This is a genomic window from Planifilum fulgidum, from assembly GCF_900113175.1.
Lineage (GTDB): Bacteria > Bacillota > Bacilli > Thermoactinomycetales > DSM-44946 > Planifilum > Planifilum fulgidum.
On sequence record NZ_FOOK01000024.1, the window covers coordinates 1 to 50,810 of the forward strand.

Below are 50,810 nucleotides of genomic sequence, written 5' to 3' on the forward strand. Positions count from 1 at the left end.
TTTCCTCAATGAGGCGTCTTTCCGAACGAATTCCGTACAAATAACCGATCAAAAGCATTTTGAACAGCATGACCGGATCGATGCAAGGACGCCCATTATCTTGACAATACAAGGGGCGGCATTTTTCCGCGATAAACGAAAAGTCGATGGTTTCATTGATTTTTCTAAGCAAGTGATCTTGGGGAACAAGGTCTTCTATGTTGACTGTTTCGGGTTGAAATTCCCTGGATGGGTTCGTCCTGAACATATAAAAACCTTCCTTCGGAATTGTTTTATTCCGAATTCAACAAAAAAGGCTGTTGACCCTTCTTTGTCAACAGCCTCAGTGAACCCGAAGGGTTCACTCGGTAAATGCCTTCGATTTTTCAAACTCCTGCACGAATCGAACCTTGATGGCCGGGAGATTTCCGGACAATCATCCGGGAGGCATCGGCCCTCAACGCGCCCGATGATTCCCATCTTCCCGGTCCCGCTCCTCGAGAAAGGAAACCACCGTGCGGAAAAACCGGTCGTAGTCCGGGTTCCACACATCGTGCCCCGCCTTCGGCAGGACGGCGATTTCCACCCGGGACAGCCTTTCCCGAAAAAGCGCCGCATCCGCCTCCTTCAGCAGCGATCCCTCGCCTCCGCCGCGGAGGACGAGCACCGGACAGGAGATATCCCGCAACCGGTCCCAGAGAAGCACCTCCCTCGATTCCCGCTGTATGGCCCTTACCACCCGTTCCGGGACATTTTGGTAAGAGGAGAGGACCCGTTCCACCCAGGTTTCGGAAAGGGCCGGGTATCGCGCGGGATAATCGATCAGGATCAAACCGGCCACCCGGCGGGGATGGCGGGCCGCCAGCTCGATGGCCCGGGGGACTCCCATCGAGTAGGCCATCAGGCAGAATCGCCCCTTCAGTGCCTTCTCCATCACCGCTTCGGCGTCTTTCACCTGATCCTCCAGGGAATACCCCGTCTCCGGCGCGTCGCTTTTGCCCGTCCCCCGCCAGGAGACGGCCAGGGTGCGGCGGGGAGCCAGCTTTTCCATTTCGGACCGAAAGTTCTCGGCGCTCCCCAGCGCACCGGGAATGTACATCAGGGGAATCCGATCGGCTGCTTCCCTCTCCCCGCCCTCCAGGTAATGGATGCGGACACCCTCCCTCACGGCCCATTCATCCCGAATCAATCGGCTGCACTCCTTTCCGCCCCATTGCCGCCAGCTTCAGACATCAACCCGGCCAGGACCGAAACCCGAAGGATGATACCCAAGAGCTTCCCGGATCCGTTCACCACGGCGATGGGAAAGCGGGACTCGGCGGCCTTGGGGATCAGCTCCTGAATGGTCTCTTCGGGGTCGGCGGTATGGTAATCCTTCCGGAGGATCTCCGAAAGATTCTTGTTCTCTTTCCTGGCCTGGATCGCGTCATCGATCGTGACGATCCCTTGCAGCTTCCGGTCACCGTCCACGACAAACACGCTGGAGATGCCGTTGGATTCCATCTCCCTGACCGCCACCCGGATCCCGTCCTTCATGGAAACCGTCGCGGCGGTCCGGACCATCACGTGTTTGGCCTGGACCACCCTGGACCGGTCGATATCCTTGACAAATTCCTCGATGTAATCGTTCGCCGGCTGGTTCAGGATCTCCTCCGGCGTCCCGATCTGAATCATCTCGCCATCCTTCATCACCGCCACCCGGTCACCCAGTTTGAAGGCTTCGTTCACATCGTGGGTGATAAAGACGATCGTCTTCTTCAACTTGGACTGGATCTCCAGAAGCTCCAACTGCATTTCCCGGCGGATCAAGGGATCCAGGGCGCTGAAGGGTTCATCCATCAGCAGAATGTCCGGATCAGTGGCCAAGGCCCGGGCCAACCCGACCCGCTGCTGCATCCCGCCGCTCAGTTCCCCGGGCATTTTGTCCTCCCAGCCCTCCAGGCCGACGACGCCCAGCACCTCCCGGGCCTTTCGCCTGCGCTCCTCCTTGGGAACTCCCTTCACTTCCAGGCCGTATTCCACATTGCCCAGGACGGTGCGGTGGGTAAAAATGCCGAAGTGTTGAAACACCATGGCCATTTTGTTTTGGCGGAATTCCCGAAGCTGCTTCTTTCCGTATTCCACGATGTTTTCCCCGTCGACGGTGATCCGTCCCCGCGTCGGCCGGTTGAGCAGGTTGAGGCAGCGGATCAGGGTGGATTTTCCGCTGCCCGACAACCCCATGATCACAAAGATTTCTCCCCGCTTCACTTCGAAGGAAACGTCGCGCACGCCGACGGTATGGCCCGTCTTCTTCAAAATCTCGTCCTTCGACGCCCCCTCCTCGAGTAGTTTCAGCACGGATTCCGGGCGGGGGCCGAATACCTTGGTCACGTTTTCCACGATGATCTCAGACATGGCCCTGCTCCTTTTTGAAGTTGTAGCGATTGGCAATGCCTTGGGTGATTCGGTCGATGATAATCGCCAAAATCACGATGGACAGCCCGGCCTCAAACCCGCGGTCGATATCCACCCGGTTGATGGAGATCAGCACTTCCATTCCGAGCCCCTTGGCCCCGACCAGGGAAGCGATCACCACCATCGCCAGCGCCATCATGGTGGTTTGGTTGATTCCCGCCATGATGGTGGGAAGGGCTTGCGGAAGCTGAACCTTTCTCAGCATCTGCCAGCGGGATGAGCCGAAGGAAAGGGCCGCCTCGATCATCTCCCGGGGCACTTCGCGGAGGGCGAGATTGGTCAGGCGGATCACCGGGGGAAGGGCGTAAATGACGGTGGCGAACAGCGCCGAAACCTTTCCCAGCCCGAAAAACATGATGGCCGGGATGAGGTAGACAAAACTGGGCATCGTCTGCATGGCATCCAGGATGGGGCGCATCACCGCCTCCGTCAACCGGCTGTATGCCGTCAGAATGCCCACCGGGATTCCGATCAGGAGAGAAATGGCCACGGAGGTCAGCACGATGGACAAGGTCAGGATCATCATGTCCCAATAACCGAAAGACCCCACCAGGAACAGCAGAAAGCCGAATACAATGCCGGCGGGCAGATGGAGCAGCCGCCATCCCAGCAAAATGACGACCAGAATCACCGCCCACCAGGGAAGCCATCCCATGAAAAGTTCCACATTGTACAGGAAGGTCAGGGTGACCGTTTTGACCGCATCGAAAAATCCCGTCAAATGGGTGGTCAAAAAACGGATCAAGCCTTCCACATATCCGCCGACGTCGATACGAAATTGATCAGGAAATTGACTCATCGCAAATGTGCTTCCCGCGAAGCCTGCACGTCACCTCTTTTCTTTGATGAGAAGTTTTGGACTGACGACAAGCGATACGAAAAGGGCGGGACAGCGATTTTCCTGATGGGCCGTTGCGCGGAAAATCGCCGCCCTACCGTCCGGCGATTGAGGGAAATGCCGCCTTCCCCGTCGAAAGAAGACACGTCCGTTCCGGCCCCGCTCGAAAACTATTTCAGCGACTCTTTCACTTTGGCCGCCACATCATCGGGAACCCACCGGGTCCAAACCTCTTCGTGCTCCTTGAGAAACCACCGGGCGGCCTCATCGCTGTCCGCGTCGTTGTCCCGCATGTAGGCCAGGGCTTCATTGGTCAATTCCGCGCTGGTCCGGTATTTCCCGAGAAATTCCACCACTTCGGGAGACCGCTCCCGCAGGCTTTTGTGGATGGCGATTTCCACCGGTTGGGTGGGAAACGCCGTCCCGTATCCGTCCTCCCAGGCTTTCTCGTCGTAGGCGGGTTCCTCCAACAGGGTCATGTCGTATTTCCCCATGACCCAGGTGGGCTCCCAATAGTAGCCCACCCAGGGCTCTCCCTTTTCATAGGCGTCGGTCAGCGAGCTGGTAAGAGCCGCATCGGAACCGGGCCGGAAATAGCTGAAGTGCTTGTCCAGACCGTAGGTCTTCACCTTTTGTTCCAAAATTCCGTCAACTGCCCAGCCGGTGGGAGATCCGATAATCCGCGATTTGCCGAGGTTTTCCGGATCCTTGAAGAGATCCTTGTAACGAATCAGATCCTGGACCGTTTTCAGGTCCGGAGCCATCGGTTTGATGCCCCGCTTCTTGTCCCCCTTGATCATGTAGGTCGGCACGTAAAATCCCTGCCGGTTATCGTCAAAGTTGGTGGACACCCGTTCCACATTTCCGCTTTTCAAAATCTTTTCCCACTGTTCCTTCACATTGCCCGTCCAGATCTCCATGTACACGTCGATATCCCCCTGCTCCAAACCCGTCAGGGTGTTGGGGGTGGAGCCGGGTATCACGTCGGTCTTGAACCCGTACCCGTTCTCAATGATCGCCTGTGCCACGCTGTTGTGAAAACGCAGGCTGTCCCAACCGGCATCCGCAAAGATGATGGGATCATCCTGCCCCTGCTCCAATTCCGGCGGCGTGGCACATGCCATCATCGAAACGATAAGTATTGCCGAAAGGATTCCGAAAATCCATTTCGGCAACTTTTTGTAAAAATTCACATTAACAACCTCCTGTTCTCGAATATTATAACATAATAAAAAAATTTGATCGAAACGAGGGGGCGGCAGGATTCCGCCGAGGATGTGAAATAGACGGTGAATGTCACGGACCAGTGCAGAAGATGCCGAATTCCCCCGGATATGGGCGGATCTGTGGATGAAATAAAGCGGCAAACGGCAGGAGCTGGGCCGCGTTTTGTCACGCCAAAAAAAAACGGCTCCGGCGGTACGGGTGACTTATGCCGATATTTGGAATGCGCCGCCGGAATGCAAAAAGGTTTAAAGCGTTTCAACCTGCTCTCCATGAAACGGCCGGGGGGCGGCGCTTTGTAAGACAGTCCGGCGGAGAGGGACCGCCCCGGCGCTGCAAAGACGCAAGGCGAAATGGCTCAAAGCACTCTGCGATGAGAATACCTACCGGCTCCGCTGAACTCGAAATTCCGGCCATGGTGTACCTGCGCGGCCGCCCTCCGGCATGGAGGAGAGGTGCAGCTTCGGGTACACTTTCACCTCTTGCAGGGTGACCAGCACGCTTTCAGCGCACACGAAAACACCCCGCGTTCTTCCGGTACCACTCCCGGAAGTAATCGGGGGGTGCTTCTCGCCGGCATCTGGGATTCAAGATGTTTTTCCCGGTGTTTGCGGCGTCCCCGCGCCGGATACCGACCGGCACGTACTGCAGGGGCAGACCCGTCGCACTTGGATCGGCTGCGGCCGCGCGAATTCCGAGGGAAGCGTTCCTTGCATCGACAGCAACGTTTCAAGGTATTCTCTCCAAGAAAAAAAGGCGCCGTTGCGCCGTTACATTTGGATTCTTTGTAAGAGATCTTGAAAGTCTTCATCGTCGATGGGGACTCCGGGGCCGTATTTGAATCCATAGCATGGCACATCCCCTTCCCACCGCTCGATGTCGAACAACTCTTGGATGACCGCTTTCACACACAAGGGGATGCGAGCATCTTCCTCCCCTTCAAACTCGTAATAGAGATAATAAATGAACTTCTCTCCGGTGCGAATTGCATCCAGGTACTCCTTCACCTTTTGGACCGCCTCTTGGGGTTCCCCGCTCAAAGCGCCGTTGTCGCAGGTGATGGTGACGGGAACATCCCCCATCTTGCCGTAGCCGGTGAACCGCCCCTTTTTGAACATCGCCTCTCACCTTACTTCAACGCCCTCAGAGAAGGTAGAATCCGTCATAATACTTTTCTAGCTCTTCGTCAGTCATCTGCTCCAGTTTTTTTCGGATGTTTTCATCTAACCCCGCGGGATAGGCGTAAGTGGGATAGCTTCCTTCCCACCTTTCCACATCGATCGCTGTGTCAATGGCATATTTGTACGTGAACGGGTGCTCGGCGGTATGTTTCCACATCCTAAATTTGGCGAACCGCATGGGAGTTTCCCAGGTCCGGACTTCATCGATGAATTTCATGATCTCGTCCACGACTTCCTTGGAATCACAGATCAGTTTCCCGTTGTCATAGATCACCTTGACGGGCTTGCCGTTCTTCTTGCCGTAGGCAACAAATCGGGGCATGGCGACTCCCCTCCAAGACAAGAAAAGACGCTTGGGCGTCAAAAGAAGAACTTTACGTTTTTATCTTTTTTTGATGCTTCTATCAGATGTTCAATTTCGGGGGGCAGGAAATCGGGAATATCGCCTTCTTCGTCGATCACTTCATCCAGCAATTCCGTCATGGCGTACCATGCCCCGCGCGGAGTATCAATGTCTTCGTGTCCACAACTAAAAGGTCCGCGTTGGATGACGTATTCTTTGTTTCGGACTTCCTTGATGACCTCATGGACCTCTTTTTCGACCCATTTGTTATCACTGGTGATCTTCCCGTTGTCGTAGGTGATGCGGACGATCTCGTACCCTTGACCATCCTCGTTTTCAAGTTTCCCGATGATTGTGAATTTCATATCCACACCCCGAGGTTTTGATATATGTTAATTTTATCATCCATACTGATCAACATCCATGGTTTCCGGCGAGGGGACCAAGTATGAATACATGGATTTTATCATCCAAGTGATCATACTTTTAAAGGATCTCGTCTCCATTTTCCCGCGGCATGTACCAGCGAGGGAATCGGTCTAATTTCCACTCCTCGAAGAAGCTTCCTTACTGGTGTTCGGTCCAAGCCGCCTTTTATAACACTATCAGCAAAGTCCATTTCCTGGCTCCCGCAAATGCCGCAGTTAAACCCGGCGCGACAGATACAAACCGGCAAGCGAATTCATGCACGCCGCGAAGTTTGGGACTTACTCGCTGTACCCCTTCCCGGATCCTTCTTCATAAGCGGAAATCATGGAGGGGAAGAGGTTCCACTGTCTGGCCTTTTCCGGTTCCTTTTCCCTCTCCCATGTGACTTTCAGCGCTATTCGTGCACTGTTCCACGACCTTCATGCAGGCAGGATTGGACATGGAAAGGAAGAGCGGAGAACAAACTTCCAGTTGCCAAAGGGCGGAAAATGGGCCATCAAAAGAAGAGCAGGCCATCTGGGGGAAATCCGATTAAAGAATCACAGGATGAAAAAAGCCCCAACCCCTTTCTGCGGCAACCAGCCTTCCTTCACACCGGCCAGGTGATGTGTCGAAAATGCCCGGTGCCTTCGGTTGCTCTCCAGGCGAAAGCAAGGGGCAGGCCGGACCACCGCACATCGGATGCGCCCGTCCTTCATCCCCCGAGCCTTTCCCACTCTTTCCGGGTGATCCGGTAAACGCAGACATCGGGCACACCGCGAAACGTCGTCTTTTTCCACGTATGCATGCCGTTTTTCTCCGCCACGCGGCGGGAAGCCCGGTTGGGAGACTGGATCAGGGAGATGACCCGGTCGACGGGCTTCCTGCGAAAGGCGAAGTCCCGCAGGGCCCTTGCCGCTTCCGTGGCCAGCCCCTGTCCCCGATAATCCCGGTCGATCAGATAGCCCACTTCCAATTCCTCCACGCCGTCCACTTCCTGGGTCATGAGTCCGCAGCGCCCGATCAGCCGGCCGCTTGCCTTGTGGACGGTGGCGTAAAGGCCGTGCCCCCGGAAGGGAATCACCTCGTGAATGTGGCGGTGGAGCCAATCTTTCACCTCCGCATAAGCGGGCACCCGGCCGCTGCCGATATACCGCATCGTCCCGGGCTGGGTGTAGATCCGGTACAGATCGTCCAGATCGTCCACCAAAAAATGGCGCAGAATCAAACGGTCGGTTTCCAAAACAATCTCCATTTCCCCGATCTCCTTTCGGAAAACTTCGCCCTTCTCCCCTCTCCTCCCGAAATACCGACGCGATCCGCAAAAATCAAAAAGCCGCGGGAAAAGCCCGCGGCTTTTGCACGGGAGGCCGAACTCATCCCGGTCGGTTTTTCGCCCCTTCCGATCCCTACAGTACCCCGAACCGCTCGTCCCGCAGGTCGGTGATAAACATGTGCCCCGGGGCGTGGGTAATCATGAGATCGGGTTTCACTTCCATCGCCACCGCCTGGGGCGTGACGCCGCAGGCCCAGAAGACGGGAACCTCCCCCTCCCGGATCGTGACCGGGTCCCCGAAGTCGGGACGGCTCAAATCACGGATCCCGATCGCCTCCGGGTTTCCGATCTGCACCGGCGCCCCGTGGACCGCCGGAAAGCGGGAGGTCACCTGGACGGCCCGGACCACCTGCTTTTCCGGAATGGGACGCATGCTGACCACCATCGGTCCTTTGAACCGCCCCGCCGGAACGCACGGAATGCTCGTTCTGTACATGGGCACGTTGCAATTCTCCTCGATATGGCGCACCGGAATGCCGTTGGCGAGCAAAGCCTGTTCAAAGGTGAAGCTGCACCCGAGGAGAAACGCGACCAGATCCTCCGCCCAATGGCTTCGGATATCGGTCGTCTCCTCCACCAGTTCCCCGCGCCGATAGATGCGGTATTTGGGCAGATCCGTCCGCAGGTCGGCCGCAGGCGCCGCCATCCGGGGAACGGGGGAACCGGGTTCCGTCACGTCGAGCACCGGGCAAGGTTTCGGATTCCGCATGCAAAACAGCAGAAAATCGAAGGCCAGATCCTTTTTCAGCACAACCAGGTTGGCCTGGACAAACCCCCTCGCCAAGCCGGAAGTGGGCCGAACCCATTCATTGCGCCGGAAGAGGGCCCGCAGTTCGGCGGGGGACATGGCGGCAACATCCATCTTTCTCTCCTCCCCGACCAATGGAATCAGTCGAACAGCTTGGGCAGCTCCGTAAACAGGGTGACCCCGCCCAAATAGGACATGACGATGACAACCAGAACGCCGAAGACCGTCAACCACACCGGATGTTTGTAGTTGCCGACGATCGATTTCCGGTGGGCGGCGATCAGCATGATCCCCAGAGCGATCGGCAGAATCAAACCGTTCAGCGCTCCCACCAGGATCAGGGTTTTCACGGGACGGCCGACGGTGACGAACACGAGGGTCGACAGGATGATGAAGGCGATGATCAGCCCTCTGTGGTGCCTGTTCAAAGCCTTGCTGAAGGTCCGGATAAAGGAGACGGAGGTGTAGGCGGCTCCCACCACCGACGTCACCGCCGCCGACCACATCACGATGCCGAACAGCTTGTACCCGATCTCGCCCGCCGCCAGCTGAAAGACGGAAGCCGGCGGATTGGCCTCATCCAAGGTCAGCCCTGCCGCCACCACCCCCAAGGCGGCCAGGAACAGGATGTAGCGCATCAGGGCCGTGATCAGAATGCCCGATATGGAGCTTCGGTTCACCTCGGGCAGGGCCTCGATTCCCTTCACCCCGGCATCCAACAGGCGGTGGCCCCCCGCAAAGGTGATGTACCCGCCGACCGTGCCCCCGACCAGGGTCACGATCGCCATGAAAAAGCCCGCCCGGTTTTCGGCCGTCATCTCGGGGACGAAGGAACGGACCACCGCTTCCCCCACCGGCGGGGCCGAGGTGAACATGACATACAGGGTGAGGCCGATCATGACAAATCCCAACACCAGCGCAAAACGGTCCATCGCCTTCCCGGCTTCCTTCGACAGGAAGAGGCCGACGGCGACCAGCGCGCTGATGACCGCCCCGATCTTGGGATCAACGCCGAACAGCACGTTGAAGCCGAGGCCGGCTCCTCCGATGTTTCCGATATTGAAGGCCAACCCGCCCAGCACCACCAGAAACGCCAGGAGATAGCCGAGCCCCGGCAACACCTTGTTGGCGATGTCCTGGGCCCGGCTTTCGGATACGGCGATGATGCGCCAGATGTTCAGCTGGGCACCGATGTCCAGGAGAATGGAGGCCAAAATGACAAACCCAAAACTGGCCGCAAACTGCGCCGTGAATACGGTGGTCTGGGTCAAAAAGCCCGGACCGATCGACGAGGTGGCCATCAAGAAGGCCGCTCCCAGCAGCAGACTCCAGTTGAACCGCTTTTTCACGATGCTTTCACCCTCTCCACCCGCGGCAATTGTCCAGAACTTCCGAATTCTTTTCAACCCTTTTCCGATGCCCGGCAAAACCGCCGCAATTCGGCATTTGCAACGATACAGTATTTTATTGATAAAAATTTCAACAAATTTACATATATTCTGCTGAAAAAAGGAGCCTCGGATCTCTTTCTCCGCAGGCGGCCATTTTCATATATTATAGAATACTTGCATGCCGGATCAATAGGAAAAAAGATACACGGGGTGCGGAACATGATTTCCTTCGGACCTCCAGGCCGCCTAAACAAAAAAGAACCGGGCAACGCGGACCAGGCGTCCCGCTCCCTTCCATCTCCTCCCCCAGGCCCTTTCCGCGTCCGGTGCAAACTGCCGGGCATGTCCCCCGCGGCCGCAACGCGTCACGGCACATCGCAAGGGGAGGATTGGAGGCTACCGCCATCCTGACCGGAATGCATCCGTTGTCCGCCCTTTTATCGGGAGTTGGAGCCGTTTTTCCGAAGCATGCCCTTTTCCAACAAACGGACCAGCTTTTCGTAATTCTCGATGTCTGTGAAGGACTGCAGGGGATAAACCATCTTGTCCGGAAACTCCCGTCGGATTCTTTTGGTCAATTTTTGATGGCAGATGATCAGGTCCGTCTCCGGGGGAATTTCGTCAATGGACGAGTTGTCCACCTCGATGCCCAACCCCGACTTCCGCAACTGCTTTTTCAACATGGCCGCCCCCATCGCGCTGGAACCCATGCCGGCTTCACAGGCAAAGATGATTTTTCGAACCGAAGCCACCGCCTCTTCGGGTCTCAAGGGGTTCGGTCCGTCCTCCGGAGCGGTCTGGATGGCTACCGATGTCTTTTTCGGTTTTTCATGAAACTGATCCATATTCTGAAGGGCGATGATCTCCCCCAGACGCCTCCGGTTGCTCTTTTTCGGCGAAGTGGCGGAAAACCGGCTCAACAACAGGGAAGAGGCCATGAATGAAACCAGGGCCGAGATGACCACCCCCGCCAATACGAAGGGCATCTCCTCCTTCGGTGTCAGGCCGAGGATCAAAAAGATGCTTCCGGGAGAGGGCAATGACACCAGACCCACATCAAAGAACTGGAACGCGGCGATCCCCGCCGTGCCGCCGGCCACGACGGCGGGCAGCAGAACCGGATTCATCAGCACGTAAGGAAAATACACCTCGTGAATCCCGCCGAACAGATGAATGAACGAAGCCAGTTTTGCGCCCTTCCGGTTCTCCGCCTTCGCCTTCAGCCAGTAAGCGGCCAGCATCCCCAGCCCCGGCCCCGGATTGGTCTCCAACAGAAAGAATATGGATTTCCCGATCTCCTTCACCTGTTGAATCCCCAAAGGAGCCAATATGCCGTAGTTCATCACATTGTTGAAAAAGAGCACCTTCCCCGGCTCGATGATCAGGGCCGCCATCGGGAGCCAGCCCGAATGGATGACGGTCTCCATCAATTCGTTGACCCGATGCACTCCCGCCGACAGCGCCTGACCGACGAACAAAAAACAGACTGCGGTGAGCACCACGGCCACCCCAGCAGCCGCCGCATTGGTCGCCAACAACTCATATCCGATGGGAATGCGTTCCTTTACGGCCTGATCCAACCGGTTCATCAACCAACCCGTGGCCAGACCGATCAGCATCGCCCCGAGAATGTTGGGAACGGAGCTGGCAAGACTCAGCCCGAAGGTGACAATGGACGCCACCACCGCCCCCCTTTGTCCCCCCAGCAATCTCCCGCCCGTATAACCCAGCAGAATGGGAAGCAAGGTTTCATAGATCGGGCGGACCAGCAAGATCAACCGGTCATTGTACCACCAGCCGTAGATCCCGAAAACCGCCTGAATGATCCCGACGGCGATGATCACCGCAATATTTTGGTAGATCATCGCACTGAGCAGCTGGCCGAGCTTCCTCATGGGCCATGAACTCCCTTAAGGCAGACGTTGGTTCTCGAAATCAACTCCTCGGACAAAAGAAATTCCAGGCTTTTTCTGATTTTTTTGATCGATCCGCGTTTCAACAGGGCGACAAAATCGTCCTCGATCAGGGCGGCACTGATTTGACCGATCAAATCGATGTGCTCCTTTGGGGCGGTCGGAGGTGCCGCCAACAGCAAAAACGTGGAAACGCGCCGTTTTTCATCGGCGTCATTCCGCCAATCGACCGGGGATGAAAGCCGGAACACCGCCATGAGCAGTTCGCTTACGCCTTCCGATTTGGCATGGATCAGGGCCAAATCGTTGATGATCAATCCGCCTTGCGCCTCTCTTTTTTTTATGTCGCGGCATAACGCGCGAAGGTCCCGGATTTTGCCCCAACCCGCAAGCAGCAGACACAAAGACTCCAGCACCGGTCTTGAAACGTTTACCCCGTCGAACACCTGAAGATTGCGCAGGATCTGCATCATCCCCTCGCCCGATCGGGCCAAAGACAAAGCCGAAGGGGACGGTTCTTTCGCCTCCTGAACCGGAAAATCATCGACCCGCATCCGCGACAAGGTCCATTCGATGGCGGCCAGATCCTCCTTCTGCAGAAAGGGGTGAACGACCACCACCCGGTGGTCGTCGGCAAAGGAGATGGGCACCGTGGAAACGATCAAATCGATGTGCTCCTGCTCCGACAACCACTTTTTCAGTTCCGTCACCGAAACGATCCCGACAATGTCCAGATAGGGCACTTCGTTTTTCAGCCGTGCGGTCAAATAGCTGGACGTGCCAAAGCCGCCGGCGCAAACCACCACCGTACGAAACCTTCTTCCTTCCCGCCGGCGGATCAGGGCGGCTCCGACGTGCAACGCAAGATATCCGATTTCATCGTCCGGCACGGCATAAGGAAACTGTTTGGAAACCGCCTTCCGGCAAGCGTCGAACACTTCGGGATACCGTTCCCGGATCTCCTTCAACATGGGATTGTGGATTTGCAAGCCATTTTCCAGCCGGCCCATGGCGGGGATCAAGTGAGCCAGCAAACCCTCGAACAGGATGGCGTCCCCCAGCAACGGCACGCCCAATTCCCGCTCGACGGACTGGATGAACTGTTGTGCCAGTTCAAACATCCGGCCGCTTTCGGGGGTTTCCATCGGATGCTCCTTGCTTATGGCCGCGCCGGAGAGATGCAATGCGATATATCCGATTTCCATTTCCGGAATCGGAAGGGAAAGGGCGCCCTCCAGACGCGACGCGATTTCCCTGGCCAGGGGAAGCATTTCCATCGCTTCGGAAGGAAGGTTCCGCGACAATTCCCCTTCATATTTCGCGCCGCGCTTGATCCGCTCCACGGCCAAAAGGAGGTGAATCACCAGGTTGACATAGCCTCGATCCGTCAAAAGAATGGCATCGCAGCCGTCCAGCACCTCCCGGACAGCCCGTTCAACGGCCCATATATGCTCAATGTCAAGAAATTTCAGCAGCCGGTCACGCACCAAAAACCCCAACGGATGTTGGGAAGCTTGCCCTTCATTTTGAAAAAGGGCGAGCCACTCTTCAAAGGTCGTCCCCTGGTGAAGAAATTTCGAAAGGGCCATCCGCTTTTGCTGCTCCGTCCCTTCCAGAAACACTCCCCATCCCGGTTTGCGGATCAGTTTCAAACCCGCTTCCGCAAACCAATGTTCCAGCTTGTCCAAATCGAGGCTGATCGTCGCCTCCGTCACGTTGTACTTGCGGCTGAAGGCATAAAGTTTGACGGGTTCCCCGGCGAGAAGCAGGTCGAAAATCAACCCTTCCTGCCTCTCTTCGGGGGAATAGAGCCGATACTTTTCCATTTCGTTCAACGATTTCAGCAGCCGCTGCTTGTCCTCTTCCCGGCCCTCGATCGCCATGCCGGAACCCGTTTTTCTGACGATCTTCAAGCCGTGGCGGGAGAGGATTCCCCTCAGGGACTGGATCTCCCTTTGAATCGTTCGAAGGCTCACCTTCAACATGTCTCCCAACTGCTGATCGGATACGAAAGTGGGAGAAAGCAACAGGATCTGAAGCAATCGCCTTTGCCGGGAATGAAGCATGGACTTTCGCTCCTCTCCCGTTTCCATCCGGTTTTCGCGTTTTCCCCATGGTCTTTCTTCTCTGCCGAAGCCTTCTCCTTGTGCGACGCCGCAAATTCCATAAATTGGTCTTCGCTCGTGCCCCCAACGATGTCATAAACATCCCTCCCGGTCCCTCGCCCGGGACGGCAAGATGCGGCTTCGAAGTGAGGCGTCACCGCCTCCAGGCGGCGAAATGTTTCTCCACCTCTTCAAGGGTGGGCAAAGCCGTCATCGCCCCCTTGGCCGATACCGCCAGTCCGCCGGAAACCGCCGCAAAGGCCGCAAAATGCTCCAGCTCATCCAAAGAATAAGAGGACGGATCCGCTCCGGACAGGCTCAATCGGTAGAGAAAGCCGGAAACAAAGGCATCGCCGGCGCCCGTCGTGTCGACAACCTCGGCGGGGAAGGCCGGAACATGCCGGAGCCCTTCGCCATTGACGACCCAGCACCCCTTTGCCCCGAGGGTGACCAGGAGCGCCTTCAACCGGTATTTTCGACGGAAGGCGACGGCGGCCTCCGGAGTCCCCTCTCCCTCCAGAAACGCCAATTCGTCTTCCGACACTTTCGCGACATCCGCCTGATCCATCATCGCCGCAATCGATTCGTGCGCCCGCTTACGGTCCCCCCACAAATTCATGCGGATGTTGGGATCGAAGGAAACCGTCACTCCCCGGGCCTTCGCCCGACGGACCGCCTCAAGCGTGGCCGTCCGGGAAGGCTCGCCGATCAGCGAGATCGAACCGACATGAAGGATATGATACCGATGCAGGGGCACGGCTTCCACATCTTCTTTTCTCAAAAATCGGTCGGCACTCGGATCGATGTAAAATTCAAAAAAACGCTCCCCGGCGGAATCCAGTTCGACGAACACGAGCCCCGTCCTGGCCTGATCGGTTTGGGTCAGGTAGGCGGTTTCCACTCCGTAGCCCCGCAAGGTTTCGATGAGAAAGTTCCCCAGGATGTCCCGACCGACTTTTCCGACAAAGGCTGCGGGCGCCCCGAGCCGCGCGACTCCCACCGCCACGTTCGCCGGAGCACCCCCGGGACATTTTTGATAAGTTTGCTGGTCCTTATCCAGCGGAATCATGTCCACGAGGGCTTCTCCCAGGGTGAGGACTCCCTTGCCCATGGGCGACCATACCTCCTTTCAAGAAGCAGCTGGGGAGGAACAAAGGCAGACCCGGTCCTCCCCAGCGTCACACAGGACCGGGTCCGCCTCCATCCCATTTTAAACGATCTGTCTCCCCCTTTCGAAGGCCGTTCAGACCGGAGCAGCCGACGGTTTTTTTCGGGGAGGCGCGGAGGCCCCTGCGCGAGGAACCGGCCCGTCGTTGTGCCATATGCGCACTCCTTCCGGGAATCGGCGCCCGGCGCCGCCATTCCCTGTGCCGATCCCCAATCCGTCCCCGCCGTCTTAAAGCCCGGGACACACCAAAACCTTGATGTCTTCCGGGGGCTTCTTTTCCCGCATGTAGTCCGCGAAGGATTCGAGACCGATTTTTTTCGTCACCAGCGCCCCCACGTTCACCCGCTTCTGTTCGATCATCCACAGCGCCTGATAGAAATTGAACATCAGCGCCATGGAGCCGACATACTGCCAGTCCTTGTGGTATATGTCGAAGGGATTGACGGAGATCCGCGCATCGGAGGGAGCCACGCCGAACTGCAGAAGGCGGGCACCGGGTCCGGCAAAACGGAACATGCCTTCAATGACGGCCGGAATCCCGGTGGCATCCACCACAAGATCAAAACCGTCGGGATATCGGGACTCCAGGCGGCTTTCCAAAGATTCTCCGCCATGGTACACGGCGTCGGCACCCAATCTCTTCGCCGTCTCCAGTTTCTTTTCCGCGATATCCACCAGAACCACTTCGGAGGTTCCGCTCGTTTTCAACGCCATGAGCAGCATCAATCCCATCGGGCCGCCTCCGAAGATCAATGCTCTTTCCCCGAATTTCGGCTGAATCCGGTTCAATGCATAGGCGACGCAGGACAGGGGTTCGATGAGCGCCCCTTCTTCAAAGCTGATTCCCTCCGGCAACCGGTACAAGTTTTTGGCCGGAACGCGGACATACTCGGCGAAAGCGCCGTTCATCGTCACCCCGATCGCATTCCAGCGCTTGCAGTGATTCCAGCGATGGTTCCGGCAATGGACGCACGAGCCGCAGTAAACGGACGGATCGACGGCGACCCGTTCCCCCGGCGTCCATTCGTCGACGCCCTCCCCCACTTCATAAACGGTGCCGGAAAACTCATGCCCGCCGGCGATCGGATACGGAGAGATGAAATCCCCCTCGAGAATGTGATAGTCGGTCCCGCAAATCCCGCAGCACTCCACCTTCACGATCACTTCGTCGGGACCCGGTGACGGAATCTCCACTTCCTCCACCCTGATTTGATGCGGGGAGACAAAAAGAGCCGCCTTCATCTTCGGCATGTGAATTCACTCCCTTCGTGAATTCTCTTCAAGGTGCCGCAGGGGATCTCCTTCCCGGCTTCACTCCGGCAACCCGTTGGGATAGACAAACACCTTCACGCTTTTCTCCTTCTGCGTCCTTGCCCGTTCCAGGGCGTCACGGGTCCCTTCCAAGGGATACCGGTCGGTTACGAGTTCCCTGACGTCCGCCAAGCCGGAGGATAAAAACCGGATGGCCTGGGGATAGACGTTGGCGTAACGAAACACGCCGAAAATGTCGAGCTCCCGGTCGGCGATCAACGGCACATTCAGTTCGATCAGATCCTGCGGAGGGAGGCCGACGATCGAGAGTTTGCCTCCCCGCCGGACGGAAGCCAGCGCGGATTGGAGGGCCTTCGGATGACCCGCCGTCTCAAAGGCCACATCCACCCCTTCGCCGCCGGTGATTTCCCGGATCGCCTCCTCCGGCTGCCGTTCCAGGATGTGGACCGTGTGGGTGGCGCCCAATTTTTCCGCCGCCGCCAACCGCTTCGGCACCAAATCGGTTGCGATGATCGTGGATGCGCCAAAGGCTCTGGCCGCAACGACCGCCATCAGCCCGACAGGTCCCATGCCCATGATCGCCACCGTCGAACCGGGCGTCAATCCGGCGCGCCGGGCCGCGTGAATGCCGACCGAAAACGGCTCGATCAGCGCGGCCTCTTCGAAGGAAAGGTGATCCGGGATCGGATAAAGGAAATCCTCTCGATGTTTGATATACTGCACAAAGGCCCCGTCCACCGGCGGTGTGGCCAGGAAGGAAACATCGGGACACAAATTGTACCGTCCTTGCTTGCAGTAATCGCAGGTTCCGCAGGGAACGCCGGGCTCGACGGCGACGCGGTCCCCCACCTTCACCCGGGATACCCGCTCCCCCGTCGCCACCACCACCCCCGAACACTCATGGCCGAGGATGATCGGTTTTTCCACCACAAAGCGTCCGATCCTGCCGTGTTCGTAATAATGAACATCCGATCCGCAAACCCCGACCGCCATCACCTTGACGAGCACTTCGTTTTCGCCTACCTCCGGGACCGGCAGTTCCCGGATTTCGATTTCCCAAGGTTTGGTAAGCACCGCAGCCTTCATGACCTCCGGAATCGCTTCCCTGTTCACCGCAATCCCTCCGTTTCCATTAATGATTTCATTTCACGGCCCCCATCGACAGGCCGCGGACCAGGTATTTCCTCACAACCAGTCCGGCGATCACCATCGGCGTGATGATGACGGTTCCGGTGGCCATGGCCTGCCCCCAAGCGATGCCCTGCTGAGTGATCAACAGGGAGGCCGCCACCGGAATGGTTTGATTTTCGTGTCCGGAAAAGACGGAGGCGAAGAGGAAATCGTTCCAGGCAAACATCAAACACAGGATGCCGGTGGCCACCAGGCCCGGAGCGGCAGGCGGAATCACCACCCGCCAAAAGGCTTGAAACCGGCTGCACCCGTCAATCATCGCCGCCTCTTCCAGATCGACGGGAACCTCCTTGAAGAAAATCATCATCATCCACAGCGCAAAGGGCAAATTGAACGTGGTATAGGCAAAAATCAACCCCGTCATCGTCCCGATGAGCCCCAGGTGGGTAAACATCAGGTAAAGGGGCAGCATCACGGCGGGGATGGGCGCCATGCGCGTGCTGATGATCCAAAAGGAAATGTGCTTCTCCCCTTTAAACTTCCGACGGGCCAGGGCAAATCCCCCCAGCGTGCCCAACACCAGGGAAATCCCGGCGGAGATGACGGAAGCGATCACGCTGTTTGTCAGGTAGTGGAGGAATTTTCCCCGTTCGGAGAACATGTAGGCATAGGTGTCGAAATGGGGTTTGAAAAGAAATTTGGGCGGCATCGAAAACATGCCGGCCTGGGTTTTCAGGGAAGATAGCACCATCCAGAGGACGGGAAAGAGCGCCCATGTCAAAGCGATCCCCGCCAGGGCGTACAAAACCAGGCCGATCGCCAATTTTCGAAAGCGCGGGGCCATTCATGCTTCCCCCTTCCGCATGAACCGGACAAACAGCTGTCCCAGGATGATCGTCACAAAGAGCATGGTCAGACCCAGGGCGGCGGCCGACCCGAAGTCCTGGAATCGAAAGGCCACTTCCATCAGGTGAAAGCCGATAATCTTGGTGGAGTCGGCGGGGCCGCCCTCGGTCGCGATTTTGATGGTGTCGACAAAGCGGAAAATGTCCATCATGCGAATCAGCAGCGCGAGGACGACCGTCCGGGAGATCAGCGGGAAGACGACATGGATCAGCTTCCGCCAATAACCCGCTCCGTCCACTTCCGCCGCCTCCAGCACCTCCTCCTGAAGCGACTGCAAACCGGCGTACACGATGATGGTGATCAGGGGCGACCACTCCCACACGTCCATGAGGATGATGGCGGGAAGGGCCGTGGAAACATCCCCCAAAATCTCGGTCTCCACGCCGATCAGCCGAAACAGCCACGCGTACAGGCCGTACGTCGAATTGAGCATGAACCGGCCCAGCAGCCCGACGACCACCGGGGCGACAAAGAGGGGAATCATCCACAAGGTCAATATCGCGTTTCTCGCCCGCGGAAGCTGATGGATCAGCAGGGCCATTCCGACCCCGACCGCCATTTCAAGGGACAAACCGCACAAGGCGTAAACCGCCGTGCGGCCCCAGGAGGCCCAGAACGTATCACTGGTGAAAACGTTTTTCCAATTTTTCAGCCCGTTGAATGCCGGTTCGTCGAAGGACAGCGTGAAATCCATCATGCTGGCATATATCATGTACATCAGCGGAAAGATGCTGATCATCGCCAGCAGCACCAGGGACGGAAGCAGCATCCAGAATTCCGTCGACCATTTTCCCGGCCCTTTTTTTCTTTGGACGCGAACCGACGGGCTCGCGTCCAAAAGCATCGGTTGCTGATATCCGTTCTCCTTGATGTTCAGGCTCATCGGTCTCCCTCGATTCCTCTCAGCGCTTCAGTTTCCGGTCGCCTCATCCGATTTCTCCGCGATCGCTTTCACCGCTTGTTCCGGACTTTGTTTGCCCGCGATCATCTTGGACAGTTCGGTGAAAATGTAGGTGTCGATCTGCGGCCACTGGGGAATTTTCGGACGCATATAGGTGTTTTCCGGTTTCCACGCTTCCAGCACCGCTTTCATCGAAAGCAGGTTCGGCATTTCCTCGGCTTCTTTCGTCCCGGCCTCCATCCCCCTTTTCACGTCGGGAAGCGCATATACGGAGGAACGGGTCGGCGTCGAACCGCCCTGCTCGGATTTCAAAATCATGTACTGGGTTTGCGGAGACGTGGCCCACACCAGGAACAGCCAGGCCGCTTTCTTTTCCTCGTCGCTGGCGTATTTGTTGATGCCGATGCCGGTTCCGCCAAAGATGTTCGCGCTTCTGACCTTCCCCTTCGGCAGAATCGTCCAGCCGACCTTTCCGGCCACCTTGGACTTTTCCCCGCTTTCAAACATGGCGGAAAACTCGTGCCACTCGGGAGCCATGGCGATTTCGCCGGCGGCGAAGGCCTCGGCCAATCCGTTCCAATCCCAGGAGGTGCTTCCCGGCGCCGCCTCCTTCAACAGCTTGTTGTAAAATTCGGCCGACTCAAGGGCTTCTTTGGAGGTCATCGCGGATTTTCCGGGATTGCTTGTCCCGATCGTGCCCACATCCTTTTTCTCGAAATAATCTCCCCCGTTGGCGGCCAGAATGTTGCTGAAATCGCACATCAATGAATCGTACTGCTTGGCCTGGTGACCCGTTCCGTATTTCACCTCGGTGATGACGCCCTCTTTCACTTTTTGATTGATCCATTTGGCAATCTCGTAATATTGATCCCAGGTCATGCCGGGCCGGGGGGTCCAATCATACCCCTTTTCCTTCATGAACAAATCCTTGTATTTCTCGAACACATCCTTCCGATAGGCCAAAACCATCGTCGGATTGTCGTAGGGCAAAGCCAGCAGTTGCTCCTTGTTTCCCATGTGCCCGAGGGCTTCCAACTGGACGGGGATGAAATCCTCCACTCCCCCGGGAATATGGGGCATGGTCGGTTCGTTGTTGAACAGGTTCAAATCCACGAAGTGCTGGGAATACTTGGCGAGAATCTGGTAAGGATCCGCATAGATGACGTGGTATTTTGAGGATTTGGCATTGAAATCGAGGCTCACCTTCTCGACGACCGTGCCCAGGTCGCTCTGTTCGATGTTGACCTTGATGCCCGTCACCTTTTCAAACTTGTCGATATTGGCGGCAATGGCCGAAGAAGGCGGGGTGTTCTCGGAAATGACATTGATCTGGATTCCCTTGAACTGTTGCCAATCAAAGCCTTCAGGCGCCTGGATTTTGGGCAGCCCTTCCACCCATCCCTCAAAGGGGGCGTCGACCAATTTGTCGGGATTGATCTGGTCGGCGTTCTTGCTCTTCGTATCGATGCTTTCTCCCCCCGAAGAGCACGCCGTCGCCAACATGACAAGCGCCAAAAGCAATGCGCCTAAGCGGAAGGCTCTTCGCTTCTTCATCTGCTTCCCCCCTGGGTGAGACGAGTTGTTGACGCTTTCATTATAGATCGAATTTCATGAATCGACGGAATGGAGATGGCGCATCTTTGGCGCATGCGGATGTGACAATTCTTTAAGATTTCCCGCCGGGAAAACCGAAAAACCCTTTCACCGGAAACAAAAGACACGCCTGTCGCGTGCCTTTTCACTTATCGCTTGAATGATTCGCACATGCCTGCGCCAACTTTCCCGGCGGGACAGGGCATCCGATTTTCTTCATCACCGGATCAGCGAATAAAAACTGCTTCCGTTCTCCGGCGGAGGGACGGAAAAGAAATCAGCAACGGTGGCCGCGATGTCGGACAAGGTGTCCCGCTCCCCCACATCTCCGCCCCGCAGGGACTTGCCGTAGGCAAGCAGGAACGTTTTTTCCCGGGTGTGCCCGCTGTGACCGATGGTCGGATCGTTGCCGTGGTCGGCGCTGATCATCAGCAGATCCTCCTCCGACATCCCCTTGAGGATGACGGACAAAGCCTTGTCCACTTCCATGATCTTTTGCGCATACCGGTCCACATCCTGGGCGTGTCCGGCCAGATCCGTCTCCTGCACCGTGGCCGCAATCAGCCCCTCTTCCACCCAATCCATGGCCTCGATGACGGACCGCATCACCCGGTCCGTTTCCACCGCCGGAATCCGCCGGGCCCCTTCGCAGGTGATCACATCCTGCATCTTTCCGATCAGGCAGACCTCTTTCCCCGACTCGACGAGAATGCTGCTGACCTGGGTCTTCGGATTGACGCCGTACCCCATATGGCGAACCTGATACCCGCGCCCATAGACGCCCGATTTCGGCGAATTCACCCCGACGAGCCCGTCGGAGCGCCGCTCGACGCTCTCCCGGATCCGCTCGGGGGAAACCCCCTTCCCGCCCAGGGCGATGACGCGGCTCACTTTCACCGCCGAGCGGACAATCTCGCCGATCCTCAGGACCTCGTCGAAGGAAATGCGGTCCAGCGGCGCCGTCACGTTGTAAATCTGGCCGTAGTCGGTTTCGATGTTGTCGGCGATCACCACGAGATCATTGACCAGAAGATAGGGCAGCGCCGGATCGGGGACCTCCACTTGGTATCCCCGCTGGGCAAGGGCAGCGCGAACCGTCTCCATATTTTTCGCGAAGGGCTCCCTCCGGGGTTTTCGGGGAGCGGTGCCCATGATTTCCTGGTGCCCCGCATAACTGTCGGCTCCGTCATGCTGCAGGCGCAGGGTGCCGAATCCCGCCCTGGGTTCGCCGGCGGCCGGTTTCAACCGGGGATGGCGCAAAATGCGGTTGATCCCCAGCCATTCCAGCTGCGGAATCCGGATCTCCTTCGCCCGATCCAGGATGTGATAAAAGGTGTTGGCTCCCCGGTCCTGCTTGCGCGACGGAAAGATGTCGTCCATCGCTCCGACTCCGAGGCTGTCCAAAATCAGGAGGATCGCTCGCCGTCTGCCCATTTTTCCGCCTCCTCCGTCAACGGTTTTCCCAAGCTGTCGTAGATTGCCTTCAGCGACGGCCGCCCCCGCTGGATTCCCTCCACCAGCGCCACCTGACTGCGCGTGACAAAGATTTGGGTGCGAAAAGCGAAAACCGCCGTGTCCCCCACTTCGATCCGGTGACCCGTCCGATCAAGCGCCCCGTAGTAATCGATGAACTGGGGCGGCGTCTCCCGCACCCGAACCCGGCGGTCCATCATCCCGGGAAACGTCTTCCCGACGATCGCCTCCCTCGCCCGGGAGCGCCGGTAAAACCCGCCCCCGTACACATAGGCGCGCTCCCCGTCCAGATGGGAAACTTCGCTCACATACACCATGGCCGGCAATTCGGGCTGATCCCCCCGCTGGTGCAGGGGGGTCGTCCCGGTCAACGCATGGCCCGGCTCGCCGTGGGTCGCCCCCAACTCCTTCAATATCGGAATGGTGGAGACGCACGTGGCGCTGGGCATGTTGATCTGCTCCAGGGAGATCCCCAGCTCCTCCGACAGCCGCTCGGCGCAGCGGAGGACCGTATGGGCGTTGGCCAGGGGCTGGACATCGCCGCGGTCCGGATCGTACAGCAAACAGGGAAATCCCGTGACTCCCGCGATGCGGACGCCGGGCAAGCGAAGGATTTCCCGGGCGGCCTCGATCAACCCGCTTTCCCGGAATCCGCCCTGCTGCCCCTCGTACAAGACATCCTCGGGCCCGACCACCCGAAGCAACAACTTTTGCGTTCGGCCCATCCTTTGGGCCACTCGGGAAATTTGCGCCGCCTTTTCCACGGAATAGACGGTCACCACTTCCGGCCGGTAGGAAAGAATCTCCTCAATCATCCCGGAGGGGATCTGCACCAGGTGGCCCACATTTCCCAAGGGGATGCCCGACCGGCCCAGCAGGCGGGCTTCCCAGGGGTCGACGGCCACCGCACGCGGAATGCCGCTGGCGGCGATCAACCGGGCCACTTCGGGATTGCGGCCGATTTGTTTTGTCATCATGTAGAGCCGGATTCCGGCCCGGGCCGCCGCCCGGGCCAGGAGGCGGGCGTTGTAGGCAATCGCATCCAAGTCCAACACGTAGGTGTTCGGGGGAATGGTGCCGCTTCTGTGCAAGTCCACCGCCGCTTCAACCAGTGCCGGATTTCTCTTCAAGGTAACCGATAGAAACATTTACACCTCGCCTCTATCTTCAAGATCGCTCAGCGCCTTTCTCAAGATCTCGATCACCAGATCGGCCCCCGAGCGCATCGGATTGATGCGGACAGCCCTTTCCGCCAGCTCCGGACGGCTTTCCAGGAAACTGCCGGACACCCGGTACACCATGGGAAGAATCTCATAACGGGATTCCGCCCCGACCGGATAGATCGCCGCGCCGTGCCGCTCACAGGCCCGGATCAGAGCGGGGGCGATCGGCCGCCTCAACTCCGCGATCACATTTTTGGATTGGGCATTGGTGATGTACGCCCGTTTCACTTCCGGAACGACTCCGGCGTTGAGCAGCTTGCAAAGCCGCTCCGTCTGTTCGTTTTGCACCGCGAAGGCGACCGGCGCCAGCACGAGGGAGCGAAGAAGCTCCATCGCTTCGAACCCCTGCACCTGCCCGCCTCCGGAATAATTCCGCTCGTGAATTTTCCGGATTCCCTCCCCTTTCCCGACGACGATCCCGATCCCGGGAGGACCGAGCAACTTGAACCCGGAGAAACAGGAATAGCAGGCCCCCAATTCGACACCGATTCGCGGCACCTTCAGGGCGGTGTAATTGTCGTCCACGACGATGGGGAGATCGGGCCGCTCGGCGCGCACCCGCCGGATCACATCGCCGAGATCGTAATCATCCGTCGGCTGCTGACGGGAATGCTGGACATAAAAGAGGCGGCATTCCCTATGTTTCTTCAAAGCGTCCCGCAACCGGTCCGGATCGTTGTAATCGACGGGCACCGGATTGAGCCCCATGAGCCGCACCGTCTCCTGCGTGGTCTTGTACATCGGCCCCGTGTGGGCGAAGAAGGCATCCCCCGGCTCGAGGAGGACGCTCAGCGCGGAGCGGATCGCCCCGGTGCCGGCGCCGCGGACGAGGGCGCAGGCTTCCGCCCGAAAAAACCTTGCCAGCACCCGCTCCACCTTTTCCGTCTGGAGCGGGCGGCCCGGTCCGGGAACAACACCCACATCCCCCTGCTGAAAGAACTCCCGCCCCGTGAATTCCTCGGCAATCAAGGCGGTCAACTCAAATTGTTTCTGCTTCGCCTGTTGGATGTTCATCGTCGTCAATACCGGATCGCCCATCGCAACAACCTCCTAAAAGGACAGGAAACGGCGCGGATTCTCCACCAACATCGTCTCGATCTCCCGCCTGGACACGCCGCCATCCAGCAATCTCGGGATGAACCGGGTGAAAAGGTATTCATATCCGAAACCGCCGTTGACCTTCAGATAGGATTTCTTCGTGATGTCGCAGGACAGCATCAGCTGTCCGACATACCCCCTGTCCAGCAGATACAACAGATCGGACAGCCGCTCCGACTCGGGGCGGTAGTTGTTCTTGCCGATGGTGTCGAACTGGATGTAAACCCCCGCCTTCAACATCGTTTCATACTCCGCGCGGTTTCCGTTTAAATCCTGGTGGCCGATGGAGACCTTGGAAAGGTCCGCCCCCAATTCGTCAAACAACCTCACCTGCACAGGCCCCAGTGTCCCCAGCTCGCAATGGGTGCTGAGGGGAGCTCCCGTCCGCTTTTGGGCCCGGGCGGCGGCCCGGAACACCTTCTCCTCCTCGGCGGTCATCTCGTTCAGGCTGCTGCCGATTTCGGCGATGATTCCGGCCCTCACCCCGGTATCCCCGATTCCCTCCGTCAGTTCCCGCACGAACAGCTCCTCGATTTCCTCTTCGCTTTGCTCTTTTACTTCTTCCGGGTAATAGGTCTGCTTGTAGTAGCCGGTGGCCGCCACAATCGGAAGGCCGTGCCGTTCGGACATCCGCCGCAGGGCTTCCACATCCCGTCCCATGCCGCGATTCGTCACCTCGACGATTCCCCCGCAACCCGCCGCCTTCAGCCCCTCCAACTCCCGGTCCATTTCCTCCGAATCCGACAGGATGGGGTCGTCATCCCGCCGGATTCGGGACAGGTCCAGAACCAGGTGTTCGTGAATCATGGTCGGACCAAAAGATTCCGGGGAAATGTCCCCGGTGACCGTGCGAATTGTTTTCGTCATATCCGATCCCTTCCCGATGAAATATTTTCCGCCTTGCCCTTATTGCGGCGGCGTCATCAATCCGGCGAAGACCAGCAGATTCGCGAGGATCCCGACGGCGACGGCGCCGACCGGCCCGACGGCCATGCGGACGATCGGCCGCCCCGCCGCTTCGTTCAGCAGATAAAGGCCCGCGATGAAGAAAAATCCGAAGCCGGGAGCCATCGCGTTGGCGGCGTTGGCGCCGCCGATCAGCAGAGCCACCTCCAGAATGCGGGTCATCGCGGTGCGGATGTTCTCGCCGGACTCCCTCACTCCCGGATACTTATCCAGCAGGCGGGCGATCGAACTTAAAAGCAACACTTCGATCATGATCACGATCGCTCCGCCAATGCCCGCCACCCAGACATTGGGCGCCAACAGACCCACGACGAACACCAGCGTAAATCCGACCGGTCCGTACACCCCGGTGGCGATGGCCGTGCTGGCCACCAGCGGGATGAATCCGATGGCCCGGGCCAGGGCCGCGATCGCCGCATCCGTTTGTTGCCCTTTGGCGAGCAGGTTCAGGGAGATGGGATCGCCGGCGATGATCAGCAGATTGGTCGCCATGGAGATCAATCCGCCCATCACCATGAAATAGACCACATGTTTCCGGATCCGGCTGACCCGGTCGCTGAAAACGGCGGCCAGATCCACCCCTTCGCTGACTTCCCCGGACTTCTGCCGGACGGCGAAGACAAACAGAAAGATCATGCCGACAATCAGCGCAATCCCTTCCTGGTTCAAGGTCACGGCCGTACCCTGAAAGGTCAGCAGGCCGCTTTCATTGAGCCAGACCGCCAGCTGCCTCACCAAGACGGCGGCCAAAAAGGTCCAGACGCCTTTGGCCACGCCAAACTGGAAAGCCACCGCCAAGGCGGGAAACACCATGAACATGACAACCACGGGAGCCCCGACTTCCCCCATCGGATCCAGAACGTTAACCGGAAGGCTTTCGAACAGCTTGACAAACCCCTCCAGTCCCATCAGCAGCGCCGCGCCGTATGCCCCGCCGAGCAGGGCGGCCACCGGGGTTCCCCACCGGTTGTTCGGCGTCGCCAGGCCGATGATGTCGGTCCCCAGCAGAATGCTGTGAATCAGGATGATGCTGGCGGTCAAAGTGAAGGGGATGCCGAATCCGACCACCAGACCGAACCCCATCGCGAAGGCCGTCAGCGCCAGCTCCCGCCGGCTTAGGCGCCCTTCGATGTGTTCCGGCACGATCGGCCGCAATCCGTCGTTGAAAACGGCGATCCCCCGGTTTGCCAACACGGCCGCCACGGCCCCCACCAGCGCAACGATGATCATATTCATGAAAACACTCACCTTCTTCCGGGATTTTCGGATTACCCGACGTTGCCAACCGTCCGCTTATCCGGCCGCCCGGCGGCCGCATGCCAAAAAGCGCCGAACCGCACCGCTTCGGAGAATTCCTGTCAGGTCAGTTCCCGGATCGCCTTCATGATCATCGGGACGGCCAGCTCCTTGTGATCGGCGGTGAAGCCGAAGGCTTTCTTCCCCGCCCGGACCGCTTCGCGGATTTTCTCCTCATCGGGCTTGCGCCCCGGCATTGAGACCGTTTCGCATTTGTCCCGGCCGATGACGGCGATCGCCATGGCCAGCGCCCCGCCTCCGCCGGTGTGACAAGCCCCGATGTAATAATCGGCCTTGCCCGTTTTCACCGCCATCGCCGCCTCCAGATCCGACCGGATCATCGTCTCCACCCCCTCCGGACCGTGTTTTCGGACCAGCTCCTCCACCTCTTTCTTGTCCACCTGGCCGCCGATCACAATCTTCACGTTTTCTCACCCCTCCGTTTTCTGCAAAAGGGAAATATAGTGAATGATCAGATACCTTTTTTCCGCATCCGGCAAAGCCTTGCCCCACTGGCGCTCAATCCAATCGACTTCTCCGACCGCTTCCCGAAACCGTGAAGACGCTTCCACTTCCGCGAACAATTCCTTCGGAGGCGGATCGATTTCCTCACGGCGCGCAAGGCGCGTCAAAGCGGACGCGAGGTGCGTGGAAAACATGTTCACTTGTTCCGCCGGAAAGCGGCCGTGTCTGTCCGTCAGCCGCTCCACCGCCCGTTGCGCGATGTCCGCCGCCTCGGGGGTCACCACCCCGCCCTCGATCAAAATCTTGAATCGTTCCTTCAAACCATTCACTCTGAACACTCCAATATACAGGATACTGTATAATAACGGAAAGAAAACTTTCTCCTCACACATCCTATTCCCCGCCGCTCGTCAAAAGACCGGAGGGGAGTGCGTTTCCTTCACCGCACAAGGGCACCCCCCGTCAATAGCTGGCGAAACGGCGGCCCTGTTCCACATCCTCCTGTACGGCCCGAATCCGGTCCACCGAAAGATCGGCCAGCCTCTGTTCCACGATCTTTCCCTTCTCCTGATCGACAACCAAAACTGCCTCGCTCACCTTCTCGGAAAGTTCCCGGGCCCTTTCCGACCGAAACGGCCCGCGTCCGAACCGATCGGCGTACCGGAGCTCGTCCTTGTTCCAGACGGCGGCATCGATTTTTCCTTCCTTCAGCATGTCGAGCAGCTGCATGTAGTTCACTTCGACCAGTTCCACATCCAAACCGCGGCACTCATAGGACGTAAGGAGATATTGATCCGCCGAGGTAAAATCGATGCCGACGCGCATCCCGTCGCGGATGGTCGTTTCGCCGGGATCGGCAAAGAAAATTTCGTGACCGGATACGTAGGAGCCGGGACCCAACCGCTTCACGATGTGCAATCCCGGACGCTGCTGTTTGTGCAATTCCGCCGCCAAACCGGAAACCACCGCAAAATCGTATCGGCCCGATTGCAGGGCGTCGATGCGATGGGTTGAGCCGCGCATGAAGGCCAGATTAAAGGGGACATTGATTTCCCGAAAGGCCTCCACCAGACCGGTGGCCAGCCCCTCATACTTGCGCGAATAAGGAAGGGGCATGACCCCGACCACGTGGGACATCCCGGCGATTTCCCACAGGGCCTGATCGTCCTTGTGACTCAAGAAGGTTCCCAAATGGCCCCGGGACTCCAGCCGAATCGCGCCCATCTCCTCCAACAGCCGCAGCGCCCCCTGCACCGTCCCCCTTCCCAGGGAAAGCTCACCGGCGAAATCGCTGATCCTCGGAATGCGCTCACCCGGCTTGACGGACAGGAGACGACGGGCGATCTCCCTCGCCGCCAACCCGTTTTTGGTATACATCCGATCCAACAACGCCATGATTCCCTTCCCGATATTTTACAAAATACGGTTTTTTGTATTCACTTCGAATATACCATTCCCCGCGCTGGCATGCAAGAAAAAATTCGTCCGGACAAAAAGCCCGAAGCGCCGCTTCCGCCCGCTCCGATGCTCCCGATCGCCGGACGGCATGAAAAATTTGGATCAAATCCCCTGGACCCGGTAAAGAACCGGCCGGGCGAGCGCCACGGTTGGTGCGGCCTTTCATCCCGGGGACCAGACGGCCAAAAAAATGCCGACCTTCCTTCCGAAGGTCGGCAATGAGCCTTCCAAGTCATTTCAGAATGTCGTGGTCCACATACCGCTCGCCGTTCAATTCGCTGATCACGTTGATCGCCACTTTGGCCCCGTCGCCGGCCGTGATGATGGTGTGAACGCTCACGCCGGCGCAGGTTCCGGCAGCCCAGATCCCCTCGATATTGGTTTTCCCCTCTGCATCCACCTTGAGCACCTTGGGAACCCGCGGCTCCGTTCCTTCCTTGACCTCCACGCCGATTTTGCCGGCCAGGTCCGTGGCCAGTCCGGTCGCCAAAATCACGTGCTTCGCTTCGAAGGTCCCCTTGTTCTCGGTTTCGATCGCGAAACCTTCGCCCTTCTTCTCGATGTTGACCACCGTATCTTCGATGATCTCGGCGCCGAACTTGGCCGCCTGCTTTTTCCCCGTCTCCACCAAATCGGGGCCGGTGATCTCCATCACGCCGTAATGGTTCTCAATCCAAGCCTTCTTGGTAATGCTCTTGTCGTTGTCGAAAACCACCGTTTTCTTTCCGGCCTTCGCGGCAAACAGTGCGGCACTCGCTCCGGCAGGTCCGGCTCCAACGATTGCAATGTCATACATCGCCGCTCTTCTCCTCTCTGATGGTTTTCCGATGTAAGGGATTGACATGATTTGATTATAATTTTTCATTACTTTTTAGTCAAGGAAGTTTCTTACCACAGAGTGGAATAAAATGAAACGGAAAATGGGACGGGAAGGGAACCCGTGAAAAATCCCCTTCCCGAAGACCGCTCGCCTCCCGCCTCTCACCAGGGCCGCACCGGGAGGGCGCCCGGAGCGGGATGGAGGATCATATCGGCCAGCGGCACGGCGTAGGCGATGATCGAGAGAACGACCGACACCCCGATCCAGACCGACCAGCGTTCCAGTATGCGCGGCGGCTCCGACGCCCTCTCGTACACCACGCCGATCGGGAACTCGGCCGGCCGATCCGTTTTCGGCGCGAAAAACCACAGGTGAATGAGGATGTAAACCGCCAGCAAAATGGCCGCAAAGAGAAGGATCCCGCCGACACTGATCAGCTGCAGGTGGGGCATCCAGCTCGACACGATCTCGTGCCCGCCGTAGGTGGAAAAACTGGATCGCCGCGGCGCTCCCATCAGTCCGACGACATGCATCGTGACCGACATGAGCATCATGCCGACCGTCCAGATCACGGTCTGAATGATGCCCAACCGGTTGATGGCCGGCGTCAACCGCCGGTGGCGCAGGATGGGAATCATCCAGTACAGGGCGGCGAGATAGGTGAGCCCGACGGTGGATGCCATGGTCATGTGGAAGTGGCCGGTGACGAACCACGTATTGTGCACCAGCTGGTTCAGCTGATAGCTCGCCAGGATGATGCCCCCCGCCCCGCCGAGAATAAAGATGATCATCGCCATGAAGGGCGTGAAAAACCGGACATCCCCCCAGGGCAGCTTTTTCACCCATCCGAACAACCCCTTTGCCCCCCTGGCCCGTCCCGCCATCTCAAAGGTGCCCAATATGGAAAAGGCGGTAATCAACGTGGGCACCACCACCGCCATCGTCAGCGCCACCTGAAGGAATTTCCAAAACGGTTGAATGCCCGGATCGGTCAGTTGGTGGTGAAAACCCACCGGAATGGAGAACAGGAGGAAAAGAATAAAGGTCAGACGGGGGAGAGAGCCGCTGAGAATCTTGCCGCCGATGATCTGGGGAATGTTCACATACCAGTAGATGTACGCCGGCAACAGCCAGAAATAGACGAGCGCATGTCCGAACCACCAGAACAGCGTGCGGCTGAGCGGGACGTTGACGCGGTCAACCCAGCCGAAGGACCAGGGAATCAGCTGGACCACCACTTCGATCGCCACATACAGGCTGGCGTGCAGCCACAGGATGACCGTGGCCAGGGCCATATAGGCGAAGAGGGGAGAGCTTTCCCCCCTGTTCCGGCGCCGCCAATGGACGTAATTGATGATGACCACGGCGGAAGCCACCCAACTGCCCACGACCAGAAGGGCCAGCCCCACGTAAAACCAGGGGGAAGCCTGAAGGGGAGGATAAAACGTGTAGAGGACGGTGGCCTCGTTCATCAAAATGTGCGCGGCGGCCAGCAGGGTGCCGAGCGTCATCATGCCATATCCGATCCACGCCCATTTGCGGGAAGAGGAAACCAACCGACCGTCCAGGGTGCGGGCAAGCCCCGCGTACAAGTAGCCAAAAATGAAAAATGTCGTGAAGACCAGGGCCAAAAGCACTCCGTGCAACGTCAACATTTGATAATAATTGATCCCCGCGGGGAGCCGGATCCAGCCCGCCCGTTCCATCACCTGGAGCAATCCGGCGATGGCGCCGATCAAAAGCGCTCCCACAGACACCCCGACGTGGGCCAGAACCAGGCGCCGATCCCGCTCATCGTAGCGGTGCTTGGCCAGGGTTTCCCCCTTCTCCGTTGCGGCCGTCGACATAAAAGTCACTCTCCTTTTACATAAATCGTTCCCTGCATGAGATGGTGTCCGGAACCGCAATACTCGTGGCAAAGAACCAGATACTTCCCGGGTTTGTCAAAGGTGTAGGTTTGCTTGGTGATGTGTCCCGGCTCCACCATCATGTTCACCGTCGTTCCGGGAATGTAAAAGCCGTGAATGACGTCCCTGCTCGTCACCCGAAAGTGAACCTTGGCCCCTGCCGGCACCGTCACTTCCTTCGGATCGTATCCGAAAACAAACGACACGGATGTGAGAACATACTCGTTGGGCCCGATCCGCTCCAGTCCGGGATTGTCAAAGGGCGGCGTCCGGGTCACTTTTTCGGGCTCCACCGTCCTTTCCATCCCGTCCGTCGGATGCAGTCCCATGGAAAATCCCATATACCCGGTGATGAGCAAAAAGAGGAGCAGCGTTCCGATTCCGATTCCGAGCCAAAGGCGTTCATAACGGGGGATATCCATCGGTTTCTTCCTTCCTTTTGAAACTGTTCGCTCCTTACAAAGCCACCCGAAGGTACAAGAAGAAAACGATCAGCCAAATCGCCAAAATCAACCCGCCGATCAGCAGAACCGACACAAAGGTGCCCCGCAAATTTTCATCCTTATTCTTGTCCCTCCGATGAACCTCATATTCCGGGGTGCGGGCCATCTCCGTACATCCCCCTTTCGGCTGAGACTTTCCTGGTCCCCATTGTTCGTTGTGACGGGCAATCTTATACCAAAGCCGTGCCAACGGGTCCGAAGCGACGGCACAAAAAAGGGGCGCACCGCTTGTGCAGCGCACCTTAACATCCGGGAAACATTTTTCACCGGGGGCATTCGGGGGACGTTTCCTCCCGCCACACCGCGAAGATGCGATCCTCCCTCGGACCGCGGCAAAAAAACAGGCGACGGGCGTCGCTCTTCGCCCGTCGCCGAGCCGTCCGGGAAAGTTATTCCCGGGGATACCTCCGGAAGTTGACATGCTTGAAGAGATGGATGTTTTTTATGGAGCCGTCCGGCTGCCGGCGGCTTTCGTAGCGGCGGGCCGTCGTCGCATAGACGGGAATCCGCCCTTCCCGGTGGCACCAGGACACCACCAGATACACCGCCCCGAATTCCCCCTGCACGAGGACGACGTCCCCCGGACCCGTTTCCCGGGACAACCACTCTATCACCGGTTGAATCCATTCCCGGGGGAAGGCCCCCTCCGGCGGCACCTGGGACCACCGGGACTGAAGATCGTCGGGAAGGGAAAGAAACGTCCCGATGCCCCACTTCTCCCGTGCTTCCTGCTTCTGTTCTTCCGTCAAGGCATGGGAAAACAGCAAAGCCATCCGCTTCAAGGTCTCCACGCTCCGATCCGGTCATGATGAAATTCGGCCCATTCAATCCGCGGCTCTTCGGTTGCGGGCCGGACTCTCCACGTCTTCTTTTCGGACAAAAGCGAAGAGGCGGGAATCTCATCATCGCCGCTTTCAAAAACCATTCGTCATCACCGCATCGCAATCCTCCGATAACCGGCCAGCCACTTTTTCATTCGTACCCTTCCCTTGACAGCCCGGGGAACTCTGGGGTACGATTTGATCGGTTGATCAAATTTTTGTTCAATCGACCAAAGCGCCGGAAAATCGGTCCGTTCCAAGGGATTTCCTCCCGAAGCGGGCGGGGATACCGCGCACCGCATTCGCTCGGCAAATATCCATGAGGAGGGGTGCGTCATCGACGGCAGAAAGCGGACGTTCATCTCCGAAGCGAGGCGCGAGCAAATCATGCAGGCCGCCATCCGCACGCTGGACGAAATCGGCTACGCAAGGGCGAGCCTCGCGCAAATCGCCAAACGGGCGGGAATCAGTACCGCGCTGATCTCCTACCACTTCGCGGACAAGCTGGACTTGATGAACCATCTTCTGATCAATTTGCTTCAGTCCACATCCCGATACGTCACGGAGCGGGTCAATCGGGAACAGACCCCCGAGCAAAAGCTGAACGCGTTTATCCGGGCCAGCCTCGAATACTTGCGTGACCACCCCGACCGCAGCATCGCCCTCATCGAGATCATCTTCCACGCCAGGACGCCCGACAACGTCCCCTATTACCGGATGGATGACGAGGATGAAGACCCCCTGTTGCAGCTCCTCCGGAACATTTTGCGCGAAGGACAGCAACAGGGAGTGTTTGGAGATTTTCATCCGGACGCCATGGCCCATTTCATCCAGGGAGCGATCAACGAATACATGCTGGACAACTCGATGGCGCGCAGGCTGGATCTGGACACCTACAGCGACGAGCTGATCCGCATCGTCAACAGAGCGGTAAAGAAAAATTCCCGTGGCTGACCCTCCCCATCCGGGCCGCGGCCGAAGGCCGGCTCCCGACCTCGCGCGCGGCATGATGCTGCTGGTCGCGCCGGCTCACGCCCATCAGTGCCTGAAGCCACCCGGGCACGTCATTACGGACGGGGATCGCATCGTCGCGTATCTCCGGCAAATCTTCATCGACGGCCGGGCGTTTCCCGCATTCTTTCTGCTGCTTGGATACGGTTTGGTCCAGATCATACGGCGGTGCAAGCAAAGGGTGAGGATTTAGGTGCCATCCGGAGACTGCTGAAAAAACGGGGATGGTGGTTGCTGGTCATCGGGTTTTTGCACGCCGTCACCCTGTTTGATTTCACCATCGGCATCTGCGGCTTCGCGACCGTTCTGCTCATCGGCACCCTCCGCTGGTCGGACCGCACCGTCAAGTGGGGCGTAATCGCTTCGCTGGCGGTCGTGACCCTGCTCGGTTCCGCGTTTGTCCGCGCCGAATACGACTTGTCCCCGGGTGCCGAGACGGTGAAACCGGACGTGCGGGAATCCCTGTTCATGCGGGTTTTCCTGTGGATGATCCTCACACCGCTGATGGTCCATCATGTCGTTCCGGCTATGATCGGGATGTGGGCGGCCCAGCCCATCCCGGAAAGCACCGCCGGCTCCTCGCCCGAACGGCGGCCATCGGCCTTCGCCTCCACAGCCGGCGCCATCCCCCTGGCGCTGATCTCCTCCGGCTTCTGGGCCGATCCGCCGACCGTCGCGAAGACGCTGGTCAGTTCCTTGCACACCGTAACCGGGTACGTGGGCGGGCTCGGATGGGCAGCGCTGATCGGCTGGACGGCGGCCCTGGTCGAGGGGAAACCGCATCCGGTGACGCGGGCCATCGCCGCCGTCGGACAGCGGTCCATGTCCTTTAATATCCTGCAGTCCGTCGCGAATTTTATCGCGTTTACACCGGACATCGGTATCCTCGGGAATCGCGCCGGACAGTTCGGAAGCGATGTCGTCGCTTGGCTGACTTGGATGGCTCCGGTTCCGGACGCGGAGATAATGCGCCGCTCCAAAACGCAGGGACCGGCCGAAGCGATGTTGCGGCGCTGGTATATGGAAAAAGGACAAAACAGACGGAAGGTGGGTTATTATGAAGACAGCAAGCCGCCATGGGATTACCGTCACGGGATATTCCCCGGGAGCCAAAATCGGAATGTACGCCGGCTTTGGCGCCGCCGGCCTTGCCGTCGGCTATATGCTGCCGCGTATAGCGGACTGGGCACTCCGGCTGCCTTGGTTTCCCTTCGAGGACACGGCTCGCCTCATCCATTCGCTGGACGGCCCGTATCTCAAGTGGATATTGGCCTTTCTCGGCCTGTTGGCGGGTTTCGTTCTCGCGTTTATCGCCGTCTGGGAGAGCCTGAAGGCCGCCATCTCCAACCATGAGGTATCGTTGGAACAAGGGGAAAACCGCCGGACGATCCCCAGGCGGGACATCGCCTCCGTGTTTTTGGACGGGAAGGAGCTCGTCATCCTCGGCACGTCCGGTCACGAGCTGGTCCGGATGCCCGGTGTGGAGCATCCCGAAGACCTGGCGGAGGCGTTTCAAAACCACGGCTACCCGTGGTCGGCGGACGGCGATCCCTTCAAGGACCGGTACCGGCGCTGGGTGCCGGATTTGCCCGAGCTGCCGCCTTCCGCCCACGCGCTGCTGAAGGTGCGGGAAAGGGCGCTGAAAGAAAAAAACAAGAAGGACATCGCCGAACTGCGCGAGGAACTGGCGAAAATCGGTTACATTGTCCGCGACGAAGGGGTCAACCAGTATTGGCGGCCGGTCGAAAAGCCCCCGGTGAAAAAATAAATCGGCCCCTGCATTGCAGCTAGGGGCCGAGAGTTGCCCATTCAGCGGCTCATCCGGTTCGGATGCAAAAGGGAATCCCTACAGCAGCCAAGGTCGCCCACTCGATTCCCATCCACGATTTCCTCTTTCAAACGGCTTTTCTTGGACACCGTTATCAAAGGCCCGGAGGACAAGTCTTCCTCCGGGCAGGACAACAAAGTGCGCCTCTCCTCTGCTTTACAACGCCTTTTGCAGCTTATAACCCAGCATGAACAGCCCCGCCCCTATAATGAGGGACGCATACAGCGGAACCGTCAGGACCGGACCGATCGGGGGAATGAGATAGATAACGGCCATAAATGCTCCCGTGGGCACGATCGCAAACAGCCCTGTTATGAGCATCTCCTCGGCTTTGCGAATATCCCTAAAGCAAGACCAGCGCATGTAGTGAAGGATCAGCAAAGCAAATCCGAAGCCAATCATCAGAGAGACGACGCTTTTAGCGACTACTGAGCCCACATGAACCTCTTGGATCCACGACCCTTTACCCAGCAGATACATGACCAGATCAAACCCACCAGAAAGCAAAGCATGGACGGCGAAAAAGTAGGCCGCCCCCATGGCGATCATCAACCACCATTTGGAGGGAATCAGTGCAGGCAGTTCACCCACAATCTGTTGCGCCAACCGTTTGGGATCAGGACCAAAAATCTCTTCGGCCGATTTGCCGGCTTTCTGGGCCTCCAGCAAATGGTTCAGCAGCTCCAACAAAATCTCCTCCGTCTCCCGCTCCGATTTATTATAAGACAGGCGCAGATAGGCCAGCATGTCCTCATACACTTTCCGGTTCTCTTCTGTCAACCCTTGGATCTTCTCGTCAATCTCTTTTCGTAAAGCTTTCTCATTCATCGTGCTGCTCCTCCTGTAGAAGTCTTTCAACCGACCGCATGACATCCCGCCAATCCCGCTTGAAAGAGGCCAGGGCCTCCTTCCCCTTCTCCGTCAATGTGTAATATTTGCGATCGGGGCCGCTGGGGGACTTGCGCATCGTCCCCTGGATCAGTCCCTCCTTCGACAGTCGCATCAAAGCGGGATAGATCGATCCTTCACTCACTACCAATCCGTACCGCTTCAAGGTTTCGGCCAACTCATACCCATAGACCGGCCGGCGACTGATGATGGACAGTATGCACCCTTCCAAAATCCCCTTGAGAATCTGACTGCGTAGTGACATCACCTCACCTGCCTTGTAAAGCAATACAGATGACCGAAGAAAAAACCGTCCCTTGGTCATGGATTTAAACTATCTTGTTTTACAATGTAGCTTAGCGGCAAGTCTCTGTCAAGAAAATGTCCAAACCATAGATTCTCATCGTCAGACAGTACTTCAGCATCCCACTCCATAAAGTCTCTTTTCAGTGCCGACCATTCCGGATAAATGCCCAGAGATCACGTCCCATGGATTATCTGCCCCGGATAATACCACATACTTCGAACTCTTTATAGATTGGTCGATATCCATCAATAAAGGCCAAAAAAAACAGCCCTCCAATCCGAGGGCAATATTACTCAAAAAGATCCCTACATTTCTCCTATGCAAGCCTTCTCAATCCAGTCCACCACCTCTTCAACACTTCGGGTGGAATAAACTCGATGAGGTCTCTTCTTATCAGCAGGTTTAAATTTCTCCAGGACAAACCGCCCCTGGGGGTCCCCGGCCGGTTCCCAACCCAAATGGATTTGTATACTGCTGTCAAAGGCATGTTTCAGCAATAACAGATCATCTGTCAAATACTCCCGCATCTCCTGTGGATCAGCCGTTTCCCAATCCATCTCAATGAAACGATTCTTTTCAATCTTCCAGGCATGGTATATTTTGAGGGGTTGTAATTGAAGGGAAGGAGTAATTTGTTCCAAGGAAAACGTGGGATCTGAAGAAGGAAGAATCCCCTGACTTACACCCCAGGTGATTTTGTCTATCGCATCGGCAACCTCATGAAGATTTCTTGTTTCTATTGTCAGAAGAGGTTCAAAGTCTTTGTACGTGACCAGATCGAGTATAAACTCACCTTTAGGGTCCGCTTCCGGCCACCAACCAAGGTCCAATGCATACTTCTCATTATAGAAGAATAACAGAATTTCTTTCGAGAATACGTCGAACCATCTGAGTTCATTATCAGGTGGCACCGTTTCAGGGTCGCAATCCATAAAGTAATTGGTTTCCAATGTCCAGCCCTGATGAATTCTCAAGGGATAATGTCTTAGTCTGCTCACTATTTACCACTCCTACATCAACTCACTTGCTTGTATGGGCTCCTTCTTCCAATCTACTATTATCCATTCCAGATCCGGTATCCCAATCCTTCCCCGAAACCAATTCATTGATATCACGGAGGATTCAAAAAGACCACGACTTCCCCCACCACCTTTCATCGTACCAACAAACAATGCCCTCCAATCTGAGGGCAATATTATCATAAATATCCCCTACATTTCTCCTGTACATGCCTTCTCGATCCAATCCACCACCTCTTCAACACTTCGCGTGGAATAAGTACGACGAGGCTTCTTCTTATCATCATCAATCACTTTCAAGATAAACTGACCCCGGGGATCCCCGGCCGGTTCCCAACCCAAATGGATTTGTATGCTGTTGTCAAAGACATGTTTCAGCAATAACAGATCATCTGTTAAATACTCCCGCATCTCCTGTGGATCAGCTGTTTCCCAATCCATCTCTATAAAACGGTTTCTTTCAAATATCCAGCCGTGATATACTTTGAGCGCTTGCAATCGAAAGGGAGGAGTGATTTGTTCCAATAGGATCAGAAGATGGAAGAATCCCCTGACTTACACCCCAGGTAATCTTATCTATCGCATCGGCAACCTCATGAAGATTTCTTGTTTCTATTGTTAGAAGAGGCTCAAAATCTTCCAAAGTGACCAGATCGAGTATAAACTCACCTTTAGGGTCCGCTTCCGGTCCCCATCCAAGATCCAATCCATATTTATCATTATATTCCATATATAGTATATCTTGCATAAATATATCGGTCCACATAACAGTATCTTCAGGTGACACCATTTCAGGATCGCAATCCATAAAGAAATTGCGCACCATCTTCCATCCCTGATGAATTCTTAAGGGATAATGTCTAACTCTACTCACAATTTTCACTCCTTGATCAGAGGAATTTCTCATTCACCCATTCTTTTTCTTCTTAAAAACCTCGGCTTCTTGTTCTTATCTTTAAGATATTCATTCTCTAATCTTTTTACAGATATCGGATGTCCATGTAACACGGGTGTATTTTTATCTTTCCTCAATTCAGCACGGATCCAGGTGGTTTCATCCCCGCCATCATATCCAACGGGCCTACGTGTATCATAAAAAAAGTAAACAACATTTTTATCCTTATCAACATAAATATATTCGGCTTTCCGTAATGCCTCTCTTTCCAGTTTTTCGTCATCAATATCAGGCAAATATTGTGCTGGAGGCCTCTTCCTTTCACTCCACCGTTTTTGCCTTTTTATGTTTGTAGCCGTGAAGGGTCCACTCTGCTTTCTCAATTCATTGTTAACTCGTCCTAATTGAAATGAGAGTTGCCTCAAACCATCAAAAAAGGAGCGGTACATCCTTCCTTTATAAGCTTTTTCAAAAACATAATATTCCGACAATACCATTGAATCAAAAAAGCCCTCCAATGAGAGGGCATGAAAAATCTCCGCAAAGAAACCGAGAACTCTCTTGCGCTGTTTCACTGGGCTCATCCAGCAAACAATCTCAACAAAATAACAAACACATTTACTGCAAACAGGATCGCTTGGGCGCCAAATCCACGCCAGGCGGAAAACCGGTGGGCAACGGCCAAACCTTTGGACAACACGATGATAAATACGATCTGGAGAATGAATTCGAATAATGAAAACAAATAGAATAAGACCGTCAGAAACAGGTTATTGGTAAGGGCCATCGTTTCCTCTAAAAACAATTCATGGCCGAATAAAAAGAGTAAAGGAATCCATAACAAGAATTTGGCGCTGTAGATCACGGTGGCCCACGCTACGGTTGTCCGGGTTTCCCGCCAAGTGCCCGCGCCCCCGAGGAGCCGGCTGGTTCCATGCACAATCAAACTGTATATCCCCCAATTCAATGCCCCGACAAGCGGGCCGATAATCACGGACAGGATCAATATCTCTGCCAAAGAAAATTTGTCTCCCATGTTGATAGATGATGCAATGTCCATCATCGAAATGATGCCGAACACAGTGATCAGCCAAAACATTTCCTTGCCGGAGGTATTCTCCAGTTTCTCCTCGATCACCTCACCGGTTCTGTACCAAATCGAAAACACAGGATTTTCACCCATTTTCACCCCACCTTTCAACCCGGAAAATAACTTCCAAACCAGGACACAAAGTAAAATAATAGATTTTTGGAACGGAACATAAAATCAAAACCAATACAAACCTTTCAGGCCAAAAATATGATACACATTCACTCTATCTACTAACATTTATTCTGTCAATTAATAAAATGTTCTATTGGATAGAAATAGCATCCGATGGCTCCATTCACTCAATATGACTGAAAGGGCGCGGCACATCCCTTTTTCCCGGGATGATGCCACGCCGCTTTTTTCCTTCCCTTTCCCCCCTGTCACGACAACGCCTTGGCCAAGGCCCGGCCCGCCTGCCTCCCCGTAAACAGGCAACCGCCGAGGAAAGTGCCCTCCAGGGCCCGGTAGCCATGGACTCCGCCGCCGCCAAAGCCGGCCACCTCCCCGGCCGCATACAGACCCGGCACCGGATTGCCCGAGGAATCCAGCACCCGGCCGGACAAGTCCGTCTGGAGTCCGCCCAGGGTTTTTCGGGTGAGTATGTGCAGGCGCACCGCGATGAGGGGACCGTTTTTCGGATCCAGCAACTTGTGCGGTTTGGCCACCCGCGTCAGACGATCGCCGATATAGTTCCGTGCAACGCGAATGGCGGCAATCTGCAAATCCTTGGTAAAGGAATTCTCAATCTCCCGGTCCCGCGCCCGGATCTGCCGTTCAATCTCCTCCGGATCCAGCAGATTCTCCCCCGTCAGCCGGTTCATGCCCTCCACCAGTTCCGGAAGGGTGCCGGCGATGACAAAATCCTCCCCGTGATCCAAAAACGCCTGAACCGGATCCGTCGGGCCGGGCAGCACCCGTTGCCGGATCACCTCCTTGAGGTTCTTCTCCGTCAGATCCGGATTTTGCTCGGAGCCGGACAGAGCAAATTCCTTCTCAACGATTTTCTGGGTCAGGATGAACCAGGAATAATCATAGCCCGTCTTCAAGATGGCCTTCAGGGTTCCCAGCGTGTCAAAGCCCGGCAGGTACGGAACGGGAAGCCGTTTTCCCGTCGCATCCAGCCAGACGGAGGAGGGGCCTGGCAGAATGCGAATGCCGTGATGGGGCCAGATCGGGTTCCAGTTTTTGATTCCCTCCGTGTAATGCCACATGCGATCCCGGTTGACAATGCGGCCCCCCGCCCGCTCGGCGATGGCCAACATTCGGCCGTCCACATGGGCCGGAACCCCGGAGAGCATGTTTTTTGGCGGCTTTCCCAACCAGGACGGCCAGTGCCGGCGAACGAGCTCCAGGTTGCCTCCGATGCCTCCGCTGGAGACCAGGACGGCTTGGGCATGAAATTCAAATTCGCCGATCACTTCCCGGGAGCTCGCTTCCCCGCGCTTGGCATCGCTTGGAACGAGGATGGAGCCTTTCACCCCGGTGACGGCACCGCTTTTGGTCACCAATTCATCCACCCGGTGACGCGGGCGGTAATCGATCAGACCCTTTTCCATGGCGGCCCGGACCCGCTGTTCAAAGGCGGTGACCAGGGCCGGACCGGTCCCCCAAACGATGTGAAACCGGGGCACGGAGTTGCCGGGACCGTCGGCGAGGTACCCTCCCCGCTCCGCCCAAGCGACGACCGGGAAAAAGCGGATTCCGTGCTCCACAAGCCACGCGCGCTTTTCCCCCGCCGCAAAGTCCACATATGCCTCCGCCCATTTGATCGCCCAATAATCCTCGTCCTTTTCCCGGTCAAAACCCGCGGTGCCCATCCAGTCCTGCCAGGCCAGTTCCCGGGAATCCTTGATCCCCAACCGCCGCTGTTCGGGAGAATCCACCAGGAACAGCCCGCCGAAGGACCACCAAGCTTGCCCGCCCAGCGACGCCTCCGGTTCCTGGTCCAGCAGGAGCACCTTTTTCCCCGCATCGGCCAGTTCGGCGGCGGCCACCAATCCGGCCAGGCCGGCTCCCACCACGATGACGTCCGAATCCATCGCGTTCACCCTCCGCAATTTTTCGTGTATGTTTAATCTTTTCCGACAAAATCGGCGAAACTCCTTTTTTTCCTCGGTGATTTCTCACAGGGAACGGTTTTTTTGCTTCGGCTCCCCGCTTCTGAAATAATAAAATTGGAGTGAAATTTATCCGGAAAGGAGCATCACACCGTGAAGGTTTTTGTGATCGGAGCCCATGGCCAGATCGGGCAAAAGCTGGTTCATCTGCTCCAGCAAAGCGACCGCTACACCGTGAGGGCCATGGTGCGCCGGGAATCCCAGGCGGAAAGCTTTCGGCAAGCCGGGGTGGAGGCGGTGGTTGCGGATTTGGAGGGGCGAGTGGAAGAGATCGCTTCGGCTGCCAACGGTTGCGATGCGATCGTGTTTACGGCCGGTTCCGGAGCACACACCGGTGCCGACAAAACGCTTCTGGTGGATCTGGACGGGGCCGTCAAGAGCATGGAAGCCGCAAAAAGTGTGGGAATCCACCGGTACGTGATGGTCAGCGCCCTCCAGGCCCACCGCCGGGAAAACTGGAACGAAAGGATCAAGCATTATTATGTGGCAAAGCACTACGCCGACCGAATCCTGGAGCAAAGCGGACTGACGTACACGATCCTTCGTCCCGGGAGACTTTTAAATGAGCCGGGGACCGGGCACATTTCCATCGCCGAAAATTTAAGCCGGGGAAGCGTGCCCCGGGAGGATGTGGCCCGCACCATTCTGGCGGTCCTGGATGAGAAACGCACCTTTCGCCGGGGCTTTGACCTCACTTCCGGCGACACCCCCATTTCCGAAGCAATAAAGAATCTCTGACGAAGATCCTTTCGGCCGGACAATAGAGAGCCGGGAATTAAGGAGGAAAATTTTCGCTCCACGTTCGTCGTGATCTTAAATCCGATGATGCCAAGGGAGGTCCGTTTACGAAGGACCTCCCTTTTCCATTCATCATCACAGGTCCAGGTCCAAGTCGATATCAGCACCAGCGGGAACATCCAGATCGATATCTTCTTTAAATCCCCAGTTGTTAAACTTCTCCCACCCTTCACGTGGACCGTACCGGATGACACAATAAAGCAAAATGAAAAGGAGCTTGAGAACGCCATATATCCAGACAAGCCCCCTCCATAAACCATAAAGTGCAAATGCGATCAGCAGAATGCCTATCAGGGCGTACACAACTTCCATCAAGGATGTTCACACCTTTTCTACAGTATGTAAATTCCGAAGTCACTTGTTCAGAGTCAACGTAACGTATCAAAGGTGATGCTTAGGCTTCCAAAGGCTTTCGCCTCATCGAATGCCGAGCGGGACCGGCGCACGTACTCACTCCGGCAAAGCCGCTGACCCATGCCTTTATCCTCGACAGGACAGGCGACAATGACTTTTTTTGCAACCGACAGAAACTCCAGAGATTGGGGTCTTCGGCAGCCCCCTATCGCGGGTCTCTGATTTGCCTTCCGACCGGAAAAACCCCCTCCTTACCTCGGATGAACGATTGGCGATGGTTCTTGCCAGGCGGGCGGTAGGCCTCCACTTCCCCGGGCGGCCGGCCATTTCGCCGAAAGCCTTTTCATACAGGAGATAGACGGGACCCCGTATCGTCCCTGGGCCAGCCGCTTATTCCCCCCGGAAGGCAAAGTAAAAAGTGCCTTCACCGTTCGTTCCGTCTCCGGCTGAAACCCATTTCATCCTCACCCCACGGCATCACCGGATGGGGCAAAATCCGCTCTCGTTCAACATCGATTTCCACCCGAAAGACGTGCGCCAGAAATTGCGCACATCCGGTCGATCCACGTCAGTAATCTGCCGGATCCCTTCGACAGCCTCCTGAGTCACTTCAGGTCGTCCCATCCGGAACAAACTCTCCGGACTTCACCCTTGCAAATAAACAAGAATACATGCAAACTCCTTTAAAACCCAGCCCAGTTGGCCTGATATTTCATGCTTCTCGTTTCCGGAGACCACATCCCCTGTCCTTTGCCTTCAGAGCATGAATCGCGCTTGGACAACATTGTGTCCCGAACAGATATATGTATTTGATCTGCAAACCTAAAGGGTGCACAAACCAAATCCCTGGGCGTTTTTGGCTCCAAACCCCGCATCAAGCCCGACCTGCATCAAAGCCGGATCCCCCTCCAGACGGAAACGGCCGGACCATGCCTTGATCACAGTCCCTTTGTATCTGAGAATGTGTAGGCGGGTTTTGCCCAACGGTTCGATTTTCGTCTTCTCACCGGAATACGGCTCTCCCTGGATCGCCTCCCACTTCCGCGTCAAATTTTCATGAATCAACTGCGAAAAGGATCGTTCCCGTGGATCAAAATAGCAAGTGTATCGCCCTCCCTCCGGTTTGTCGAAGGTGGAATAGACGGTGATGGGGGAAAGGGTAAACACCTCCACCGCCGACGAAGTGATTCGCGGTGATTCCACCTCCACCTTTTCCACTTCGACCACCTGCTTCCCCAGTTGCATCCGACCTTCCTTCGCCAACACCGAGGCCACTTGTTCGCAAAATTCCACCATCGGAGATGCGATCACGAGGCGGACGGGACCAAAAAAAGAAATTTTCCCTTTCTCCCGTTCCAGCCGGTACGAACCCATCAACCGGGAAAAGGTAAACAGCCGAAAAATCCTACCGCCTCCCGAATACCCCTTACCGTGCAACTGTTCCGCATACTCCGGATCAAGAATCTTGTACACTGCCGACTGAACCCAGTAGTTATACTGAATGGGCAACTGCAAGCCGTCACCGGCAAATGATAGCGTCAATGTAAGATGCATACCGCTCCCCCCTCTGGAAGTCGGTCAAACGGAAACCACCGAAGAGAAAATGCCGATGAGTACTTTTGTCATCCGGGGTAAAAACAAGCGGTACATCCCCTCCAATGTCCCGAATAATCATCCACCGACTTCCCAGATTTACTGCGCAACCAGCGGCAATCTACAGTTTCAATCCGTCACAGGTAAAGCTATCAACGTGAAAAAACCATAGATTGTACTCGATCCTTCATTTGAAGCAGGTTTCCGCCATTCGGGAAGACGACACCGTCAGCGAAATACGCCAAGGCCATTGGAAACTGAAGGAGGCGGCCGACAAACTGGAAAGGGGCGCTCAATTTTTGCGGAAAACCGCTTTGGCGGGATGAAATCCCTCCGAAAATTCAGGGCGGCGCACCCAAGAGGGGAAAGGGGCGCCGCACCAAGCCCGCGGAGAAAACATCCAGCTGCCTAACGCCCTTCAGAGATCCGCCCTGCCAATTCTCTTCCAACACTTTTTATATTAAGTCCAATCTCCGACAACAAAATGAAAGATACTCACCCTCTTTTCTATCACCCGGCAGCATCTTTCGCTCGAATTCAAACAATAAACCTCCCACCTTTACGATTCCGTTGATTTGATCGATGAGCCTGCCCTTTATATAGTAAGAAAAGTATTCCGGCTGTTTTTCGATTTTGTATTCATTGTCGTCGGCTCTTACGATATCTGTAGAACCAGAAATTAAATCGGTTGGCGCAACCGGAAAAGACTTTGAGAAACTTAGGGAGATATCTGTAGAACCATAGCAATGCATCGGTTCCCTCAACCGGCTGCCATTTTGATGCGTCAATGGTTGCGCAAAACACTTTAACTTCCGTTTCCAAAGCTTCTTTTGATAATCAATCGTTTTTGCGGATTCTCATCGAACTTCTCCCAACCATTTCGTCCACCCTTTTCCCCCATCTGGGCTTTTCAGTGCTCACTCATGTGTGCCTATCTCATCCCTTCCCGGTGGCAAACCGCAGGAGGAGCGAACCATCGGGCCTCGCCTGCTGTTCGATCAGCGACAGCCGATATGGCGGGAATGCAAAGTCGGGGTTGTACCCTTCAAAAACGGCCGGAGCCCCTTTGTTCCCCAGGACAAGGGGCAACACCTGGAGGTCCACCTCGTCCACCAGCCCGGCCCGCAAGAGCGCCCCGTTGAGGATTCCGCCGGCGGTGCTGACGATGAGATCCGTGTCGAATGTCTCACCCAGCCTGCGCAGGGCAAGATCCAGGTCCACCCGGCTCTCCCCCACGACGAGATACGGCACGTCCCGCTCGCGCAAAAAGGCCAGGTATTCGGCGGGCGTCCTTCGGCTGACGAGGACCAGGACGTGGTTGTCGTCCTGGTGGGTATGTTGCCAGGCCACCCGCCCACGGCTGTCGACGACGGCCATCCAGCGTTTGAAGCGGCTGATCACCCGGTTGGGAAGGAAATCTTCATAGAGCTCGTCCTCCGGCGTTGAAGGGACCGCATCGATCCCCCCTGCATCCCGGGCCACAAAGGAGTTGCTCCCCTCCAGGATCACCGGCGCGCCGTGGAGTGCCGCAAAGTCGATAAGCTGAAAACCCGCCTCCAGAATCGGACCCCACCGCTCGTCCTGCCAAGAGGGTACAGACGGCGAGACGGCAATCCGGCCGTCGAGGGTCATCGTATTGGCTGTGATAACACGCGGTCCCATGCGTCCAACCTCCAATGGGGACTATACAAATTCACTCCCCGTTCAGCTGTGAATCAAGTGAGCGGAGCTATCGGATAAAAGCTCTTTCCTGACGGGCTAAAAAGTCTTGAATCCGGATTCGCTGTGCCGGATGCAAGTCGAGGCGCTCCAATTCCTCCCTTGTGAAAAACCGGACCTGAACCGACTCCGAGCTGACCGACAGTTCACCTCCGACGATCCGGCAGGCAAAGCAAATGGAAAACTGCTGGCGCACCTCCCCGTCAGAAAAGGCGATCACATGCCCCGGATCGGAGTAAATGCCGGTGCATCGGAGGACCTCCACATCGAATCCCGTCTCTTCCTTCACTTCGCGGATCACCGCCTGTTCGACGGACTCGCCCAGCTCCATCGCTCCCCCCGGAAGGGACCACAGAAAATTATCGCTCCGCTTGTGCAAGAGAATCCTTCCATCAGAATCGGTCACGACCGCGGAAACGGCGGGAACCAAGGAATTGGGTTTCGGTGCGTCGGGCTGATGATAATAATCTTTTCGGGCCAAGGTATCCTCCTCCACGATCCATCTACCCGGTGAATTGTAAACCCCTTGTCGAAATCTGTGAATGGATATTGCAGTAGCTGCCGGAGCAAGAAAACGGGTGTCACACGCTTCCACTCGCGATGGTATACCTTTGAATGTGACGCCGGACTGCACAGTCTAGGTGGCAACTTCGGGTTTACAATAGACGTTTGATTTTCTACTAAAGATCTATTCAAGAACTCATTTATTCCCAGGATAAATCCTCGAAGAGCCTTCCCGTTTCGTAAAAGTGACGGAAGGCGCTAACGACTTTCGGAAAGTCAACAAGATGACAAAACACATCTGTGCCAACCTGTTTTATGTTCATGTGTATGAAATCCTCATGTTCGTCTATTAAATCTTGCAAGTCATCATTTTCATCTTCATTTATCAAGATCGCGGAATCCCCCTCAATCACACGGCCGCCTTGATTGAAATATTCTACGATGTACCGTGTTCTGCCCTTTATCACTTCTCCCCCACCCGCCATCAAAAATCCATCTTTCGACTCAAGATACACAGCCGTTACCCTTTTCCCATCCAATAGATACTGATACACCTCCTCCCATGTAGGATTTTCGATACTTTCCTGGAGATCCTCAATTCGAAGTAACCATTCCATCATCGATTCCTCGTTTCAGCATGAGTATATGTCTGTTGCACTTTTCCCACTTTTTGACCATCCCTTCCTTGCTTCCCTGTATCCACCCACATCCACCCAATACTTCCCCATATTTGCACTTCATCTGCTGCATCTCTTCTCCACCAGGAGGAACGTTCAATTCCTTACGCCCCTTCGCGACTTAAATTTGCTTTCCGATATTTCGGTACGGGATATGCTTTTACGATTTTTTCCCGATATAATTGCCCCATCTGCGGTTCATACCCTTTGTCCACGAGTTGTTAATAATCTTTGCACTCACAGGCAACCTGCTTTCCCCGAATCCAGCCAAAAAGTCCAGCTACAGCGGAGTCAGGTGGAATCTTCAAAATAAGAAGGGGTTATGCTACATCACCCCTTTCATTTCCCGGGAATTGAAAGCAGTTTTATTGGCCATCAAGGATGGAGAAGCTAAATCCAGCGTCTCTTTTCCGAGATAGGCGGCACCCTGCAGGATTTGTCCGGGGCTACACACTTTTTCGTTTTGTTCCATCATCCAGCAAGCCTGCTAGCCTGCTCTTTTTCTCCCTGACTCCATCTGGGATGAAGATGCGGAAACATTTTTCCGTCCCCGGTGGTGGAAGAGGATGCCCGTCCACTTCCGGGGTATCGTCCACCGGAGTTGTGCCGGATCGAGCAGAGACCCGCAAAAATTGAAAGTGTTGGCTGCTTCCGAAGGTTTGGTCCCCGGCATTTCGCTCGGCTGCCGAGCCAGGGACACACAGCGAGGCCTCGCTCCCAGCAGGCCATTTGGTTGCCATCAGTGTATGTGCATCATCTTTAATCCTGCAAAAACATGTTGGTGGCAGAAGGCATAAGTGCAACCTACTTCGAAGCGCAAAACGGTATGTCAACTGGTTTATGCTTGTTTTCATCCTCCGACATGACTCGAAAAGCCCGTCATATCAACAACATCTCCACTGCAAAGTCCCGCTAAACAATATGTAAGCAGATGAAACAAATTAGTCGTACTGACAGTTACCAACACATATTACATCTCTATTTTCACTCACCTAAATATTGATTTTTGAAGTTCAATAAGTACTCGTACCTCTCTCTAAAACGATATTTTTGAGAAATGGAATCACTGAAGGCGTCGGATAAACCTTTATAAAAAATGGTCGCCCCATCCAGCAAAGCTCTAATCAACTCCTCTCTGGGCAGCAACCACTTCCCGTATTCCCCACCCTCTCCAATTGTCATTAGCACCCATTTCGGTCCTTGCTCTTTAATATCTATCGGTACCGGTGAATCAGGCAAGTACATTCCTCCCGATCCTTTTTTTATAAAAGACTTAATGGCTCTAAACAAATAGTCCCAGTAATCTATAATATAATCTCCTAATTTTTCGGTCAGTATTGGTTGTCCAAAGTAAGACAGTTCAATGTGGCCTTCCAATAATCAAAATCCAGATAGGGTTCCGCTTTTTTCAATGTGGTCTTATCATCCATCGGGATCTCCACAGGGAAGGATGGATTCCTTTTTACGGGAAAGTAAATGTATGTCTGCACCTGAAACATTGGACCCTCTCCCCATCCAATCATCTAAGTTTACTTTCGGATAAAGTTGACCAGCTAACGCATTCCACTTGAGTAAGCCTCAATCTGAAACCCGACAACATATTATTTCAAACAACGATAACTCTCCATCCTTGCCAAATTGAATACCCCACTTAGCCCACTTATTAGGAATTCATTCAAGGGTATCTATCCAGACCGTAAGTGATTACTGTAACAATGAAATCAGGGGTGACATCTGCATCACCCCCTTCCTTCGCCAAAACGATTTATCGGCGATTGTTTCCGTCGTCCCTGCCCGGATAAGAACCCCTTTTGATTGTGGGTATACATCTGCGCCATATCCTTGGGACACAATTTTTTCAGGGTATCGTCTCCAGAAATTTTGCGCTATCGGAGATCGATGAAAACCATGTTATACCTGCTCAGTAAAAACCCAAGAAGGTTTCACCCTCATGATAATACTCCACAACGTATCTTTCCTTCGGGCAAAAGATCCAAGTATCAAAGCTAACGGATATAACATGATCGATGGCATTAATAACATTTTTTATAGATGTTTTAAGCATTGGATATGCTGTATTATCCCAGAAAACATAAACCGGCTCATTAACATTCACGTTATTTTTATGTAATTCCTCCAATATATCCTTATCTACTACAATATTCTTTTTCCGTACCATTTTGCTGAAATCGACTTTTGCCACAGTCGGATGGATAGGAACAATTTCTTCAAATTCCTTTTCAATCTCTTTTGTTTCTTTCTTAGACAAAACAACAACCTTACCTTCTTTCTTCAACGCCTCTATACATTCATCCAAAATGTGCATTCTCAGTTCTCCCTTATTAATCTTTCCCTATTTTGCCCTCCCTCCACTATAATTTACAACATTGTTCTTTTTCCAGATTCCCAATCCAAGTGCATCTCTTTATTTCCTTCAGCGGACGCTCATTTCCTTGATCGCTCGCTAGCCCTCAGTGGAAAATTACTTAATAGCTTCCGTCCTCCGTTAAATGGTCTATCTTCTTTTCAAAAAGAAGAGGGGAAGCACAAAGAATATCATCGTCCACAAGCAGGGTGTAGTTCGTGCATCAGGCGACGTCTGCGTCACCCCTTTTATTTGCCCAGGAATCGAAAACCGTTTTATTGCCCATCAAAGATTATTAGATTTCATCCTCATAATCTTCTAACGCACTCTCTAACTTATCTATCAGAAACAGATAGAAATTATCATAATACCTAAAACTCTCCCCTCCGAAATCCCAATCTATTACGGGACACTCCCCATTTACCATTTTATTTGTCTCCAAACAATAAACCCATTCATCCGCATTATATATTGCAACCAAGGAATTGGGCATCCCAATTTTTCTGTAATCCTTTGTTAATTGAACAACCGGTGGTTCAACACTTTTTGGCCCTATACCTATAATATCGATCCCTGCTATTCCACCATGACCATATTCCCGCAAAAACCATTTATAACTTTCCGGTAATGTTACATTAAGCTCTTTTTCCACTTCAACAATTCTGTTATCGTCAACTCCGCCTGTAATAAGACGGTCAGGACCATTATTTATTAATTC

52 protein-coding genes and 1 pseudogene are annotated in these 50,810 nt (G+C 55.7%); 4 read left to right on the forward strand and 49 right to left on the reverse strand.

All coding sequences use genetic code 11. From position 1 onward, the window contains the following. The 32 genes from BM063_RS12510 to csx20 form a co-directional block, all read right to left on the reverse strand. A partial coding sequence (locus BM063_RS12510; RefSeq protein ID WP_143085290.1) for a transposase occupies positions 1-247 on the reverse strand: 247 nt, incomplete at its 3' end. Positions 248-436: 189 nt separating this feature from the next. Beyond that, complete coding sequence (locus tag BM063_RS12515; protein WP_092039538.1) at positions 437-1,168, reverse strand: alpha/beta fold hydrolase; 732 nt, start codon at positions 1,166-1,168, stop codon at positions 437-439. Continuing rightward, on the reverse strand, positions 1,165-2,376 hold the full coding sequence (locus BM063_RS12520) for a quaternary amine ABC transporter ATP-binding protein (RefSeq protein ID WP_092039541.1): 1,212 nt from the start codon (positions 2,374-2,376) through the stop codon (positions 1,165-1,167). The genes BM063_RS12515 and BM063_RS12520 overlap by 4 nt, the downstream gene beginning before the upstream one ends. After that, positions 2,369-3,235, reverse strand: a complete 867-nt coding sequence (locus BM063_RS12525) for an ABC transporter permease (protein ID WP_092039543.1) — start codon at positions 3,233-3,235, stop codon at positions 2,369-2,371. The genes BM063_RS12520 and BM063_RS12525 overlap by 8 nt, the downstream gene beginning before the upstream one ends. Before the next feature lie 209 nt (positions 3,236-3,444). Further along, positions 3,445-4,467 (reverse strand): ABC transporter substrate-binding protein, encoded by a 1,023-nt coding sequence (locus BM063_RS12530; protein ID WP_245752263.1) that lies wholly within the window; start codon positions 4,465-4,467, stop codon positions 3,445-3,447. An 801-nt stretch (positions 4,468-5,268) separates the two neighbouring features. Beyond that, entirely contained in the window at positions 5,269-5,616 is a 348-nt protein-coding gene (locus BM063_RS12535; RefSeq protein WP_092039545.1) for a hypothetical protein, read from the reverse strand. A gap of 25 nt (positions 5,617-5,641) precedes the next feature. Then, positions 5,642-6,001 (reverse strand): hypothetical protein, encoded by a 360-nt coding sequence (locus tag BM063_RS12540; RefSeq protein ID WP_092039548.1) that lies wholly within the window; start codon positions 5,999-6,001, stop codon positions 5,642-5,644. Positions 6,002-6,039: 38 nt separating this feature from the next. Then, positions 6,040-6,387, reverse strand: a complete 348-nt coding sequence (locus BM063_RS12545; protein ID WP_092039550.1) for a hypothetical protein — start codon at positions 6,385-6,387, stop codon at positions 6,040-6,042. A 758-nt stretch (positions 6,388-7,145) separates the two neighbouring features. After that, positions 7,146-7,685 carry a GNAT family N-acetyltransferase gene (locus tag BM063_RS12550; protein WP_092039552.1) on the reverse strand — a complete coding sequence of 180 codons (540 nt, stop codon included), beginning with the start codon at positions 7,683-7,685 and terminating at the stop codon, positions 7,146-7,148. 154 nt (positions 7,686-7,839) lie between these two features. Further along, complete coding sequence (locus BM063_RS12555) at positions 7,840-8,628, reverse strand: putative hydro-lyase (protein ID WP_092039554.1); 789 nt, start codon at positions 8,626-8,628, stop codon at positions 7,840-7,842. Positions 8,629-8,654: 26 nt separating this feature from the next. Beyond that, positions 8,655-9,815 (reverse strand): NRAMP family divalent metal transporter, encoded by a 1,161-nt coding sequence (locus BM063_RS12560; RefSeq protein ID WP_092039634.1) that lies wholly within the window; start codon positions 9,813-9,815, stop codon positions 8,655-8,657. Between the two features lie 527 nt (positions 9,816-10,342). Further along, entirely contained in the window at positions 10,343-11,800 is a 1,458-nt protein-coding gene (locus tag BM063_RS12565; protein ID WP_092039556.1) for a PTS transporter subunit EIIC, read from the reverse strand. After that, positions 11,797-13,884: a BglG family transcription antiterminator gene (locus tag BM063_RS12570; RefSeq protein ID WP_177199144.1), complete on the reverse strand. Its 2,088-nt coding sequence runs from the start codon at positions 13,882-13,884 to the stop codon at positions 11,797-11,799. The genes BM063_RS12565 and BM063_RS12570 overlap by 4 nt, the downstream gene beginning before the upstream one ends. Before the next feature lie 193 nt (positions 13,885-14,077). After that, entirely contained in the window at positions 14,078-15,034 is a 957-nt protein-coding gene (locus BM063_RS12575) for an aminoimidazole riboside kinase (protein ID WP_092039560.1), read from the reverse strand. Between the two features lie 285 nt (positions 15,035-15,319). Continuing rightward, complete coding sequence (locus tag BM063_RS12580) at positions 15,320-16,342, reverse strand: zinc-dependent alcohol dehydrogenase family protein (RefSeq protein ID WP_092039561.1); 1,023 nt, start codon at positions 16,340-16,342, stop codon at positions 15,320-15,322. Positions 16,343-16,402: 60 nt separating this feature from the next. Then, on the reverse strand, positions 16,403-17,449 hold the full coding sequence (locus tag BM063_RS12585; protein ID WP_092039637.1) for an NAD(P)-dependent alcohol dehydrogenase: 1,047 nt from the start codon (positions 17,447-17,449) through the stop codon (positions 16,403-16,405). 55 nt (positions 17,450-17,504) lie between these two features. Further along, positions 17,505-18,338 (reverse strand): carbohydrate ABC transporter permease, encoded by an 834-nt coding sequence (locus tag BM063_RS12590; RefSeq protein ID WP_092039563.1) that lies wholly within the window; start codon positions 18,336-18,338, stop codon positions 17,505-17,507. Continuing rightward, positions 18,339-19,283, reverse strand: coding sequence for a carbohydrate ABC transporter permease (locus BM063_RS12595; RefSeq protein WP_245752264.1), 945 nt, complete (start codon positions 19,281-19,283; stop codon positions 18,339-18,341). A 27-nt stretch (positions 19,284-19,310) separates the two neighbouring features. Further along, complete coding sequence (locus tag BM063_RS12600; RefSeq protein WP_092039565.1) at positions 19,311-20,855, reverse strand: extracellular solute-binding protein; 1,545 nt, start codon at positions 20,853-20,855, stop codon at positions 19,311-19,313. 258 nt (positions 20,856-21,113) lie between these two features. Then, positions 21,114-22,328 (reverse strand): phosphopentomutase, encoded by a 1,215-nt coding sequence (locus tag BM063_RS12605; RefSeq protein ID WP_092039567.1) that lies wholly within the window; start codon positions 22,326-22,328, stop codon positions 21,114-21,116. Then, entirely contained in the window at positions 22,301-23,515 is a 1,215-nt protein-coding gene (locus BM063_RS12610) for a YhfX family PLP-dependent enzyme (RefSeq protein WP_092039569.1), read from the reverse strand. The genes BM063_RS12605 and BM063_RS12610 overlap by 28 nt, the downstream gene beginning before the upstream one ends. Further along, complete coding sequence (locus BM063_RS12615; protein ID WP_092039571.1) at positions 23,516-24,628, reverse strand: aminotransferase class I/II-fold pyridoxal phosphate-dependent enzyme; 1,113 nt, start codon at positions 24,626-24,628, stop codon at positions 23,516-23,518. Between the two features lie 12 nt (positions 24,629-24,640). Next, on the reverse strand, positions 24,641-25,555 hold the full coding sequence (locus BM063_RS12620; protein WP_092039573.1) for a phosphotriesterase family protein: 915 nt from the start codon (positions 25,553-25,555) through the stop codon (positions 24,641-24,643). A 39-nt stretch (positions 25,556-25,594) separates the two neighbouring features. Next, the gene (locus tag BM063_RS12625) at positions 25,595-26,890 is read right to left on the reverse strand and encodes a YhfT family protein (RefSeq protein WP_092039575.1); all 1,296 of its coding nucleotides are present in this window, start codon (positions 26,888-26,890) and stop codon (positions 25,595-25,597) included. Positions 26,891-27,012: 122 nt separating this feature from the next. Continuing rightward, a complete protein-coding gene (locus BM063_RS12630; protein ID WP_092039577.1) occupies positions 27,013-27,375 on the reverse strand; it encodes a DUF2620 domain-containing protein in 363 nt (120 codons plus the stop codon). Between the two features lie 6 nt (positions 27,376-27,381). Continuing rightward, positions 27,382-27,744 (reverse strand): PRD domain-containing protein, encoded by a 363-nt coding sequence (locus BM063_RS12635; protein ID WP_177199145.1) that lies wholly within the window; start codon positions 27,742-27,744, stop codon positions 27,382-27,384. A 133-nt stretch (positions 27,745-27,877) separates the two neighbouring features. Beyond that, the gene (gene yhfZ / locus BM063_RS12640; RefSeq protein ID WP_245752265.1) at positions 27,878-28,810 is read right to left on the reverse strand and encodes a GntR family transcriptional regulator YhfZ; all 933 of its coding nucleotides are present in this window, start codon (positions 28,808-28,810) and stop codon (positions 27,878-27,880) included. 295 nt (positions 28,811-29,105) lie between these two features. After that, on the reverse strand, positions 29,106-29,669 hold the full coding sequence (locus BM063_RS12645) for an FAD-dependent oxidoreductase (protein WP_092039583.1): 564 nt from the start codon (positions 29,667-29,669) through the stop codon (positions 29,106-29,108). A 185-nt stretch (positions 29,670-29,854) separates the two neighbouring features. Next, positions 29,855-31,540, reverse strand: coding sequence for a b(o/a)3-type cytochrome-c oxidase subunit 1 (locus BM063_RS12650; RefSeq protein ID WP_092039585.1), 1,686 nt, complete (start codon positions 31,538-31,540; stop codon positions 29,855-29,857). Positions 31,541-31,545: 5 nt separating this feature from the next. Continuing rightward, positions 31,546-32,022, reverse strand: coding sequence for a cytochrome c oxidase subunit II (locus tag BM063_RS12655; protein ID WP_092039587.1), 477 nt, complete (start codon positions 32,020-32,022; stop codon positions 31,546-31,548). Positions 32,023-32,056: 34 nt separating this feature from the next. Next, positions 32,057-32,209 (reverse strand): cytochrome c oxidase subunit 2A, encoded by a 153-nt coding sequence (locus tag BM063_RS17320; protein WP_143085348.1) that lies wholly within the window; start codon positions 32,207-32,209, stop codon positions 32,057-32,059. A gap of 283 nt (positions 32,210-32,492) precedes the next feature. Continuing rightward, positions 32,493-32,876 carry a CRISPR-associated protein Csx20 gene (gene csx20 / locus BM063_RS12660; RefSeq protein ID WP_143085349.1) on the reverse strand — a complete coding sequence of 128 codons (384 nt, stop codon included), beginning with the start codon at positions 32,874-32,876 and terminating at the stop codon, positions 32,493-32,495. 435 nt (positions 32,877-33,311) lie between these two features. On the opposite strand from csx20, the gene BM063_RS12665 reads away from it, so the two are divergent. Then, the gene (locus BM063_RS12665) at positions 33,312-33,878 is read left to right on the forward strand and encodes a TetR/AcrR family transcriptional regulator (protein ID WP_092039591.1); all 567 of its coding nucleotides are present in this window, start codon (positions 33,312-33,314) and stop codon (positions 33,876-33,878) included. A gap of 215 nt (positions 33,879-34,093) precedes the next feature. Here the strand turns inward: BM063_RS12665 and BM063_RS17690 are convergent, their stop codons facing one another. Then, on the reverse strand, positions 34,094-34,249 hold the full coding sequence (locus BM063_RS17690; RefSeq protein ID WP_177199142.1) for a hypothetical protein: 156 nt from the start codon (positions 34,247-34,249) through the stop codon (positions 34,094-34,096). Positions 34,250-34,472: 223 nt separating this feature from the next. Between BM063_RS17690 and BM063_RS18340 the strand changes: the two are divergent. Then, a pseudogene (locus BM063_RS18340) lies at positions 34,473-34,895 on the forward strand (DUF418 domain-containing protein); the annotation flags it as partial. A 97-nt stretch (positions 34,896-34,992) separates the two neighbouring features. Further along, a complete protein-coding gene (locus tag BM063_RS12680) occupies positions 34,993-35,703 on the forward strand; it encodes a YqeB family protein (protein WP_092039597.1) in 711 nt (236 codons plus the stop codon). 216 nt (positions 35,704-35,919) lie between these two features. On the opposite strand, the gene BM063_RS12685 is transcribed toward BM063_RS12680, so the two are convergent. The 7 genes from BM063_RS12685 to BM063_RS12720 form a co-directional block, all read right to left on the reverse strand. After that, entirely contained in the window at positions 35,920-36,591 is a 672-nt protein-coding gene (locus tag BM063_RS12685) for a DUF1129 family protein (protein WP_177199146.1), read from the reverse strand. Next, positions 36,584-36,916: a PadR family transcriptional regulator gene (locus tag BM063_RS12690; RefSeq protein WP_092039642.1), complete on the reverse strand. Its 333-nt coding sequence runs from the start codon at positions 36,914-36,916 to the stop codon at positions 36,584-36,586. The genes BM063_RS12685 and BM063_RS12690 overlap by 8 nt, the downstream gene beginning before the upstream one ends. 347 nt (positions 36,917-37,263) lie before the next feature. Then, positions 37,264-37,956, reverse strand: coding sequence for a hypothetical protein (locus tag BM063_RS12695; RefSeq protein WP_143085350.1), 693 nt, complete (start codon positions 37,954-37,956; stop codon positions 37,264-37,266). A gap of 481 nt (positions 37,957-38,437) precedes the next feature. Further along, positions 38,438-38,851 carry a hypothetical protein gene (locus BM063_RS12705; protein ID WP_143085351.1) on the reverse strand — a complete coding sequence of 138 codons (414 nt, stop codon included), beginning with the start codon at positions 38,849-38,851 and terminating at the stop codon, positions 38,438-38,440. A gap of 29 nt (positions 38,852-38,880) precedes the next feature. Then, positions 38,881-39,447, reverse strand: coding sequence for a hypothetical protein (locus BM063_RS17325; protein WP_143085352.1), 567 nt, complete (start codon positions 39,445-39,447; stop codon positions 38,881-38,883). Between the two features lie 5 nt (positions 39,448-39,452). Beyond that, positions 39,453-40,055, reverse strand: coding sequence for a YIP1 family protein (locus BM063_RS12715; protein WP_092039609.1), 603 nt, complete (start codon positions 40,053-40,055; stop codon positions 39,453-39,455). 290 nt (positions 40,056-40,345) lie between these two features. Further along, positions 40,346-42,004 carry an FAD-binding dehydrogenase gene (locus BM063_RS12720; protein WP_092039611.1) on the reverse strand — a complete coding sequence of 553 codons (1,659 nt, stop codon included), beginning with the start codon at positions 42,002-42,004 and terminating at the stop codon, positions 40,346-40,348. 171 nt (positions 42,005-42,175) lie between these two features. On the opposite strand from BM063_RS12720, the gene BM063_RS12725 reads away from it, so the two are divergent. Further along, positions 42,176-42,820: an SDR family oxidoreductase gene (locus tag BM063_RS12725; protein ID WP_092039613.1), complete on the forward strand. Its 645-nt coding sequence runs from the start codon at positions 42,176-42,178 to the stop codon at positions 42,818-42,820. Between the two features lie 135 nt (positions 42,821-42,955). Here BM063_RS12725 and BM063_RS12730 read toward each other — a convergent pair whose 3' ends face one another. The 9 genes from BM063_RS12730 to BM063_RS12765 form a co-directional block, all read right to left on the reverse strand. Next, positions 42,956-43,195, reverse strand: a complete 240-nt coding sequence (locus tag BM063_RS12730; protein WP_092039615.1) for a hypothetical protein — start codon at positions 43,193-43,195, stop codon at positions 42,956-42,958. A gap of 861 nt (positions 43,196-44,056) precedes the next feature. Further along, the gene (gene cas6, locus BM063_RS12735; RefSeq protein ID WP_092039617.1) at positions 44,057-44,788 is read right to left on the reverse strand and encodes a CRISPR-associated endoribonuclease Cas6; all 732 of its coding nucleotides are present in this window, start codon (positions 44,786-44,788) and stop codon (positions 44,057-44,059) included. A 975-nt stretch (positions 44,789-45,763) separates the two neighbouring features. After that, positions 45,764-46,489 carry a dihydrofolate reductase family protein gene (locus BM063_RS12740; protein WP_092039619.1) on the reverse strand — a complete coding sequence of 242 codons (726 nt, stop codon included), beginning with the start codon at positions 46,487-46,489 and terminating at the stop codon, positions 45,764-45,766. Between the two features lie 67 nt (positions 46,490-46,556). Next, complete coding sequence (locus tag BM063_RS12745; RefSeq protein WP_092039621.1) at positions 46,557-47,027, reverse strand: NUDIX domain-containing protein; 471 nt, start codon at positions 47,025-47,027, stop codon at positions 46,557-46,559. A 223-nt stretch (positions 47,028-47,250) separates the two neighbouring features. Beyond that, positions 47,251-47,667: a hypothetical protein gene (locus BM063_RS12750; protein ID WP_092039623.1), complete on the reverse strand. Its 417-nt coding sequence runs from the start codon at positions 47,665-47,667 to the stop codon at positions 47,251-47,253. 385 nt (positions 47,668-48,052) lie between these two features. Then, positions 48,053-48,202: a hypothetical protein gene (locus BM063_RS17700; protein ID WP_177199147.1), complete on the reverse strand. Its 150-nt coding sequence runs from the start codon at positions 48,200-48,202 to the stop codon at positions 48,053-48,055. Positions 48,203-48,711: 509 nt separating this feature from the next. Further along, positions 48,712-49,104, reverse strand: a complete 393-nt coding sequence (locus BM063_RS12755; protein ID WP_143085353.1) for a hypothetical protein — start codon at positions 49,102-49,104, stop codon at positions 48,712-48,714. Between the two features lie 544 nt (positions 49,105-49,648). Beyond that, positions 49,649-50,053, reverse strand: coding sequence for a CDI toxin immunity protein (locus BM063_RS12760; protein ID WP_092039627.1), 405 nt, complete (start codon positions 50,051-50,053; stop codon positions 49,649-49,651). 334 nt (positions 50,054-50,387) lie between these two features. Continuing rightward, a partial coding sequence (locus BM063_RS12765) for an SMI1/KNR4 family protein (protein WP_092039629.1) occupies positions 50,388-50,810 on the reverse strand: 423 nt, incomplete at its 5' end.

Bases quoted from the DNA above. Each gene is read 5' to 3' on its own strand.
- BM063_RS12555 (WP_092039554.1), bottom strand. From the start codon at position 8,628: ATGGATGTTGCCGCCATGTCCCCCGCCGAACTGCGGGCCCTCTTCCGG.
- BM063_RS12550 (WP_092039552.1), bottom strand. From the start codon at position 7,685: ATGGAGATTGTTTTGGAAACCGACCGTTTGATTCTGCGCCATTTTTTG.
- BM063_RS12715 (WP_092039609.1), bottom strand. From the start codon at position 40,055: ATGGGTGAAAATCCTGTGTTTTCGATTTGGTACAGAACCGGTGAGGTG.
- BM063_RS12525 (WP_092039543.1), bottom strand. From the start codon at position 3,235: ATGAGTCAATTTCCTGATCAATTTCGTATCGACGTCGGCGGATATGTG.
- BM063_RS17690 (WP_177199142.1), bottom strand. From the start codon at position 34,249: ATGAGCAGAACGGTCGCGAAGCCGCAGATGCCGATGGTGAAATCAAAC.
- BM063_RS12565 (WP_092039556.1), bottom strand. From the start codon at position 11,800: ATGAGGAAGCTCGGCCAGCTGCTCAGTGCGATGATCTACCAAAATATT.
- BM063_RS12740 (WP_092039619.1), bottom strand. From the start codon at position 46,489: ATGGGACCGCGTGTTATCACAGCCAATACGATGACCCTCGACGGCCGG.
- BM063_RS12580 (WP_092039561.1), bottom strand. From the start codon at position 16,342: ATGCCGAAGATGAAGGCGGCTCTTTTTGTCTCCCCGCATCAAATCAGG.
- BM063_RS12720 (WP_092039611.1), bottom strand. From the start codon at position 42,004: ATGGATTCGGACGTCATCGTGGTGGGAGCCGGCCTGGCCGGATTGGTG.
- BM063_RS12545 (WP_092039550.1), bottom strand. From the start codon at position 6,387: ATGAAATTCACAATCATCGGGAAACTTGAAAACGAGGATGGTCAAGGG.
- csx20 (WP_143085349.1), bottom strand. From the start codon at position 32,876: ATGGCTTTGCTGTTTTCCCATGCCTTGACGGAAGAACAGAAGCAGGAA.
- BM063_RS17700 (WP_177199147.1), bottom strand. From the start codon at position 48,202: ATGATGGAACAAAACGAAAAAGTGTGTAGCCCCGGACAAATCCTGCAG.
- BM063_RS17320 (WP_143085348.1), bottom strand. From the start codon at position 32,209: ATGGCCCGCACCCCGGAATATGAGGTTCATCGGAGGGACAAGAATAAG.
- BM063_RS12540 (WP_092039548.1), bottom strand. From the start codon at position 6,001: ATGCCCCGATTTGTTGCCTACGGCAAGAAGAACGGCAAGCCCGTCAAG.
- BM063_RS12595 (WP_245752264.1), bottom strand. From the start codon at position 19,283: ATGAGCCTGAACATCAAGGAGAACGGATATCAGCAACCGATGCTTTTG.
- BM063_RS12520 (WP_092039541.1), bottom strand. From the start codon at position 2,376: ATGTCTGAGATCATCGTGGAAAACGTGACCAAGGTATTCGGCCCCCGC.
- BM063_RS12535 (WP_092039545.1), bottom strand. From the start codon at position 5,616: ATGTTCAAAAAGGGGCGGTTCACCGGCTACGGCAAGATGGGGGATGTT.
- BM063_RS12690 (WP_092039642.1), bottom strand. From the start codon at position 36,916: ATGTCACTACGCAGTCAGATTCTCAAGGGGATTTTGGAAGGGTGCATA.
- BM063_RS12680 (WP_092039597.1), top strand. From the start codon at position 34,993: ATGAAGACAGCAAGCCGCCATGGGATTACCGTCACGGGATATTCCCCG.
- BM063_RS12645 (WP_092039583.1), bottom strand. From the start codon at position 29,669: ATGTATGACATTGCAATCGTTGGAGCCGGACCTGCCGGAGCGAGTGCC.
- BM063_RS12650 (WP_092039585.1), bottom strand. From the start codon at position 31,540: ATGTCGACGGCCGCAACGGAGAAGGGGGAAACCCTGGCCAAGCACCGC.
- cas6 (WP_092039617.1), bottom strand. From the start codon at position 44,788: ATGCATCTTACATTGACGCTATCATTTGCCGGTGACGGCTTGCAGTTG.
- BM063_RS12600 (WP_092039565.1), bottom strand. From the start codon at position 20,855: ATGAAGAAGCGAAGAGCCTTCCGCTTAGGCGCATTGCTTTTGGCGCTT.
- BM063_RS12685 (WP_177199146.1), bottom strand. From the start codon at position 36,591: ATGAATGAGAAAGCTTTACGAAAAGAGATTGACGAGAAGATCCAAGGG.
- BM063_RS12610 (WP_092039569.1), bottom strand. From the start codon at position 23,515: ATGTTTCTATCGGTTACCTTGAAGAGAAATCCGGCACTGGTTGAAGCG.
- BM063_RS12560 (WP_092039634.1), bottom strand. From the start codon at position 9,815: ATGGCCACCTCGTCGATCGGTCCGGGCTTTTTGACCCAGACCACCGTA.
- yhfZ (WP_245752265.1), bottom strand. From the start codon at position 28,810: ATGGCGTTGTTGGATCGGATGTATACCAAAAACGGGTTGGCGGCGAGG.
- BM063_RS12590 (WP_092039563.1), bottom strand. From the start codon at position 18,338: ATGGCCCCGCGCTTTCGAAAATTGGCGATCGGCCTGGTTTTGTACGCC.
- BM063_RS12625 (WP_092039575.1), bottom strand. From the start codon at position 26,890: ATGAATATGATCATCGTTGCGCTGGTGGGGGCCGTGGCGGCCGTGTTG.
- BM063_RS12615 (WP_092039571.1), bottom strand. From the start codon at position 24,628: ATGGGCGATCCGGTATTGACGACGATGAACATCCAACAGGCGAAGCAG.
- BM063_RS12750 (WP_092039623.1), bottom strand. From the start codon at position 47,667: ATGGAATGGTTACTTCGAATTGAGGATCTCCAGGAAAGTATCGAAAAT.
- BM063_RS12605 (WP_092039567.1), bottom strand. From the start codon at position 22,328: ATGGGCAGACGGCGAGCGATCCTCCTGATTTTGGACAGCCTCGGAGTC.
- BM063_RS12585 (WP_092039637.1), bottom strand. From the start codon at position 17,449: ATGAAGGCTGCGGTGCTTACCAAACCTTGGGAAATCGAAATCCGGGAA.
- BM063_RS12655 (WP_092039587.1), bottom strand. From the start codon at position 32,022: ATGGATATCCCCCGTTATGAACGCCTTTGGCTCGGAATCGGAATCGGA.
- BM063_RS12575 (WP_092039560.1), bottom strand. From the start codon at position 15,034: ATGGGCAAGGGAGTCCTCACCCTGGGAGAAGCCCTCGTGGACATGATT.
- BM063_RS12620 (WP_092039573.1), bottom strand. From the start codon at position 25,555: ATGACGAAAACAATTCGCACGGTCACCGGGGACATTTCCCCGGAATCT.
- BM063_RS12665 (WP_092039591.1), top strand. From the start codon at position 33,312: ATGCAGGCCGCCATCCGCACGCTGGACGAAATCGGCTACGCAAGGGCG.
- BM063_RS12760 (WP_092039627.1), bottom strand. From the start codon at position 50,053: ATGCACATTTTGGATGAATGTATAGAGGCGTTGAAGAAAGAAGGTAAG.
- BM063_RS12570 (WP_177199144.1), bottom strand. From the start codon at position 13,884: ATGCTTCATTCCCGGCAAAGGCGATTGCTTCAGATCCTGTTGCTTTCT.